Origin of the sequence: Bacillus luti (genome assembly GCF_001884105.1) — a bacterium.
Lineage (GTDB): Bacteria > Bacillota > Bacilli > Bacillales > Bacillaceae_G > Bacillus_A > Bacillus_A luti.
The window spans coordinates 1-57,671 of sequence record NZ_MACI01000017.1; the positions used below are offsets into that span (position 1 = coordinate 1).

The following is a 57,671-nucleotide window of genomic DNA, read 5'->3' on the forward strand; positions in this document are numbered from 1 at the left end:
TTGCGGAAGTAGTTCAGTGGTAGAATACAACCTTGCCAAGGTTGGGGTCGCGGGTTCGAATCCCGTCTTCCGCTCCAATAAAATTTCATATGGCGGCATAGCCAAGTGGTAAGGCAGAGGTCTGCAAAACCTTTATCACCGGTTCAAATCCGGTTGCCGCCTTTTATTTTGTGCCGATGTGGCGGAATTGGCAGACGCGCACGACTCAAAATCGTGTTCCTTCGGGAGTGTCGGTTCGACCCCGACCATCGGTATCAAACAAACGTTGATTTAAACGGCTCTTACGTTCAGTAGGAGCCGTTTTTTCGTATTCTTAGAAGATCGCTCTATATTTAAAGATGGAATATATGGTGTAAGAATTAATACACATGGTATTGATTCTGTTGAAAAATAACTTTTAACACTTGCAGGAGGATATAATTGAAATAGATAGATACTTACCTTAATGAATTTTTATTTATATCCTAATTATAATAATCCTCAATTCGCCAGCTGCTCTTACTTACATCAGGATAAAACGGGTTCAATTCCTAAATTTGTTTTACGAGCTAATAATATAATCATACGTATAAATGACTATAGAATAGTCGGATTAGAAAAATTTGTAAGTGATATAGTGCATAATTTGAATAAATATCCTGATTATATAAGAAATATAATAGATAAAGTGTAAACACTCTCTTGTATATCGTATTGTTTTTTGTAAGGGCAATAATATGTTACATATTATAAAAAGGAAGAAGCTCGTTTTATGTCGAACTACTCAACTTGATGAACCCTTATAAACGAAATATATTCGTTTATAAGATAGTCGTATGTGATAACGTTGTTTAAATTAAAATTGAATGTTCAAGAACGTATATATCGATGTTTCTGATGGGTTGAACTGAGGATTCAATCCTATAACCGACTCAAACTCGTATTCTTTCGGGAATATCGGTTTGCCCCCGACCATTGGTACCCGCGATGCAAAAAGACTCTAACAGAAATATTAAAGTCTTTTTGCTAAATTATGCTATGTGATTTTAAAATTCGTAATAAATGTAGAAATTCATGTATAATATAACTTGTCGAAAGAACAAAATGATAGTGATTTATATTATGTCTGTAATATGAATCAAAAATGAACTTTTTATATTTCTTTTAAAAATGTGTTGAATACGCATTATATTTCATATTAATATCTTTATGTAGATTTAAAACCGGAAAGAGAGTGGAAAGTATGGGCCGTAAATGGAACAATATTAAAGAAAAAAAAGCATCAAAAGATGCAAATACAAGCCGTATATATGCGAAATTTGGACGTGAAATTTATGTGGCAGCAAAACAAGGCGAGCCAGATCCAGAATCAAACCAAGCGCTTAGAGTCGTATTAGAGCGTGCGAAAACATACAATGTACCAAGAACAATTATTGATCGTGCGGTTGAAAAAGCAAAAGGCGGCTCAGAAGAAAATTATGACGAGCTTCGTTACGAAGGCTTTGGACCAAATGGATCTATGGTAATTGTAGATACGTTAACAAATAACGTAAACCGTACTGCTGCAGATGTACGAGCTGCATTTAGCAAAAACAGTGGTAACATGGGCGTAAACGGTTCTGTAGCATACATGTTTGATGCGACAGCTGTTATCGGTCTTGAAGGTAAAACATCAGACGAAGTTCTTGAAATTTTAATGGAAGCAGATGTGGATGCACGTGACATTCTAGAAGAAGAAGATGCTGTTATCGTGTATGCTGAACCTGATCAATTCCATTCAGTACAATCAGCACTTAAAGATGCTGGTGTTGAGGAGTTTACAGTTGCAGAATTAACAATGCTTGCACAAAATGATGTAACACTTCCTGAAGATGCACAAACACAATTTGAAAAAATGGTTGATGCATTAGAAGACTTAGAAGATGTACAACAAGTTTACCATAACGTAGACTTAGGAGAATAATATGATAGAAGCCCCTTATCTTTTAACGGATAGGGGCTTTTTTTACGAAGTTAATTAAGGTGATGAATTATTAAAGGTATTTTGTTGTAGAAAGGGAATATTCTTATGGGAATATATGAAATAAACAATATTTCTAGGAGGATTAAAATGGAACATAAAACACCAAAGCATATCGTTGCTGTAGCAGGCTATTTAACAAATGAAAAGAATGAGGTACTTTTAACGAAAGTACACTGGCGAGCTGATACGTGGGAAATGCCTGGAGGGCAAGTAGAAGAAGGAGAAGCACTTGATCAAGCTGTTTGTAGAGAGATACTGGAGGAAACGGGCTTAACGGTGGATCCTATTGGGATTACAGGCGTGTATTATAACGCTTCTATGCATATTTTAGCTGTTGTGTTTAAAGTAGCATATGTTAGCGGTGAAATAAAAATTCAGCCTGAAGAAATTAAAGAGGCTAAATTTGTTGCATTAAACGATGGAAACATCGATGAGTATATAACGCGTCCTCATATGAAATCAAGGACACTGGATGCGATGAACGCAACGCATTTTATTCCATACGAAACATGGGAAGTTCAGCCGTATAATCTCATAGGAAGGTTGTAAAGAAAAGGTTAGCGATTTGAGGATACCCCAAATTGCTAACCTTTTCTTTATGTATACTGTTTCAGAAAAAGGTCACAATAATAAAGTGAAGTTTTAATTAATAAGGGTTTTATGTATCTATAATTGATTTTAGGAACGTTTGTTCTGTATAATAGTAATGTATCATATATAATTAGATTACTAGATGTTTAAAAGTAGCAATTTGTAGATGATATAATAAAAGAATAAAGTGAGGTATAAAGACCTTACTTTTTACAACGTTATTGGTTCTTAAGGTTTTAATCGATGTATATTCAACATTTCATATGAATAGTAGATAAAAAAGGACTGTGATACAATACATTTTTACACCTTACAATGTTGTAAGGTATGTGTAAGAGAAATCGATGGGAGATTCTTTTACAACAAAGTATCCTTAAGGTAAGAGTTATATATGCTGTGTGGAAAAGAGGTGTTCAAGATGAAAGAACGAGTATTATCTAGAGTGAACTATCATCAAAAAGTTGCATTAAATCCATTAACTAAATTTTTTTATAAAGCCATTATATTATTATTATTGTTAAGTTTTGCATTATTATTCGTTGGAAATGTAATGATTGAGCGAAGTGATATTAGTAAATTACATGTATCTGCTAAGTTAGAAGTACCAGAGTCAGTAACACACGCATTTATTGCGACGGAAGATAAAAGGTTTTATCATCATAATGGTTTAGACTATATAGCAATTATCAGGGCTTCTATTGAGAATATAAAAGCTGGTGGTGTTGTGCAAGGAGGAAGCACGATTACACAGCAGTTATCTAAAAATGCTTTTTTAACTAATGAGCGTACATTTTCTCGTAAGTGGAAAGAAATTTTTTATACGAAAAAAATTGAACGCACATTTACGAAGGATGAAATTTTAAAATTATATGTAAGTAATATTTATTATGGGGAAGGCGCATGGGGGATTGAAAAAGCAGCAAATCTTTACTTTGGTAAAAAGGTGGATCAATTAACGTTAGCTGAAAGTGCAATGATGGCTGCTGTAGTAAAAGCACCTGCTTATTACTCACCTGCACAAAATTATGATAAGGCCGTCGAGAGACGAAATGTCGTTTTGAGATTGATGGAGAAAGAAGGCTATATCAATCATGATGAATATGTGCAAGCAGTTAGTGAGAAATTAGTAATTCGTCATGATATAAAAACAGAACAATCGATGTTAAATAACGCTCGTGAAAAAGCTGTCAGTTAAGAGAAGTTCCTACATAGGAACTTCTTTTTTTGAATAAATTGTGACACAATATCGTCACAATTGTTGTATTTTTGTAATTTATGTGAGCGTGTTCATTGCGTGACATATATAAGTGTTGATATTATGTGTATTGTGTACAATGCTGTATACAGAATATGAATTTAAAGAGGAATGTATATGAAATCAAATAAACTCATGGCTCTTGGTATAGTTTTTTCTATCGCAGTATTGATTGTAATTGGAACAATTGCGTATAGCATCATAAATGACAAAAAAGATAAAGGGAATGAGATGTTTGCTTATTCCACACAACAATCTTTAGGGAAAGATGATGCTCCGGTTAAGGTAGTTGAATTTGGAGACTTCAAATGTCCTGCTTGTCGTACTTGGGATGTAACAGTATTGCCACGATTAAAAGAAGAGTATATTGATAAAGGTAAAGTGCAGTTATATTTTATTAACTTCCCATTTATCGGAAAAGACTCTGATTTAGGTGCAGCAGCTGGTGAAGCAATTTATAAACAAGATCAAGATTCATTCTGGATTTTCTATGATGAAATTTATCAAAGTCAAAAGAAAGATACGGAAGAATGGATTACAGAAGAGTTGCTTCTTAACATTGTGAAAGAGAAACTTCCAAAAGTTGATGTAGAGAAATTTAAGAAAGATTTACATAGTAAAGAAATTACAGAAAAAGTACGTAAAGATTCAGATCGTGCTCAAAAATTAAAAGTTCAAGGGGCTCCTTCAGTATATGTAAACGGAAATCTTGCAAACCCTGATTTCGATAGTATGAAGAAGGCAATTGATAAAGAATTGAAAAAGTGATGAGGTCTCTCATCACTTTTTCGACTTTTTTCGATAAAATTCTTGCTTCCGTTTTTTTTACATGCTATACTACTTTACATAAGTTATTCTAATATCTTATATGTAATTCATATTTGCGGGTGTAGTTTAGTGGTAAAACAAGAGCCTTCCAAGCTCTGGTCGAGAGTTCGATTCTCTTCACCCGCTCCAAACTTTATTTAATATTTTTCTAATAAATTGTGATCAACGCAGTGTTTCGTTTCCAAGATAAACGAGGCATTGCGTTTTTTAATGTTTGGAAAACATAATTGTATGCGAAAATAGAAGTAAAGAATAGTATTCCAAAAGTGAATTGCTAACCAATAGAGTGTTACATAAGGCATGGATTCATCTGAGGAGGCGTTTTAAGAATGGACTTTGAACAATTAAAGCAAGATGTAATTGCGTATAGCAAAACAATTGGTATAGATAAAATAGGTTTTGCGAGTGCTTCCCCGTTTGAGGAGTTAAAGCAGCGTTTAATCCAGCAGCAACAATTAAATTATCAGTCTGGATTTGAAGAATCTGATATAGAGAAGAGAACAAATCCACAGCTTTTATTACCTGGAGCGAAATCAATTATTGCGATTGCTTTGGCATATCCTTCTAAATTAAAAAATGCACCGTTAAGCAAAAGAGGAGAGCGCCGTGGAATATTTTGTCGCGCTTCATGGGGACAAGACTATCACCTTGTTTTACGAGATCGTTTGCAAAAGTTAGAGGCATATTTAATTGAAAAGCTTCCAGAGATAGAAGTAAAGTCAATGGTTGATACAGGTGAGTTAAGTGATCGTGCTGTATCAGAGCGTGCAGGTATAGGGTGGAGCGGTAAAAACTGCTCTATTATTACACCTGAATTTGGTTCATACGTATACTTAGGAGAAATGATTACAAACGTTCCATTCCCACCAGATCAGCCAATAGAAGATCAATGTGGAAGCTGTACGAAATGTATTGATATTTGTCCTACAGGTGCTTTAATACAGGGCGGACAGTTAGATTCGAAGAAATGTATTGCATTTTTAACACAGACGAAAGGATTCCTACCTGAAGAATACCGCGATAAAATAGGGAATCGTATATATGGATGTGATACATGTCAGACTGTTTGTCCGAAAAATAAAGGAATGGATTTTCATAATCACCCTGAAATGGAGCCAGATCCTGAGTTAGTTAAACCGTTATTAACACCACTTTTAACAATTAGTAATCGTGATTTTAAAGAGAAATATGGTATTATGTCCGGATCATGGAGAGGTAAAAAGCCATTGCAACGTAATGCTATTTTAGCACTTGCACATTTTAAAGAAGCGTCAGCAATTCCTGATTTAATTGGTGTTATGAAAGATGACCCAAGACCAGTACTTCGTGGAACGGCAGCGTGGGCCCTTGGGAAAATTGGCGGTGACGGAGTAGGCGAAGCGATTGAAAAAGCGATGCAACGTGAGAAAGATGAAGAGGTCCTTCATGAAATGAATCGTGGGCTTGAATTGTTAGCACAGAAAAAAGAGTAGATAATATTTCCCTTTTTCATATTGTAATATGGGAGGGAGACAGAATGGTTGTAAAAACGAAGATTGAAAACCAAGTACAACAATTTTTAGCATATATAACGGAGAAACGAACGAATGTGGATGGTATTGCTGAAGATTTATTACAAATAGCACAGAGAAAGAAACACTTGTTTCAAAAACGTAGTGCACATATAGTGAAAGCAACTGCGGATGTTTCTTTCATTAGACAGTTAAACAGTAGTAACCATCAAGAAATTGATTATCAAATACATTTGAAATATTTAATTAGGCATAAAGAATTATTTTATATCGAAGAGGAACAATTAAAACGAAGAGTATGTTTAAAGAATAATCGTGTAATAGGTGATTATGCTATTGAAGTGTTAAAAGAAATAGGCATAGGTGAGACGTTAGAAAGGGAAGTTGTGAAAGAGAAGTACGGTTCTTATCAGTATAATCGTTTAGAGGCAGTGAAATATGCAGAGCGTTGGTGGGATGACCGAAACCCTATATATCGCAATTTTCCTGATAATTGTACAAATTTTATTTCACAATGTCTTCATACGGGAGAAGTACCAATGAATGGATATCCTAATATTCGTAAAGGATGGTGGCAAAGGGAAAATCAGTGGAGTTGGAGCTGGGCTGTCGCACATTCTTTTTATTGGTATTTGTCAGGTGCTACAGCAGGTCTTCGAGCAGAAGCTGTCGAAAGGCCAGAAGATCTTATTCTTGGAGATGTCATTGCTTACGATTTCGAGGATGATGGTAGATGGAATCATACGACAATTGTAGTAGCAAAAGACGCAGATGGTATGCCACTTGTAAATGCACATTCTGCGAATAGCCGTCGTCGTTATTGGAACTATGAAGACTCTAGTAAATATACACCACAAATGAAATATAAATTCTTTCATATTATTAATGGGTAGAGATTTTTCGCTCAAGTGGTATAATACGTAGTAGACAAAAAACAGAGGTGAATATCGCGTGGGAGTACATGTTGTTTTATATCAACCAGAAATTCCAGCAAATACAGGAAATATTGCTCGTACTTGTGCAGCAACTGGAACAGAATTACATTTGATTAGACCGCTTGGATTTTCAACGGATGATAAAATGTTAAAGCGTGCAGGATTAGATTATTGGCAGCACGTGAAGGTTACGTATTATGATTCAATTGAAGAATTTTATGAAAAAAATAAAGATGGTGAATTCTTCTATTTAACAAAGTATGGTGAGAAAGCTCATACAGCTTTTGACTATAGCAAGCGTGAGAAGGATTATTATTTTGTATTTGGAAGAGAAACAAACGGCTTACCAGCTAATGTAATCGAAGAAAACTTCGATCATTGTTTACGTATTCCAATGACTGATAAAGTACGCTCATTAAATTTATCTAATACAGCAGCAATTTTAATTTATGAAGCGTTCCGTCAACAAAATTACCCAGGATTAGATTTAGAAATCGTTTATTAAAAGTCGCCATTTGGCGACTTTTTTTCTAAAAATAAAAATAATATGCAATCATACATTTTAAAAAGGGTACATATTCATATAGAATGGGATATATGATTAAAAATAGATAAGACGGGTTGAGATAAATATGAAGGAACAATATAATAATCAAAATACCTTTTTAAGTATGATAGATATGGATTTAATAAGACAGGGACTGTTACATGCTATTCAAGATTTAGTGTTTATTGTGAAAGTTATTGATGATGAAACTTTTAAATATATTTATGTGAATAAAATAGGCATGGATTATGCGAAGCTAAGCGAAGAGTGCTATGGAAAAACGTTTACGGAAGTGCTATCAGTAGACAAAGCAAGAATCTTACAAAGGCAATATACTCAAGTAATACGGGAAGCGAGAGCACATACTTTTTGTGATGTGATTAGTTTATCAACTGGTAATCTACACTATGAGTCGTCACTTAATCCTGTATACGATGAAGAAGGAATATGCCAGTTTATTATTTGTATTACAAGGGATATTACAGCTCAGATTGAGGAGAAAGTAGAAATAGAAGAAAAACAAATGTTATTTAAGTCATTACTTGAATATAATAATGATTCCATTATATCTATAGATTCTATAGGTAAAATTACATATGCAAATCCGGCAACGTATGAAATATTTGGATACCGATATGAAGAATTAAGTAATAAGTTTATTTTTAAATTTATTAATAAAGAATATGAAAAAGACTTTCAAATGATATTTAAGGAAGCTCTACAAGGAAGGGCAACACAAATCGTTTCAAAGAAATATGTTCATAAAGAAGGGTACGAGTTATATATTTCTTTGAGAACTATCCCAATTATTGTGAACGGGGAAATTGTTGGGGTGTATATTGTTACAAGAGATGTTACGAGGCAAGTATTAAATGAGAAGCGAACGGAATATTTAGCTTATTATGATCAATTAACAGGGTTGATGAATAGAATTTCATGTACAAATAAGTTAAATGTTTTTTTAAATGAGAATATAAATTTTGCACTTGTGTTTATTGATTTAGATGAGTTTCACCTTATTAATGATACATTTGGTCATAAAGAAGGAGATAAAGTATTACAAAAAGTTACAGAATGTTTGAGCAATCTACAAATAGAAGGTATGCATTTATTTAGAGAGCATGATGATCAATTTGTTATGTTAATAGAAAATATAACGAAAGAATATGTAGAGGAAGTTGCAAAAAATATATTAAAAAACATTAGTAATTATTTTGTAATAGAAGAAGAGGACGTGTATTTAAGTGCGTCCATTGGGATTGTAATGGCACCAACAGATGGAGAAGATGAAAAAATACTTTTTCAAAGAGTGGATGCTGCCCTAGAAAAAGCAAAGGAAAAAGGGAAAGGGCATTATCATTTTTATTGCAACGGATTAGATTGTGAACGTGAAAAAAGGTTTATAATAGAAAACCAGTTATATCGAGCTATAGAGAAAAATGAGTTTTTCTTATATTATCAGCCGCAAGTTAATATTGAAACGAAAAAAATAGCTAGTATGGAAGCTTTAATAAGATGGGAAAATAAGGAGCTAGGATTTGTTCCACCTAGTCAGTTTATTCCACTAGCAGAAAGAACCGGATTTATTATTAAGCTTGATGAATGGGTAGTGAATCAAGTGTGTAAACAAATACGTGAATGGCTAAATAAGGACTATGAAGTTGTCCCAATTGCAGTGAATATTTCAGCTAGACATTTTCGTTCTATTACATTAATCGAAATGATTACAAGAGCTTTAAATAAGTATAACGTACCACCTCATTTATTAGGAATAGAAGTTACAGAAGGAGCACTTATACATAAAGATTTATCGAAAAGAGTGTTGCTACAATTAAAAGAACAAAATGTAAAGATTCATTTAGATGATTTTGGAACTGGGTATTCATCTTTAAGTTATTTAAAAACATATCCAATTGATACTTTAAAAATTGATCGTTCTTTTATGGAAGGTATACATATAGATGAACGTGATACAAATATTACAGCTGCAATTATTCATTTAGCTCATACTTTAGGATTGAATGTAATTGCAGAAGGCGTAGAAAAAGTGGAGCAAGTCCAATTTTTGAAGGAAAAGAATGTGAAACTTGTACAAGGTTATTATTATAGCCGTCCTTTATCAAAGCATGATGTGGAGAATGTATATTATAAATAATTGATACAAAAAAGTGATGTGCTAAAAAGCACATCACTTTTTATGTGTACCTGGTTTATCGTTGTAACCAGATGTGAAAATGGCTGTAAGAAATGTGAGTGATACACCTAAAATTAATAGTAATTTCATATTAATATTCCCCCTACTTTTTCGGTTTACGAATTTTATTAACTACTCGAAATGTATGTAAGGTTCTTAGAAGAAAAGAATTAATTTAAAATGAATAGCGGTGTGAAACCTTTAATATCTTTATTATACAGAATTTTCTTTGAATTTTGGAGAGAATTTTATTGCACGATTATATATTTCGTTTTGATTTAAAGAATGTTTAAGGACATCCTAGCATACCTTTTATAATAATCCGATTGAACAAGGAGATGGGGGAGGAGCTATAATGGATATTCTAAAGAAAATTGAACAACATCGAGAAGCAGAAGAACGTTTACAATGGGAAGGTACGTTTGCGGAGTATTTGGAGCTTGTGAAAGAAAGACCATGGGTGGCTCAAACAGCACACTCTCGCATTTACAATATGATAAAAGATGCTGGCATTGAAGAAGTAGATGGTAGAAGAAAGTATAACTTCTTTAGTAATCAGCTATTTGGATTAGAGGATGCTTTGGAACGCCTTGTGGAAGAATATTTTCATCCATCTGCCAAACGATTAGATGTTAGAAAACGTATATTATTATTAATGGGTCCTGTTAGTGGTGGTAAATCAACTTTAGTTACGATGTTAAAACGAGGATTGGAAACATATTCACGTACAGATCGCGGAGCAATTTTTGCGATTAAAGGTTGCCCAATGCATGAAGATCCACTGCATTTAATTCCGCATCATTTACGTGATGATTTCTTTGATGAGTATGGAGTAAGAATTGAAGGGAATCTATCACCATTAAATGTAATGCGTTTAGAACAAGAATATGGGTCAAGAATTGAGGATGTTGTTGTAGAGCGTATTTTCTTCTCGGAAGATCGCCGTACAGGAATTGGTACATTTAGTCCTTCAGATCCGAAGTCACAAGATATTGCTGACTTAACAGGAAGTCTTGATTTCTCTACAATTGCAGAATATGGTTCAGAATCAGACCCTCGTGCGTATCGCTTTGATGGAGAATTGAATAAGGCAAACCGTGGGATGATGGAATTCCAAGAGATGTTAAAATGTGATGAGAAATTTTTATGGCATTTATTATCACTTACGCAAGAAGGAAACTTCAAAGCGGGTAGGTTTGCGCTTATTTCAGCAGATGAATTAATCGTAGCGCATACGAATGAAACAGAGTATCGTTCTTTCATAGCAAATAAGAAAAATGAAGCATTACATTCGCGGATTATTGTAATGCCGGTTCCATATAATTTACGAGTAAGTGAAGAAGAACATATTTATGAAAAAATGATTCGTGAAAGTGACGTATCAAACGTGCATATTGCACCACATACACTTCGTGTTGCAGCAATGTTCACCATTTTAACTCGATTAAAAGATCCGAAGCGTCCAGACATTGATTTAATTAAAAAAATGCGTTTATATGATGGAGAAACGGTAGAAGGTTATAATGCAATTGATGTAGAGGAGCTGCAACGCGAATATCAAGATGAAGGTATGAGAGGGATTGATCCTCGCTATGTCATTAACCGAATTTCTTCTACAATTATTCGAAAAGAGGTACCATCTATTAACGCACTAGATGTACTGAGATCTTTAAAAGATGGATTAGATCAGCATCCATCCATTAGCAATGAAGATCGAGAGCGCTATATGAATTTCATTTCATTAGCGAGAAAAGAATACGATGAAATTGCGAAGAAAGAGGTACAAAAAGCGTTTGTTTATTCATACGAAGAATCAGCGAAGACACTTATGGATAATTACTTAGATAACGTTGAGGCGTACTGCAATAAGTCGAAATTACGTGATCCGTTAACAGGTGAAGAAATGAGCCCAGATGAAAAATTAATGCGCTCAATTGAAGAGCAAATTGGAATTTCAGAAAATGCTAAAAAAGCATTCCGTGAGGAAATTTTAATTCGTATTTCTGCTTATGCACGTAAAGGAAAGCGTTTCGATTATAATTCGCACGAACGTCTTCGTGAAGCGATTCAGAAAAAACTATTTGCTGATTTAAAAGATATAGTGAAAATTACAACATCAACGAAAACACCAGACGAAAATCAGCTTAAGAAGATTAATGATGTTGTTGCACGTTTAATTGATGAGCACGGCTATAATTCTTCTTCAGCAAATGAATTATTACGCTATGTAGGTAGCCTGCTAAATCGATAGTTTGATAACAAAACGCTGTCTCTTGTATTTTGCGGGACAGCGTTTTATTATCCGTTCATATGTGTATAAAGTGTCATACCTTGTCCGAATATAATAAATTAAGATGCAATTTTATGAATTTATTGTCAATTATTTTTACAATATGCATATGATAGAGTAACCAACCATTCATACGAAAAAAGCCAACACAATACAATATGTTGCAAAGTGAAAATGTGTGCAACAATGCATTGTGTTTCTTTCTTATCGACGGTTAAATGTCATTTCTATTATGTGAGTGGCAAAATTTTGTTTAAGGTGCTCGGAGTATTGTATGAAAAACGTTATATATGTTTATGGGATGATTTTCGATGGACAGTTATATTTCCAATATTCTAGCTCGCACATTACAGAACAAAATGTATAAATTGCTGTTCATAGAGAAAGACAATTACAGTAAGGAGGGAAAGGAATGGGCGAAGAAAATCAACCAAATTATACGATTTCACAGGAAAACTGGTCCCTCCATCGCAAAGGATATGACGACCAACAACGCCATCAAGAAAAAGTGCAAGAGGCAATTAAAAATAATTTACCAGACCTTGTAACAGAAGAAAGTATAGTGATGTCTAATGGCAAGGATGTTGTAAAAATACCAATTCGTTCTTTAGATGAATATAAGATTAGATACAATTACGATAAAAATAAACATGTTGGGCAAGGAAACGGTGATAGCAAAGTTGGAGATGTCGTTGCGAGAGATGGATCAGGTGGTCAAAAGCAAAAAGGACCAGGAAAAGGTCAAGGTGCGGGAGATGCGGCTGGAGAAGATTACTATGAGGCTGAAGTCTCTATTTTAGAATTAGAGCAAGCGTTTTTCAAGGAATTGGAATTACCTAATTTGAAGAGAAAAGAACTGGATGAAAATCGGATTGAGCAAGTTGAATTTAATGATATTAGAAAAACAGGATTATGGGGAAATATTGATAAGAAACGAACGATGATATCTGCATATAAACGAAATGCAATGCGTGGGAAAGCATCTTTCCATCCAATTCATCAAGAAGACCTAAAGTTCCGTACTTGGAATGAAGTATTGAAGCCAGATTCCAAAGCTGTTGTATTAGCAATGATGGATACGAGTGGATCGATGGGAATATGGGAGAAATATATGGCACGCAGTTTCTTTTTCTGGATGACGAGATTTTTACGTACAAAGTATGAAACAGTTGATATCGAATTTATCGCTCATCATACAGAAGCGAAAGTAGTCACAGAAGAAGAGTTTTTCTCAAAAGGAGAAAGTGGAGGAACAATATGTTCTTCTGTATACAAAAAAGCATTAGAGCTTATCGATAATAAATACTCACCAGACCGCTATAATATTTATCCATTCCATTTTTCAGACGGTGATAATTTAACATCAGATAATGCTAGATGCGTAAAGCTTGTGGAAGAATTAATGAAGAAGTGTAATATGTTTGGCTACGGTGAAGTGAACCAGTATAATCGTCACAGCACACTCATGTCAGCCTATAAAAATATTAAAGATGAAAACTTTAGGTACTATATATTAAAGCAAAAAGCAGACGTATTCCATGCGATGAAAAGCTTTTTTAGAGAAGAATCAGGAGAGAGAATGGCATAACCCCTTTTTAAGGGGTTATTTTTTTGTGAAATTTTTGCGAAGTTTTTGTAAAATATTTATATTGTTAGTTGACATTGAAAATGAAAATCATTATCATTTACTCGAGAAATGATTACATTTTGAATTATATATTTCGGAGGAGATGTAAGGTTGAAGAACAATAAAAGAAAACATATAAATGCAATGTTAATAGCGGCAACGTTATCGTTACCATTTGCTACATATTCTACGCCGGCATTGGCGTCCACTGTAGCCGCAGAAAGTAAGGCTGGACAGAATGTAAGTAAATATGCTTTTGATGCTGTGATTAAAGCATACAAACAAAATTCAGATGAAGAATCATATGTAACAGTTTATATAAAAAATCCTAAATTAACGATTGAAAATGGAAAAAGGATTATCACGGCGACATTAAAAGATAGTGATTTTTTTGAATACCTTAAGGTTGAAGATGTGAACAATCCGGGTGTATACAAAGATGTGAAAGTATTATCAGAGGATAAAAGAAAGCATGGGACGAAAGTTATACAGTTTGAGGTGAAGGAATTAGGAAAGAGATACGGTATGCAAATGCATATTTTAATTCCAACTTTAGGATACGATAAGAATTTCCAAGTAGATTTTGATGTGAACTTAAAAACATATGTAGAAGATGATGATATAGAGGATCATGATGATGAACAAGAACAACAAAATGATGGAACACAAAATGTAATAGTAGATAAAAAATTACAACAGGCTATTAATAAGTATGCATTAAACAGAAAAGATGTAAACGAACCTATAAAAAAAGAAGATTTAGCTGAAATAAAAGAATTAATCATATACTCTGGCCAAGGGATTAGTAGTTTAAAAGGTTTAGAGCACATGGAAAATCTAGAGAAGTTAACGCTAGAAGAATCAGAAGTGAGAAATATAGGGGCAATTTCACAGTTGAAGAAATTAAAACAAGTTAATCTTTCCGGTAATAAAATTGAAAATATTGAACCGATTGCAAACCTAGAGAGGTTAGATACACTTCGTTTACAAAATAATAAAATTGTTGATGTAACGCCGTTAAATCAGCTGAAAAAAATCCGAACAATCGATTTAACAAGTAATAAAATCAAAGATATTAAGCCACTGTATACATTATCAAATTTAAGGGAATTATATATTAGTTCTAATCAGGTTAGTGATTTTACAGGTATTGAGCAATTAAATAAATTAAGCACTTTAGCTGCTGAAAATAATGGGATTGAAAATATTGAACCGATTAGTAAACTGGATAGTTTGGCGGAACTTAATCTTAAAAATAATGAAATACAAGATATTGCGTCATTATCTAAATCAACTAGTTTACAAGCATTAAACTTAGAAGAAAATTATATTTCCGACATAACATCGTTGAGCAACTTGAAGAATTTATATGACTTAAAGCTTGCAACAAATGAGATTCGTGATATAAGACCTATACAAGAATTGGGTAAAAAAATTAGCATAGATGTCCAAAGGCAAAAAGTCTTTTTAGATGAAGGCTATGTAAATAATAATATTGAAATTCCTGTATACGATTTAAAAGGCGATCCTATTCAAACAATTCAATGGAAGAGTGAAAGTGGAAGTATTGCAAATGGATTGATAAAGTGGAATAGCTTAGGGGAAAAAATGTATGAATTTAAGTTAGAAGTCGCTCCTGCTGAAAGCAAAATAAGATTCCATGGAATGGTAGTTCAAAAAATTGTTGAACAACGTGAAGAAAGTGACAATGTAATCAAAGATAAAAACTTAAAACGATATATGAACAAACATAATTTTGAGAGAAAAAATTTAGATATGCCTATTACAAAGGAAGATTTATTAACAATTAAGAAATTTAAAATGGCTGATGGAGAGAAGCAAGGAATAATAGATGTTGGTGGACTAGAGTTTATGACAAACCTGGAGGAGCTTACGATACAGAATTTTGGATTAAAAAATGCGAATTTTATCTCGGGTTTGAGAAACTTGAAAATAGTAGATTTATCCAATAATGAAATTGAAGATATGAAGCCAATAAGTTCATTAACACAACTTGAAAAATTAAATATAAGCAATAACAGTGTTAAAAATGCAAAAGAATTATTCAAAATAAACACTTTAAAGATGTTGAATATATCCAATAATAAAATTGATAATGCGGATTTTGAAGGAATTTCTCAATTAAATGAATTAGACAAATTAGTAGTAAATCATAATAATATTAGTGGTTTAGAGGAAATCAGTAAGATAAATAAGTTAAACTCACTTGAAATTGTGGGAAATAAAGTAGTAGATGTAGCTCCATTAAGCAAATTAGCGAATTTACAGTGGTTAGATTTATCGGATAATAAAATTAAGGATATTTCTGTTTTTTCTTCAATGTTAGAATTAATTAGTTTAAAGCTTCCTGGAAATGAAATTCAAGATGTAAGACCGATTATCCAACTATCTCAGTGGGCGACAATTGATATTAGAAGGCAGAAAATTAAATTAGAAGATGCACAAGTGAACCAAGTAGTGAAAATTCCAGTTCATGATGTAGAAGGTGAACCACTTGAAGGTATTAAACTGAAAAGTGAAGGCGGAATCTTAAATGAAGATGATGGCACTATCGTATGGACAACACCAGGTGAGAAGAAATACGATTTTGCTTTTGATGGAAATGATCAATTTGGACTTCGTATATGGTTTAGCGGTGAAGTTGTACAAAATATTGTAGAGAAATTAGACCAAGTAGAGGAAGAAGTAGAAAAGCCGAAGGAAGAGCCAAGTAAACCAGAGACGGAAGTAGAAAAACCAAAAGAAGAGCCAAGTAAACCAGAGACGGAAGTAGAAAAACCAAAAGAAGAGCCAAGTAAACCAGAGGCGGAAGTAGAGAAGCCAGAAGAAGAGCCAAGTAAACCAGAGGCGGAAGTAGAAAAGCCAAAAGAAGAGCCAAGTAAACCAGAGGCGGAAGTAGAAGAGCCAAAAGAAGAGCCAAGTAAACCAGAGGCGGAAGTAGAAGAGCCAAAAGAAGAGCCAAAAGAAGAGCCAAGTAAGCCAGAGGCGGAAGTAGAGAAGCCGAAGGAAGAGCCAAGTAAACCAGAGGCAGAAGTAGAGAAGCCAGAAGAAGAGCCAAGTAAACCAGAGGCGGAAGTAGAAAAGCCAAAAGAAGAGCCAAGTGAACCTGTAACAGAGGGTGAAAATGTACACGAGCTGGAAGCAAACGTTGAGAAACAAACAGAGGGCTCAAATGAATTAGGAACAGCTACTGTTCAGAAGAAGGAAGCGGTACAAGCACAGGAAGTAGTGAAGCAAGCAGCGAAAGAAAATGTGTCAGATAAACAAGTTAGCAAGAAGAAAGAAGAAAGTGAAAAATCTTTAGCAGCAACAGGTGGCCAAGAAAGTAATGTATCTCTATTTGGTGGCTTAGCATTAGTTTTATCTGCACTGAGTATGTTTGTGTTTAGAAAAAATATATTTAAAAAATAAATAACGCTTTATCTTATTATATTGTTTTTAAAAGACATTATCATAGCGATTTCATTTTGAAATGTGCTTATGATAACGTCTTTTTTATGTTGGAAGGATATGAATGGAAAAAGTGTAAATATATTAGAGAAGGAGGAGAGGGTATGTATATTAGTTCTACTTTAAAGAGTGAAAAGATTGCATCATTTATAGCAAGTATGAATAAAGATGCTACTCATCATGTTGGTTATTGTGGAGATGAGAAAGAGGAGTTGTTACATACAATTCTTCATGATTTTTCTGATATAGGATGGGAAAGATCTTTTGTTGTTACTTATGAGGACAATAAAATAATTGGTGTATTGGGATTTGATATGGATGAAGTAAAGAAATGTGCGGAAATATGGGGACCGTTTATTAAAGCAGAGAATTGGGAAGAGATTGCTTTACTTATGTGGAAGGAACTTATAGAAAAGGTACCGTTTCGTATTGAGAAATTTTATGGTTTTTATCATATGGAAAATAATAATTGTGCCAACTTGATGAAGAGTGTAAATGCTAAAGAACAAGATCGACATAGTATTTTCAGTTTAAGTAATAATATTGTGGGACAACGTATTATATATAATGTAGAAGAAGCTTTACCACAAGTATTTGAGCAGTTTATCTCTTTACACAATAATGTTTTTCCTAATACATATTACGAAGGAAATGAAATTATTGAACGTTTAAGTGATACGAATAAATTATTTGTAAGTGTGGAGAATGATAGGCTAGAAGGTTACGTATACGTTGAAGTAAATCCGGAGTTTCAAGAAGCGAATATCGAATTTATTGCAACTGCTGAAGAGAGTAGAGGGAAAGGTATTGGTGAGTGTTTATTACGAGCTGCAATTCAGCATATTTTTTCTTTTCAAGGGATGAGGGGAATAGAACTATGTTTGAATACGAATAATGAAGGGGCTATGAAATTGTACAAGAAAGTAGGTTTTGAGGAGAAGGCATGCTTACAACACTATATAATAGAGTAAAAACCCATTCGTATGAAAATTATATTTCATACGAATGGGTTTTATTTAATTTACTTTGTCGCCCTCACTAATAATGGATTCAGGACTAATTTGAGGACAAAATACTTTATTTACAAGAGGTGCTAATCGTTACATAACTTTTTTAATTTTTTGAGATACTTCTTTCGTTTGCGAATGAACATCTTCTTTTCGCAGTTCTTTAAAGAGTGAAATAACCATAATAACGACTACGATAGAAAACGGTAGTGCTGCGATTATAGCTGCAATTTGTAGTGCATTTAATCCTCCAGCTTGCAATAAAATAGCTGCAATTATCGCGATTGTTAATCCCCATATAAGTTTTAAACTATTTTTGGGTGATAAGCTTCCGTTACTCGTTTGCATAGAAACAACAAATGTTGCCGAGTCGGCAGAAGTAACGAAAAATGTGGCTACTAAAATTAATCCGATAATTGTTAAAAATGAAGAGAAGGGTAGGTGTGAAATAACAGCAAATAATCCAATCTCTGTACCATTTTTTGCAATTTCATCAGCTATGCCAAGCGATTGGAACATTTCCATATGGATAGCGGTGCCGCCAAATACTGCAAACCAAAATGTACAGATAAGAGTTGGGACTAATACAACTCCAAAAATAAATTCTTTTATTGTGCGCCCTTTAGAAATACGGGCGATGAATGTACCGACGAATGGAGACCAAGAGATCCACCATCCCCAATAGAAAATAGTCCAATTTTCTATCCAAGAAGAAGATTTTTCATTAAATGCTCCTAAATTTAATCCCATACTAGGTAAAGCTCCAATATAAGAACCAAGTGTAGATGTGAAATATTTCATAATAAATACAGTTGGTCCTAAAAGTAAAAAGGAGACGAGTAAAATACCTGCAAGAGAGAAATTTAAGTTACTCAAATATTTAATCCCACGATCTAAGCCAGTTTGTGCACTTATTAAATATAAAACAGCGAAGATAGCGATCAGTATGAGCTGTGTAAGTAAAGTGTTATGAATAGAAGGGAATAAATAGCTTAATCCTCCGGCAATTTGTTGAGCACCAATCCCAACAGATGGCACAATACCGAATACTGTGGCTAAAACAGCTAAAATATCGACTGTTTTTCCGATAGGAGAATTTTTCGATCGATTAAATAAGGGAGTAACTGTAGCACCAATTGTGCTACCTTTTTGTTTGCGAAATGTGAAATATGCAATTGTTAAAGCAACCATTGCGTATAGTGACCATGGAAAGAGGCCCCAGTGGAAAAATGAATATTGCATAGCGAGTTTGGCGCTTTCTTCTGTGCCTGCTTTTCCTGTTAATGGATCTGTAAAATGTGAAATCGGTTCAGTGATTCCGTAAAAGAGGAGTCCAATTCCCATTCCTGCACCAAACAACATGGATAGCCAAGATGGATAACTATACTTTGGCTTTTCGCCATCTTTACCAAGACGAATAGAACCGTATTTAGAAAATGCTAAATAAGTGGCTAAAATAATCATTGTGGTCATAAGTAGAGAGTAAAACCACCCAAATTTGCTGAGGATAAACGAGTTTAAAGAAGATGTAACGCTTTGTAAATCATAGCCTTGTATCCAACTTGCCGGGGTAATTCCCCATATGATGAATAATGTTGTTAGCAAGATAGAGATGTAAAATACACTGTTTTCTTTTTTTATCATAGAATCCCACCCTTGTTTAATAAAGTTAACAATTATATTAACCATAACAATTAAAAATTTAATTGTCAAAAAATTCGATTTTTATCGTATGTAAAATGACAATTTAATCGCTATAGATTCATAATCATTGGAGTTTAGATAAAGGTAAGGGTGTTCACAGTATGTACAAAATATAAGAAGAAATAATATGAAATATTGCATTTTATATTGTTGTATATAGATTTTATGTTAAATTCGTGAATGGAATATTTGAATAGGGGGCAAGGATATGAACAAGAAATCAAAAATCAATAAAGTTATGCTTAGCATTAGTACAATGGCTCTATCACTGGGGACAATTCAAACTCATGTATCAGCAGAAGAAAAGGTGCCATATAATGTATTACATTCGAAACCAGTTGGAATTGAAAAACCAGTAGATGAGATTGGACATGTTTCTAAAGTAGAGGAAACATTATCGTTTCAAGAACGGTTAAAAGTAGGAGACTTTTCGCAGCGACCAGCATCTATTATGAAGAGCTCAGAAGTAAAGCAAGTTAAAGAAAGCTATTCAATGGCGGATTTAAACAAAATGAATAATCAAGAATTAGTTGAAACGTTAGGCAGTATTAAGTGGAATCAAATTACAGACTTATTCCAGTTCAATGAGGAAGCAAAGGCCTTTTATAAAGACAAAGGGAAAATGCAAGTAGTTATAGATGAATTAGCTCATCGAGGTAGTACATTTACGAAAGACGATTCAAAAGGAATTCAAACGTTTACGGAAGTGTTACGTTCAGCTTTTTATCTGGCATTTTATAATAACGAATTAAGTGAATTAAATGAAAGAAGCTTCCAGGACAAATGTTTACCTGCTTTAAAAGCAATTGCAAAAAATCCAAACTTTAAACTTGGTACAGATGAACAAGATACAGTCGTATCTGCATACGGAAAATTAATTAGTAATGCTTCAAGTGATGTTGAAACGGTTCAATACGCAGCTAATATTTTAAAACAATATAATGATAATCTTCATACGTATGTAGACGATCGTATGAAAGGACAAGCTGTATACGATATTATGCAAGGGATTGACTATGATATACAGTCTTACTTAATTGAGGCTCGTAAAGAAGCGAATGAAACGATGTGGTATGGAAAAGTAGATGGGTTTATTAATGAAATAAATCGTATTGCTCTTTTAAATGAAGTAACACCAGAAAATAAGTGGCTCGTTAATAATGGAATATATTTTGCTAGTCGTTTAGGAAAGTTTCATAGCAATCCAAATAAAGGTTTAGAGGTTGTTACACAAGCAATGCATATGTACCCGCGTTTAAGTGAGCCGTATTTTGTTGCAGTAGAACAAATTACAACAAATTATAATGGGAAAGATTATAGCGGGAATACAGTAGATTTAGAGAAAATACGTAAAGAAGGAAAAGAACAGTACTTACCAAAAACGTACACATTCGACGATGGATCTATCGTATTTAAAACAGGAGATAAAGTATCGGAAGAAAAAATTAAGAGACTATACTGGGCTGCAAAGGAAGTAAAAGCGCAGTATCATCGTGTAATTGGGAATGACAAAGCGTTAGAGCCAGGCAATGCAGATGATGTATTAACGATAGTGATTTATAACAGTCCAGAGGAGTATCAGTTAAATAGACAACTGTATGGATACGAAACAAACAACGGTGGAATTTATATTGAAGAAACAGGAACATTCTTTACATATGAGCGCACGCCAGAACAAAGTATTTATAGTTTAGAAGAGTTATTCCGTCATGAGTTTACTCATTATCTACAAGGGAGATATGAAGTTCCAGGTTTATTTGGAAGAGGAGATATGTATCAAAAAGAAAGATTAACTTGGTTCCAAGAAGGCAATGCAGAATTTTTTGCAGGATCTACTCGTACAAATAATGTAGTACCGAGAAAGAGCATCATTAGTGGATTATCATCTGATCCTGCCAGCCGTTATACAGCAGAGCGCACATTATTTGCTAAATATGGTTCTTGGGATTTCTATAATTACTCGTTCGCGTTGCAGTCCTACTTATATACACATCAATTTGAAACGTTTGATAAAATTCAAGATTTAATTCGTGCGAATGACGTGAAAAATTATGATATATATCGTGAAAAGTTAAGTAAAGATCCTAAACTAAATAAAGAGTATCAAGAATATATGCAGCAGCTAATTGATAATCAAGATGCGTATATTGTACCGGAAGTAGCAGATGATTACTTAGCTGAACATACACCAAAATCGTTAACAGCAGTAGAGAAAGAAATTAGTGATACGTTGCCGATGAAAGATGCAAAAATGACAAAACATAGCTCCCAATTCTTTAATACATTTACATTAGAAGGTACGTATACAGGTAGTGTAACAAAAGGTGAGTCAGAAGATTGGAACGCAATGAGTAAGAAAGTAAATGAAGCTTTAGAACAATTGGCACAAAAAGAATGGAGTGGCTACAAAACTGTTACAGCATACTTCGTCAATTACCGTGTAAATAGCTCAAATCAATTTGAATATGATGTAGTCTTCCACGGTATCGAAAAAGATGACGGAGAAAATAAAGCTCCAACGATTAATATAAACGGCCCTTATAATGGACTTGTAAAAGAAGGTATTCAATTTAAAAGTGATGGCTCAAAAGATGAAGATGGAAAAATCGTTTCTTATTTATGGGACTTTGGAGATGGAAGCACAAGTGCAGAGGTAAATCCAGTACATGTATATGAAAGAGAAGGTTCATATACAGTAGCTTTAAGAGTAAAAGATGATAAAGGGAAAGAGAGCAGAAGCGAAACAACGGTTACGGTTAAAGATGGAAGTTTAACAGAATCAGAACCAAATAATCATCCAGAGGAAGCAAATCGTATTGGGCTAAACACTACTATAAAAGGTAGCCTTATCGGCGGAGATCACACTGATGTTTATACATTTAATGTAGCATCAGCGAAAGATATCGATATTTCCGTTTTAAATGAGTATGGAATCGGGATGACATGGGTGCTTCACCATGAAGCAGATATGCAAAATTATGCTGCTTACGGTCAAGCTCATGGAAATCATATAGAGGCAGAATTTAATGCAAAACCAGGTAAGTATTATTTGTATGTATATAAATATGATAATGGCGATGGAACGTACGAATTATCAGTAAAATAAGTGCTTTTCCAATGTATGTTTAACTTTACTTTTTGTGGAAAATAGTATATTATATAGATATATAATATATCGGTTATTTACTAGGAGGAGCCTGTCACAATAGGTTTCTCCTGTTCTTTTTTAGGGGCCTGTCTGACAGGCTTTTCTTTAAAGGTTAAATAACTGAAAATTATGAATGATAATCTTTGAAAGAGGTGGGGCATACACATAATAATAAGGGATTGTTTAAGGAAGGGGGATAAGAAATGGTATTGTTTGGTTATCCACTTGAAACAATTTATTTATATGGATTTATTGTTGCTACTATACTTACTGTTATTTATATCTTTTTTGGAGATATATTTGAATCAATATTTAGTTTTGGAGGCGGATCAGTATCCGTCGTAACTTTATTACTTAGTTTCTTCGCCATGTTATGTGGATTAAGTTATATAGGAGAATATTTATTTTCCTTTAATAGTATTATTATTTTCGCTGGTGCATGTGCTATATCTTTTGTTGGAGTTTTCATCATGAAAATACTAATTTTAAAACCGATTGCAGAAGCAGAGCAAAATACCGTACAACGTATGGATGAGTTCATTGGTTGCAAGGGAGAAGTCATTACGACAATTCCTACAGAAGGGTTTGGTGAGGTATTAATTTCCTCCCAATTTGGAAGTAATGCAATCCCAGCTAAAACAGTTGGAAAAAAAGATATTTCACAAGGAACAGAGGTTATTATCGAGGGAGTTCAAGATGGTGTTTTACTTGTACAAAACATCGCTTATTCTTTAAAAAAACCAAAATTATAAGGGGGAATTTACATGACGATTCCATTAATTATCGGTGGAGTATTACTCGCAATTTTAATTCTACTTATTTTAGTATTCATTACGAAGTATCGAACAGTTGGGCCAGATGAGGCGTTAATTGTTACAGGGAACTGGCTTGGTGGTGGAAAGAACGTTGTTACCACTGATGATGGAAAGAAGATTAAGATTATCCGCGGTGGTGGTACATTCGTAGTTCCAATTATGCAAAGAGCAGAGCCTTTAAGCCTATTAAACTACAAGTTAGAAGTAGGTACACGTGATACGTATACGAAACAAGGTGTACCGATTACAGTAAACGGTGTTTCTATTATTAAAGTAGGATCTACCATTGAAGAAGTTTCTACAGCAGCTGAACAATATTTAGGAAAAGAAACAGAAGAGTTAAAAATAGAAGCAAAAGAAGTTTTAGAAGGTCATTTACGTGCGATTTTATCTTCTATGACAGTAGAAGACGCTTATAGTAATAGAGAGCAATTTGCTCAAAAGGTGCATGAAGTAGCTTCTACAGATTTAAAGAAGATGGGGCTTCGCATCGTTTCCTTTACAATTAAAGAAATCATGGATAAGAACGGTTATTTAGATGCACTTGGTCAGCCTCAAATTGCGACAGTTAAGCGTGATGCAACAATTGCGAATGCAGAGCGTGAAAAAGAAGCTCGTATTGAAAAAGCTCGTGCTGAAAAAGAAGCGAAAGAAGCTGAATACCAACGTGATGCCCAAATCGCTGAAGCTGAAAAACATAAAGAATTAAAAGTACAATCTTATAAGAGAGAGCAAGAACAAGCTCGCGCAGATGCGGATCTTTCTTACGAATTACAACAAGCGAAAGCGCAACAAGGTGTTACAGAAGAGCAAATGCGCGTTAAAATCATTGAGCGTGAGAAACAAATTGAATTAGAAGAAAAAGAGATTGCGCGTCGTGAAAAGCAATACGATGCAGAAGTAAAGAAAAAAGCAGATGCAGATCGCTATGCTGTTGAGCAATCAGCGGAAGCAGAAAAAGTAAAACAAATTAAGAAGGCAGATGCGGATCAATATAAGATTGAAGCTGAAGCAAGAGCTCGTGCAGAAGAAGTGCGTGTAGAAGGTTTAGCGAAGGCGGAAATTGAAAAAGCGCAAGGTCAAGCAAAGGCAGAAGTACAAAAAGCACAAGGAACAGCGGAAGCAGATGTTATTAGGTTAAAAGGTTTGGCAGAAGCAGAAGCGAAGCAAAAAATCGCAGAGGCGTTTGAATTATATGGGCAAGCCGCGATTATGGATATGGTTCTTAAAATGCTTCCAAGTTATGCGAAAGAAATTGCAAGCCCACTTAGCAACATTGATAAAATTACAGTTGTTGATACAGGCGGCGGTGGTAAGAATAGCGGCGCTGGAAAAGTGGCAGGATATGCGACTGATTTAATGGCAACAATGCAAGAAACGTTAAAAGCTTCTTCTGGTATTGATTTAAAAGAGCTATTAGAAGGATTTGCGGGCAAAGGTGCAGTACAGCAACTATCGAATGATAAACCTGTCGTATCTGTTGTAGAAGATAAGGAAAAAGAAGTAGATAAAGAGTAAGATAGAAGGAACCTCTAGCATGTGCTAGAGGTTCCTTTTTGGAATACATACAATACGATACAAAGTAAAGAAACTCTGTCTTAATCATGGTATGATTACATAAACGTAAAAAACTGTATATTCTTAAAATTAAACTTTAGGAAATGTTAGGGGAATGGTTTTGAAATTTAAAAAATTAAAACTACAACCGAGAATTATAATAACTATTAGTACACTTATCCTGGTTGTACTTCTGTTAACGAGTTATTTATTTTACTACATATTATCAGAAACAGTAGAAGAGCAAATTGGCAAAAGAGCTTTGCATGTTGCGAAAACAGTTGCCGCTATACCAGAAATCCAGGAAGCTTTTCAAAAAGAAAATCCGGCTTCTATAATTCAGCCAATTGCAGAAAAAATTCGAATTGATACAGATGCTGATTTTATTGTAGTTGGAAATAAAGAAGGGATTCGCTATGCGCATCCTAGGAAAGATAAAATTGGAGAAGCAATGGTTGGTGGAGATAACAAAGGAGTTCTATTAGAAGGGAAATCTTATGTTTCGAAAGCGACTGGATCATTAGGGCCTTCATTACGTGGAAAAGTTCCAATCCGTAATCAGGAAAATGCAATTATTGGTGTAGTATCTGTTGGTTTTTCAATGGATGACATTCATGGAGCAGTAGAAGTGTATGGTAAGCGTGTGTTTTGGATTACAGTAATAGGTTTGTTAATTGGGATCATCGGCTCTATATATTTAGCTGGAAGTATAAAAAGAATGATGTTTGGAATGGAACCAGAAGAAATTTCATCTTTATATGAAGAACATAGTACTGTCATTCAATCTGTACGTGAAGGGATTATTGTTATTGATCAAAATGGCATGATTAGTTTAGTCAATCAAGCAGCTTATGATATTCTTTCACTAGATATACAACAAAACATTATTGGAGAATTTATTTTAAATGTAATTCCTAATTCATCGATATTAGATGTACTACAAACTGGTGAAGAACAGTTTGATCGTCAATTAAATATAAAGGGGCAGGCTGTTATCGCTAATCGTCTACCTATTAAAGTAAATAATAAAGTAACTGGTGTTGTTTCGAGTTTACGTTTGAAGTCTGAAATGGATCAGTTAACTGCAGAGCTGTCTCAAACTAAGCAGTATACGGAAGCGTTACGAGCACAAACGCATGAATATAACAATCTTTTGTATACGCTTTCAGGTCTTATTCAATTAGAATCATATGAAGATGCTTTAGAGCTCATTCATAAGGAAACGGCAGTATATCAAGACTTTGTTCAATTCATTATGAAACGAATTCAAAATCCATGGCTAGGTGGAATTTTAATTGGATTTTATAATAGGGCAAGAGAGTTAAAGATTGATTTTGTATTAGATCGAGAAAGTAGTTTAGAAAAGTTAAGTCCACATATTGAGAGTAATTATGTTGTTTCTATTTTGGGGAATTTAATTACGAACGCATTTGAAGCAATTGAAAGAAAGCAAGAGGATGATAAGAAAGTTAGAATGTTTGTAACAGACATCGGTGAGGAAATAGTAATTGAAGTGGAAGATTCAGGACAAGGGATTCAAGATGAAATCATTACAAGTATATTCTATAAAGGCTTTTCGACGAAAGAAGGAGAAAAGCGAGGATATGGATTAGCAAAGGTGAAAGAGTTAGTAGAAGATTTAAATGGAAGTATTGCAATCGAAAAAGGGGATTTAGGTGGTGCGTTATTTATTATTGCATTACCGAAAGAGAGAGGCGAATTGTGATGACTGAGGAAATTGAAGTGTTGATAGTAGAAGATGATATTCGGATTGCGGAGATTCATCGCCGCTTTACTGAAAAAATTGAAGGATTTAAAGTAATTGGAACAGCAACGACTGGGGAGCAGGCAAAAGAATGGCTAGAACTTGTGCAGCCGCAACTTGTTTTATTGGATGTATACTTACCTGATATGCAAGGGACAGAGCTTGTTACATATATTAGGCATAACTTGCATAACACAGACATTATTATGATTACAGCTGCGTCAGAAACAGATGTCGTACGTCATGCTTTACGAGGAGGGGTAACAGATTATATCGTAAAGCCACTTATGTTTGATCGATTTAAAACAAGTTTAGAAAATTATCAAAAGAAGATTATACAGTTAAAGAAAACTGACCAATTATCACCAGAACAAATTGAACATCTCTGGTCTCAAAGAGGGGTGAAAGGTAATCCAATTGAATACGCTCCAAAAGGAATAGATCCTTTAACTTTAGCAAAAATACAAAAGCATATGTTAACAGTTCATGAAGAAGGTATTACCGCAGAGGTATTAAGCTCGATGGTCGGGGTGAGTCGATCAACAGCGAGGCGTTATTTAGAGTATTTAATATCTGGAAAGAAAGTACATGCAGAGCTTATATATGGGAGTGTAGGGAGACCGGAGAGAAGGTACTTTCTTGTTTCTTCATAAAAAAACAGTAGAGGATTTATTTTCTCTACTGTTTTTTTCTTATATTGGAATAATCCCAATCACAATTCCGGTAATTAACATAACCATCGTCGTTCCAACGGCCCAAAGTAACGTAAAGCGTTGGTGTTCACCAAAATCAACTTTGGCCATTCCAACTAATAAATAAGTGGATGCGACAAGAGGGCTTAATAAATGAACAGGTTGACCGAGTAAGGATGCGCGTCCCATTTCAGCTGCACTAATTCCGTAAGTAGCAGCTGCTTTCGTCAAAATAGGTAATACCCCAAAGTAAAATGCATCATTGGACATGAAAAATGTGAACGGCATACTCAAAAGAGCTGTAATAAGTGGCAATTGTGGTCCCAGTGCATCTGGTATAAGAGTTACTACACCTTGAGCCATTGCATCTACCATTTTTGTTCCAGATAAAATACCTGTGAAAATACCAGCAGCGAATACGAGAGAAACAACCGCTAATACGTTTCCTGCATGAGAAGCAATACGTTCTTTCTGTTGCTCTAAGTTTGGATAGTTAATCATAACAGCAATAGCGAAAGCGATTGTAAATAAAACAGGTAACGGCATAACTTCTAGTATGAGACACACGAGAAGTGAGGCAGTTAATAAAAAGTTAATCCATAATAGTTTAGGGCGTTTATGTACGGCTGCTTCGACTGTTGCAGCTTGTTCATCTATTGTTTGCATTTGTTTTAAATACTGTACATCCATAATTCCTAAACGTTTTCTTTCTTTTTTTCCAAGGTAGTAGGCAACGAAAACTACCCAAAGTGCACCAGCAATCATTCCTGGAATAAGTGGTGTGAAGAGCTCTGACGCATCAAGTCCAAGTGCGCTCATAACACGAGCGGTTGGTCCACCCCAAGGTGTAAGATTTGTCACTCCGGCCCCTAACATAACAACCCCAGCTAATATAAGTGGATTCATTCCGAGACGTTTATACAGCGGGTACATTGCAGAAACAGTAATCATATATGTTGTTGTTCCGTCACCATCTAATGAAACGATAATAGTAAGAATCGCTGTACCAACAACGATTTTTAAAGGATCACCTTTTACGAACCGTAAGATTTTGCTAATGACAGGATCAAATAAACCACTATCAATCATAATTCCAAAATATAAAATAGCGAACATAAGCATAATACCAGTAGGTGCTAATTTTTGAATTCCCTCTAGCATCATAGGTCCCATATTGGCATAGAAGCCGCCAATTAATGCAAAAACAATCGGAACTAATATTAATGCTACTAGTGCTGACATACGTTTCGTCATAATTAAAAACATAAAGACAAATACCATCGCAAATCCAAGTAGAGCTAACATATAATCTCCCCCTCCAAAAAATGATTACGCTTTCAAAATAAAATAAAAATTCAGAAAATAGTTTTTTGTTTATCATAGTGCCATCTATCCAAATGGTAAATAATTTGAAAAATAACACCATTAGAAGCATAATTTTTATTTTGGTCATTTTGTTCACGAAGGTAATTTTGAATTTTTAAAAATATAATTTACTACTTACAAGAATGATAGAATAAGGTGAAAATAGTGATGTGCGAAGTAGGGAGTAGATTTTAAATGGAAACGAGAATAGAAGAAATTTATAGTTCTTATGAAGGAAAAATAGAAGAGATTTTTGTTAATGAATCTTCTTACGTATATGAGTGGGAAAAATTAATGATGATCCGAAAAAATAACGGTGAGCTTGAAAAGGTTGCGGTCGGTATTAGTGGAAATATAAGATTAGTAAATGTAGAAATTGGACAGGAAATTAATGGAGATACATTGTTAGTTAAGTTAGAAGATGATTTATTAATTACAGGTTGTGAATGATGAGAGATGTGTAGACATGGCTACACATCTTTTTTGTTCCATATATTACAAAAGGCACATTGTTTTTTCACAAATCACACACAAGTTTTTGATATGCTCCTTGTAGAAGATAGGGTTAGGGAGGAAATGAAATGCGAACAAAGTATGTGATGCTTGCTATATGTTTATTCTTTGTCTTTACAATTGTAGGGTGTGGTAAGAAACAAGCAGAGGCTGTGGCAATTGATGAGAAACATGATAAGTGTGATATTTGCCAGATTGGGGTAATGGATAATCAATTTGCAACAGAAATTATTTTAGAAAATGGAAAAGCATTAAAATTTGATGATATCGGTTGTATGTATAAATGGATGGAGATTAATCCAGGTGAAAAGACGAAAGAAAAATTTGTTCGAGATTATGATTCGAAAGAGTGGATTTCATTAGAAGATGCGACTTACGTATATGATAAAACAATAACGACACCGATGGCTTATAATGTTATTTCATTTGAAAATAAAAGGGATGCAGAAAGCTTTGTGTCTAACTATAAAGGGAAAGTTCTTTCGTATAAAGAGCTAGCTGAGCATAAATGGGAAATGAATAAAGAGATGATGGGGAACCCGAAAAAGGGAAATCACGGTGGGCATCATTAATAATAGAAAAAGGCAACTACATAAGTTGCCTTTTTCTATTATTACTCAGGTGCAAATATAGAAAAGGTGTAAAATTTTTTGAAGAACGGTTACAATGGAATATAGTAACCTAAAGCAATCATTTACCCACTTTTTAGAAATGTATACAAATGCGGCAAAAACGTGCTAAACTAATTGCTTCATAATGTTAATGATGAGGCCACCTGGCGTATCATTCCAATAGGTTGAGAAACATGGTATAAGTTTAAGATAATCCGATTCAAGAAGGAATATAAAGGGCTTATGGATAAATGTACTCAAGAAGAGTTATTGTATGTGATGGAGGAATGGTTAAGAAAACATTATCTTTCATAGGAGCTGTAATTGTGAGAAAACAAAAAATTTTATTATGCATGTTATTAGGACTTTTAATGACGGTAGTGGCTTGCGATAAGCAAGAAGAACCAGAATCAAAACCGGTTCATGTGAAAAACGAAAAGAAAAAAGAAAAGCATAAAGAACAAGAAGAAGTTAAAGAAGAAAAAAGTATAAATTTAATGGACAAACAGTTGTTACTTTCTGCGACTCTTGGAGACACAGAAACAGCTATGAAGCTGATTCAGGACGGAGCCAATATCAATGTGGAAGGTGACAACGGAGAAACACCTATCCTTGCAGCAACGTATCAAAATCATGTAGAGACAGTCAAAGCATTAATTGAGGCCGGCGCTAATATTGAAGTCAAAGATGAGAAAAAAAGCAATCCATTTCTTTATGCGAGTAGAGAAGGATATACGGATATTGTAAAGCTATTAATTGCTGCAGGAGTTAATACGAAAGAAACGACTAGGTCAGGTGGAACTGCACTCATTTCTGCATCTGAGCGTGGTCATGTAGAAGTTGTTAAAGAATTATTAGACCATACAGATATTGATGTGAATTATAAAAATGACCGTGGTGGAACAGCTTTAGTAGAAGCAATTGTATTAGGAAATGGTAGTGAAAGTCATAAGAAAGTAATTCAAATGCTTATTGAGCATGGTGCAGATGTAAATATGGCTAATAAGGAAAATATTACGCCGCTGCAGTATGCTGAAAAAAGAGGTTTTAAAGATATTGCAAATATGTTGAGGGTGGCTGGAGCGAATGAAGTAGTACAGCCACAACCACAGCCGGTGGAATAACAAAAAGAAAGCCGTATCCTTTTAAGGATACGGCTTTCTTTACAGGGAGATAAGGGATCAAAGAAATGATGAACTCTTATCTCTTTTATATGAGTAAAGGGTCTAGAACGAATATTGTCCTTTTCATTATTTATTTAACTCCATTGCAACTTGTTTACCATTTACGAAAACCTCTGCTACCGCTACTACAACTTCCATCACTTTTTTCATATCTCATCTCTCCTTGTTTTTTGTTTCATTTCTTACTTTCAGTATAAGGAAATGGAGTGATTGCAACCATCGAATTGGATGACAAGAGACTTACATTGTTGTAAGGATAATCATTTTATTTCTAATAAATATGATTTCGGATTTGAGTTCAGAAATTTCTGCCGTTTTGAACTATAATTAGAAAGAGAGTGGCTTAGAAAGAAGGGGATAATATGAAAAGAATTCTGGTTATTAGTGATATTCATGGAGAAATAGAAAAGTTCGAACAGTTATTGGAAGAAGCTCAATACGATGCAAAACAGGATCAACTAATTTTATTAGGGGATTATGTAGATCGTGGTACAAATGCGCGTGCAGTAATTGAAAAGGTAAAAGAGTTAAAAGAAGAAGGAGCCTTCGTTCTAAAGGGAAATCATGAAGATATGATGATTAAAGCGTTAACGACTGATGAGGAACGCTCATGGAACCATTGGGTAAAAAGGAATGGTGGAGATAAGACTTTATACAGCTATGGATTTGTAGAAGAAGATATTGTAGTTAATGAGGAAGACTTCCAAAAACCGATTTTACAATCGCATGTTTTAGAAGAACATGTAAAGTTTATTCAAGAATTAAATCATTACATTGAAACAGAAGAGTATATATTTGTACATGCTGGTGTTGAGCCATTGAAACGAGTTTCTGAATGTGAACCATATACGTTAATGTGGATCCGTAATGAGTTTCATAATGGATATAGCGGTGAAAAGGTTGTTGTATTTGGTCATACGGAAACAAAAACGTTTCATGGAAATGATAATTGTAATGTGTATTTTGGAAATAACCGTATTATAGGAATTGATGGTGGTGCTGTATATGGTGGCCAGCTAAATTGCTTAGAATTGCCGAGTAAAAAGGTGTACGTAGTAAAAAGTTGAAAGAGATAAGGAGAATCTTATTTCTTTCAACTTTTTATTAAGCAAAATTTAAGGAAGAGCTTTTATAATAAGTTTTTCAAATTTTATATCGAGAAAAACGTTAGAAGGAAATGGTTAAAAATAGAATTACATTCTGTTTTTATGAAAGAAATGTGATCATAAATAGAATCGAATGATATGGTGGAAGGTGAGAATATGCGCTTACTTGTAGTAGAAGATAATGCCTCGTTATTAGAGTCTATCGTACAAATTTTACGTGATGAATTTGAAGTGGATACAGCGTTAAATGGAGAAGACGGGTTGTTTTTAGCACTGCAAAACATATATGATGCAATTTTGCTTGATGTAATGATGCCAGAAATGGACGGATTTGAAGTGATTCAAAAAATACGTAATGAAAAGATTGAAACGCCAGTCCTGTTTTTGACAGCGAGAGATTCTTTAGAAGATCGAGTGAAAGGATTGGATTTTGGTGGAGACGATTATATCGTTAAGCCGTTTCAAGCTCCAGAATTAAAGGCGAGAATTCGCGCTTTGTTGCGCAGAAGTGGTAGTTTAACAACAAAGCAGACCATTCGCTATAAAGGAATTGAATTGTTCGGAAAAGATAAAGACGTTCAAGTAGATGGACAAGGTATTAAACTGACATTAAAACAATATGAGCTTCTAGAGTATCTTGTTCAAAATAGCGGAAAGATTTTAATGCGTGAACAAATTTTTGATCGTGTTTGGGGATTTGATTCAGATACGACAGTAGCCATCGTAGAAGTGTATGTTCATCACTTACGTAAAAAATTAGAGCCATTCGGTTATCAGAAAGATATTCAAACTGTTCGTGGTATTGGATATATATTAAAAGAACAATGAAAAAGGGGAGTATGTTTGAAAAAACACGTATTCGTCTAACTATATTAAATTCGTTAGTGTTTATCATATTAATAGGCGTATTAGGTAGTATTATTTATTCGTACACATATAAGCGTATTTATAATGAAGTGGATGCATCCATAGAAAAAATGGTTCAGCATAGAGAGATTTTAGACGGTAAAAAACCGCCTAAAAAATTTAGGGGATATCTTCAAATTGGAGATCCAAGGATAATGAAGTTAACTTGGAGTGGAAAAACTGTGGAGATAGGTATCGAAAATCCAAAATTCCGTCTTATGTTTGAAGAAAACTTAGAAAAGTTTTCTCCAAAAAAGTTAGGGACTTTGCAAGATATTGAAGTGCAAGGACTATATTTTAGAACATATGCTTTTCAAGAAAATGGAAAAACGATTCAAATTGTACGCGATATAACAGCTGAGGAAGAGATGCTAAATACTTTATTTTTAATTCTTGTTATCGGCTGTAGCATAGGAAGTTTATGTGCAATAGGTATTGGATTCTTTCTAGCTGGCAGAGCGCTCGTACCTATTCAAAATTCATGGGAGAAGCAGCAGCAATTCGTTTCTGATGCATCGCATGAATTAAGGACACCGCTTGCGGTTATTCAATCAAAAACAGATGTATTATTCCAGTCTCCATCCGCTACGATAGAAGAAAAAGCGATGGATATCTCTACAATTTCAAAGGAATGTAGGCGGTTATCGAAATTAGTTAGCAATTTATTATTGTTAGCACGCTCAGATTCTAATCAGATTGAGATGGATAAGAAAACATTTGGACTGGATAAATTGTTAGAAGAAATCGTAGAGCCATATAAAGAAATTGCTTCTTATCAAGAAAAAGAGATGATATTAAAAGTAGAACGTGACATATCGTTTATGGGAGATAGAGAGAGGATTCATCAAATGATGGTTATATTGCTAGATAATGCGATGAAGTATACAAATGAAGGCGGGCATATTCAAATTGATTGCACACAAACGAGCGGTTCAATTCGTATACAGGTCAAGGATGATGGGATAGGAGTGAAAGAAGATGATATTCCGAAACTATTTGATCGTTTTTATCAGGGGGATAAAGCAAGAAGTAAGTCAGAAGGAGCTGGATTAGGTCTTTCAATTGCAAATTGGATTGTCGAAAAGCATTATGGAAAAATATCAGTAGAGAGCAAATGGGGAGAGGGCACTTGTTTTGAAGTAATTCTACCTAAAAATCAAAAAATATAAGTGAGAAGACGACCTTGTTGTTACAAGATCGTCTTTTTTTAAGGGAAAGTTAAGGAACTGTTTATATCATGTATTGTATAAGGAAAGCTTGATACATGAAGAAGCAATTATAGAGGGTTTTATCGATCATAATGTTATCTCAAGCAGCGGTGAGATGTATGTATAATATTAAAAAAATTATCCCGCTATTTGTGGGCAGTAAAACTCCCACCTTAAAACTCAGCCGAAGATGAATCTTCACATTGAGTATAGTTTCACTTTATGGGAATGATGGAAAAGACAGTGAAAGAGGGAGGAAGTAAATTTGAAAAAGAAAATGATGACGGTATTCACTATTGGAGTGATGAGTTTAAGTATATTAGGGGGTGCCTCTCCTTCTGAAACACAAAAGGGAAAAACAGATTACACGCAGCGTAGTAAAGAACAATTAAACAATGGCAAGATACACGTAGCGCATACAGAAGAAAAAGCAGAGAAGCTCGGTATTGAAACAGAAGGAAAAGAACAGATTACGCTAGAAAAAGAAATTCATGAAACAGAAGTGGGAAGAGAAGCGCAGCAGTTAGGGATTTCGATTGAAGGAAAAGATGTTGGAACTCTTTCAGAAGAAATCTATGAAACAAAAGTGAAGCAAGAAGCGTTAAAGTTGGGCATATCTATAGAGAATACATCAATTGTAAATTTAATTACTCAAATTAATACGATTAAAATTAATGATGAAGCGGATAAATTAGGCATTTCGACAAATGGAAAAGAAATAGAAGACATAGCGGAAGAAATCTATGGAACGAAAGTAAGAGAAGAAGCAGGAAAGTTAGGTATTTCACAAAAAGGAAAAGAGATAGAGGAGTTAGCGCAAGAAGTGTACGAACAAAAAGTACAGGATGAAGCGAAAAAATATCATATTGATTTGTACGGTAAAGATATATATCAAGTATTAAGAGAAATTAATGAACAAAAAGTATTGCAAATGGCAGATGAGCTTAATATGGACAAAACGAATATGAATATTCAAGATCTAATAGAAAAGATAAAAAAGGATGAACCAGAGAAAGGAAAAGAACTAAATTTTGTACCGATGATTCGAACGGATGCTGACGCGTTTTATTCTTATTTAACGAATTAAAAAGGGCGTGAGAGTGATACGGAAATTGAAGTGGTATATATGTATAGCTTTACTAGGTGCAGCAGTATGGAGTGTATATACAAATGGAATTCCAAAGTTTGTGGAGAGGTTAATATTTTCAAATATACAAAGCGGAAAACGAACGGAGTTTAGTAATAATGACGAAAAGGTTATCTTATCAAATGTGCCTTTAATTCAGCAATTACCAGAGCTGGATAGAGGGTGTGAAGTGACAAGTTTAGCAATGATGTTACAATATGCAGGCGTTTCAGTAGATAAAATGAAATTAGCAAATGAAATAAAAAAAGTTGATTTTATGAACGATGGTGTACGTGGAAATCCGAATGAAGGATTTGTAGGTAATATTTATACTTTTTCTGAATCCGGATACGGTGTATATCACGGACCACTTTTTCAGTTAGCAAAAAAATATTTACCGAATAGAGCCGTGGACTTAACGGGGAAGAGTATAGAAGAAATGTATAAGAGTGTAAAAGCCGGGCAACCGGTAGTTATGATTACGAATGCAACGTTTGCACCATTAGATGAAGATGAATTTACTACATGGAAAACAAAAAGCGGAGATGTTTCTATTACGTATAATGAACATTGTGTTGTACTTGTTGGATACGATAAGGAATCTGTATATATTCGAGATCCTCTCGATGATAGCTTAGATGTAAAAGTGCCGAGAGAAGACTTTGAAAAGGCGTGGGTGCAGATGGGGAGTCAGGCGATTAGTTACGTAAAGAACTCAAAATAAATTAGGAAAAAGGGCTTTAACTATATAACTGTAAGGTGATGGATAGAGGGATTATAGAAGAGAAATTTTAAGTTCTACTACCCATGTTATTTCTCAAATTAATCAAATAGTAGAAACAACGAAGAGAGTCGCTGGAGATACAAAAGAAGTGACAAATGCTATTGATGAAATTGCTGCGGCCGCAGAAGAACTACAAGAAATGACTAGTACATTTGAAGTATAATAACAGCAAATAAGTAAGTAAGGTGAAAATAATATCACCTTACTTATTTTTCTATTTAGCAATTAGGGGAGTTATTAACGGGATGAAAAAAAGAAAAAAACTATGGAATTTATGGAAAACGATTACATTACTAGTGTGTACAGTTGTAATTTTTTCTTTACTCGTAACAGATCTTTTAATTAGCCATAATGTTGAACGAACGACAGAAGAAAGTCAGGCAGAGAAGGCAAAAACGATTGCACGTATTGTGGCAAATGATTCTATTGTAATTGATGGGTTGGCGGGGAAGGTAGATACCTCCTTGATTCAAGGGTATACAAATAAGCTATTAAAGAGTACGGATGTTCAATTTATTGTCGTTATGGATATGAATGGAATCCGGAAATCTCACCCCGATCCTCAAAAAATAGGGCAACATTTCATTGGAGGAGATGAAGGAACGGCATTGAAGGGAAAGGAACATGTGTCGCTAGCAGAAGGAACTTTAGGGGTCTCTATGAGAGTATTTATACCGGTTTTTTCTGAAACAGGGGAACAACTTGGAGTGGTTGCGGTTGGAATTTCAGCAGATAATGTAAAAGAGAGGGTTAAGGAAAGTAGACATATCATGTATATCGGTGTTGGAGTTGGGCTATTGGTTGGCATTATAGGAGCGATATTGCTAGCTAGACATATAAAGAAAAGTTTATTTGGTCTTGAGCCGCATAGGATAGCGAAAATTCTTGAAGAAAGAAATACGATGTTACAATCGGTCAAAGAAGGTATTATTGCTGTAGATAAAGAAGCGAAAGTAACGTTAATTAATAATGAAGCAAAGCGGCTATTTAAGAAAAGTGGACTTAAAGACGACTTTATCGGTAAAGATGTTGAATTGTATATGCCTAATTCACGTATAAAAGAAGTGCTGCAAACAGGAGTGGTACAATTAAACGAAGAACAAAATATTTATGGAATTACGATTGTTACGAATCGTGTTCCTTTATATGTAAAAGGAGAAATAGTTGGCGCGATTGCAACATTTCGTGATAAAACAGAGATTAGAAAATTAGCAGAGGAATTAACTGGCATTAGGCTATATGCGGAAGCGCTACGGGCACAATCTCATGAATTTATGAATAAGATGCATGTCGTGCTAGGACTTACACATATGAAACAGTATGAAGAACTCCAAAAATATGTGAGTAGTATGGTATCCGAGCATCAATATGAAATTGGCGGGGTTATGAAAAAAATTAAAAATCCAGTATTTGCTGGCTTTTTACTAGGTAAACTTAGCTATTCTAGAGAGAAAAATATAAATTTAATTATAAGTGAAGATGCTTACTTGCCGGAGATATATGATGAAAGTATTACTCATGAACTTATTACGATTGTCGGAAATTTAATAGATAATGCATTAGAGGCAGTGATGAATTGTGAAAAAAAACAAGTTGAAATCGGGATACAGTATGGGGATAAATTGACTATTACAGTACAAGATACGGGGAATGGTATAAAAGAAGAGGAGATTTATACATTATTTACAAAAGGTTATTCCACAAAAGGAGACAATCGTGGATATGGTTTGTATCTTGTAAAAGAAAGTATACAGCGAATAAATGGCGAAATTCACATTTCCTCATTGTTAGGAGAGGGAACAACGATAATAATTGAAATACCTAAAGGTAGGGATGAGAGGCAAATATGATTAAAGTTTTAATTGTAGAAGATGACCCGATGGTAGCGATGTTAAATACACATTATTTAGAGCAAGTAGGAGGGTTTGAACTTGTTCATGCAGTTAACTCGGTAAAATCGGCGATAGAAGCATTAGAAAAATCACAAGTAGATTTAGTGTTACTTGATATTTTTATGCCTGGAGAGACTGGATTCGAGCTTTTAATGTATATTCGGAATCAAGAAAAAGAAATCGATATTATGATGATTTCAGCTGTACACGATATGGGGAGTATTAAAAAAGCATTACAATACGGGGTTATAGATTATTTAATTAAACCATTTACATTTGAACGATTTAAAGAGGCATTAACTATATATCGAGAAAAACTCACTTTTATGAAAGAGCAACAAAAAATTAGTCAATCGGAATTAGATTCATTAATTTTGCAAAAAGAAAAAAGAGAGCCTACTGTCACTAAAGAGCTCCCGAAAGGATTAACGAAGCAAACGTTACAATTAATTTGGCAGAAGATCGAGTTGCTGAATGGAGGAGCGTTTACAACAGATGAAATGGCGCAATTAGTAGGGGTCTCAAGAGTTTCTATTCGAAAGTATGTTATGTTTTTGACTGAAATTGGAGTGTTAGAAAACGAAATGGTATATCAACATGTGGGAAGACCTGTAAGTAAATTAAGATGTGTTGACCAAAATAAAATAGAGTTTTACGTATAAGCGACTTATTATAAGTCGCTTATACTTTTTTTAATTACAAAATCAATTACAAAACTTACAAAAACTATTTTTACTATTGAAAGCGTTTTAATATTGTTATTAAGAAAACAAGGGGGTGCCATATGGGAATTCGAAAGGATATGGAAGCGATATCATTATCTGAGGAGAATAAGGTACAAAGAGAATCTTTCGCTTCTAAAATTATGAATGTAAAAATCGGTGTTATACCTTTACCGTTATACGTAGTATTGGCTGCTATTATTTATGGGGCATCTGTATATAATAAATTGCCAGCTGATATGATTGGTGGATTTGCAGTTATTATGATTATGGGTATTTTCTTAGGTGACATTGGGATGAGAATTCCAATTTTAAAAAACATCGGTGGTCCAGCAATTCTTTCATTATTTGTTCCATCGTTACTTGTATTTTTTAACTGGATGAATCCAGCTTCAATGGAAGCTGCGACTATGTTAATGAAAAAATCGAACTTTTTATATTTATATATTTCTTGTTTAGTAGTTGGAAGTATTTTAGGAATGAACCGTAAAGTATTAGTACAAGGTTTCGTTCGCATGTTTATACCTTTAGTGGTAGGGACGTTAGCTTCTATAGCGGTAGGTCTATTAGTAGGTTCATTATTTGGATTTGAAATGAAGCAGACATTCTTCTTTATCATTGTACCAATTGTGAGTGGTGGTATTGGGGAAGGGATTTTACCATTATCGTTAGCTTATGGTGATATTTTAAATGAGTCATCAGCAACATTTGTATCACAACTTATTCCGGCAGCTATTATCGGGAATATGTTTGCAATTGTGAGTGCAGGCTATATGAAGCGTTTAGGTGAGAAAAAACCTGAGCTTAGTGGTAACGGTGTATTAGTGAAAACAGACAATCAAGCAGAATTATTAAAAGAACAAAATACAGAGAAGCCAATTGACTTCTCATTAATGGGAGCAGGTTTATTAATTGCATGTACGTTCTTCATCTTTGGAGGATTTGCTTCTAAGTTCATTGGGATTCCTGGGGCGATCATTATGATTTTCTCAGCAGCACTTGTGAAGTACTTTAAATTAATGCCAGCAAAAATGGAGCAAGGAGCATTCCATTTATATAAATTTATTTCAAAAAATTTAACATGGCCGTTAATGGTCGGCTTAGGATTGCTATATATTCCGTTAAAAGACGTAGCGGCAGTTCTTTCTGTAGGATATGTTGTTGTGTGTGCATCAGTTGTTCTTACAATGGTAGCATCAGGCTTTCTTGTAGGAAAAGTGATGAAAATGTATCCTGTTGAATCAGCAATTGTAACGGGATGTCATAGTGGTTTAGGTGGAACTGGAGATGTTGCGATTCTATCAGCTTCAAATCGTATGGAATTAATGCCTTTTGCGCAAATTTCAACGCGTTTAGGTGGAGCGGCAGTGGTCGTAACAGCGACAATTTTATTAAAAATGTTTTCATGATCAAACAAGCTAGCTATATTCATATAGCTAGCTTGTCAAATTAAGGAGAGATTATAAGTATGTTAGAAAATCAAATTAATGAAAGATCATTGTTATTGCATAAAGAGTTAGTAGGGAAAATTGAGATTACAAGTAAGGTGGAAGTGAATACAGCGGACGATTTAAGCTTGACTTATACACCAGGCGTGGCTGAGTCTTGTAAAGCAATTGCAGCAGATGAGGAAACAGCTTACGACTATACAGCACGTGGTAATATGGTAGCGGTTGTCTCAGATGGAACTGCAGTACTTGGTCTAGGGAACATTGGACCGAAAGCGGCTATGCCTGTTATGGAAGGGAAAAGTATTTTATTCAAGAAATTTGCGAATGTAGATGCGTTCCCGTTATGTCTAGGGACGACGGATGTAGATGAAATCGTTACCCTCGTGAAAAATTTAGAGCCTACATTTTCTGGTATCAATTTAGAAGATATTGCAGCGCCACGTTGCTTTGAAATTGAAAAACGATTAAAAGAAGAAACGAATATTCCTGTATTCCATGATGATCAACATGGAACAGCTATTGTTGTTTTAGCAGCTGTTATTAATGCATTAAAAGTTGTAAGTAAACAAATGGATAATGTTAAAATTGTTATTAATGGTGCTGGCTCGGCAGGGATTGCAATTGGAAAATTATTGTTAAAGGCTGGTGCAAAGCACATTACGTTAGTTAGCTTAGAAGGTATTGTTTGTGAAGGTGAATCATGGATGAACGAAGCACAAATTGAAGTTTCAAAAAAGACAAATCGAGAATATGTGCGTGGAACGTTAAAAGAAGCAATTCATCAAGCGGATATTTTTATTGGCGTATCTGCTCCTAACGTATTAACGAAAGAACTTGTACAAACGATGAATGAGAAAGCAATTGTGTTTGCTATGGCTAATCCAATTCCAGAAATCTTCCCTGAGGATGCATTAGAGGCTGGGGCAGCTGTAGTAGGAACCGGGCGCTCGGATTATGCGAATCAAGTAAATAATGTATTGGCGTTCCCAGGGATATTCCGCGGTGCGTTAGATGTGCGCGCGACTGATATTACAGAAGAGATGAAATTAGCGGCAGCATATGGGATCGCTAACATCATTACGGACGAAGAACGTAATGCGAATTATGTAATCCCGAATCCGTTAGATAAAAGAGTTGTTCCAAGTGTTGCAGAAGCTGTAGCGAAAGCAGCCATTGATTCAGGTGTGGCACAGATTACGAAAATGCCAAGTTATAGATAGTCAAAAGCAGTGCCCTTTTAGGCACTGCTTTTTTGAGATAAGAAATCAAAATAATGAAGAAGTGTAGAATTATTTATGTTTCTTCACTATTTATTTAATTCCATTGCAACTTGTTTACCATTTACTAAAACCTCAGTTACTGCTACGATCACTTCTATCACTTTTTTCATCTCTCATCTCTCCTCGTTTCATTTCTTACTTTAAGTATAAGAGAAGAGAGATACTTCAACTATCGAAGTACATGACGTAGAAATTACATTGTTGTAAGAAAGTGCTTTATTTTTGTCACTTTACTTAGCGGTGATTACAAATTGCTCATAATATTTTTCATTTACATATATGTTTAATACCCATAATCCAGATGAAGGTAGTGACATAGTGAGTGGGAGTTCGGTTGTAGTAGAATCAATTGTATTTGAAGTAGTCCAAGTTGGTTTAGAAGTTTCTTGTTGAAAGAGTACGGGTGTTGGGGTTACTGATCCTTGTTTTAGTGCAACAATAGATAGTTTTCCAGTTGGCATTTCAGGATCTAAAAAGTACCACATCATTTCATTGTGTTCATTTGCGATAATAGGTTTATCAGCCATTGCGACTTTTTCTTCGATGCCTTTTAAAGGTATTTTTTCTTGTATGAAGGAGGGTGTTTCTTCCCAATTTACATCTTTTAAAACGCTAAGGTGAAAGAAGGAAGGTGCATTAACTTGAGTGGATGACGTTGCGATAGCTTCTTTTTTAGGTGCTTCTGAATCTGGCTGCGCTTGTGTACATCCAGCGATGAGAAAGGAGAAAAGTAGCATAGTTCCAATTTTTTTCATGGTTTCACACTCCTAATTTTTATCCTTTTCGGCAATTCAGATGGAGATGAATTGCCGTCAGTCAATAAGGCTGAACTTTTTTGTTTCTTTTTGTCTTACGATACAATATACCCTTAGATAAGGAGGGAATAGATCGTAAGACAACGAAATTGAATAATGATAATCATAATCATTCGGTTACTTGAGCCAAAAGGAATTACGATGAAGACTATATTCACATTTTGTTCCGTTTCGTTTCAAATATTATCTTAGGAAAGAAATAATTTTAATGAACTCTCTAAGAAAGGTGGTGAAAACAATGGCTAGAAAGAAAGCAGTGAAAGTATTACGTAAACAGAAGAAAAGAGAAAATATACAACGATTCACGCAGAAACAAAATATCGGACGAGCTTGTCTCACGGCTAAAGAATTTCGTTTACTTCAGCGCATGTCACATAGTTCAAAAGCATTGCGAAATGTTGGGTTGTATACCATTAAACAAAGTTATTTGAATCATAATAAAATAGCTACTGTAAAAGAAGTGGATACCGCCATGCAAGCCGATATGAATTACTGGGGCATGCAATCAAACTCTGTCCAAGCCATTCGTAGAGCCTTATATGCAGAAGTAAAAAGCTTTTTTAAAGCATTGGAACAGTGGAAGAAAAAAACTGAGAATTTCACAGGGCGTCCTAAGTTTCCGAATTATTCTCGTTCCACTGACAAAAGAATTATTGAAATCTATCAAGTGCCAAAAGTAGATGAGAACGGGTATTGGATGATTCCGATGAGTGTTGCGTTCAGGCAAAAATTCGGTTCCATTAAAATACGTATGCCTAAAAACATAAGAAATAAAAAAATCTCCTACATTGAGATTGTACCGAAGCAAAAAGGTCGGTTCTTTGAGGTGCATTACACATATGAAGTGCACGTTTCTCAAATGAAGAAACCATCCACGACTACGAGTAACGCTTTGAGTTGCGATTTAGGTGTAGATAGATTAATAAGTTGCGTAACCAATACAGGTGATGCCTTCTTAATTGATGGGAAAAAACTAAAATCCATTAACCAATACTTCAACAAAATGATACGTAATCTAGGGCTGAAAAATGTGGAAAATGGACTTTCAAAACGAGTTGTAACGAATCGAATGGCTGCACTTTGGCATAAACGAGAAAAGCAAATAAATGGTTACATTTCACAAACGGTAGGCCTGTTGTTCAAAAAGGCGAAAGAATTCGATATAGATACGATTGTCGTAGGGTATAACGCTGGCTGGAAACAAAAATCTGATATGGGAAAAAAGAATAATCAAAAGTTTGTTCAAATCCCGTTTCATAAACTGATTGCAGCAATTGAGAATAAATGTATAAAAGAAGGTATCCGATTTTTCAAACAAGAAGAAAGCTATACTTCAAAAGCTAGTTTTCTTGATAAAGATCCGGTTCCTGTTTGGTCTAAGGAAGATAGAACGCATTATCACTTTAGTGGTAAACGAATGACTCGTGGTCTGTACCAAAGTAAAGCAGGAACATGTATTCACGCTGATATTAATGGTGCATTGAATATATTGCAAAAATCAAAAGTTGTACAATTGGATGACAACCTCAAAGTGAAAGCGCCGATTCTATTAGAAGTGCAAAAACGTAAGGCTGTTGCTTTGTGCATAGCTTAGTGGGTGCGTCAACCATCCATGTGTACTCGACTTTGTCGGGGCTTGTAGCACACGCCGGATTCATCTGAGTGGTGGCTTCTTCTACAAGGAAGAACTGCTTTTTTTTCGAAAGGGTGGTGCAAGTGGGAAAACAATCGTTCGTTGTCAGTACCAACCAAAAACATACTTGGGGTGTTACCGTAAGGTTGCATGAATGCTAGAGCGTCAAACTGTCTAGCGATAGATGAAAAGACCTAGCGTTCGAACTCAAGCCCCCACTGAAACGTTTCATCTCAGTGGGGGTAGTTGACTGTTAGTGTAATTGTATTTGCCAGAAAGCGGGACAATTCCTTTAAAGTATAAAAAGAGGTCGTAAGTTTTATACGACCTCTTTTGACATTTTCTATATTTGTTCAGTTGAATAGGCTGGATCGCGCTCTTTTTGAGGCATCGTTAAGAAAATGACAGAAAGAACGATACATATGCCGCCTAGTAATTGATACGCTCCAAACGATTCATTTAGCCAAGCGATTGAAACGATGGCTGCTACAAGTGGTTCGATGCTAGATAAAATACTAGTTTCTGTTGCAGCTAAATATTTAAGACTACCAATATAAAGAAGGAAAGAAAGGGTACCACTTATGATGATAAGAATAAGCATAGAAAAAGTTTGGAGTGTGAAGGTTTGCGAAATTTGATTCCACCCAAAAGAACGATTACAAATAAGCAGTGCAATGCCTCCAATTAACATGCCCCAGCCAATTACTACAGTTGTTCCACATTCTTTAATAAGGGAAGCAGGATGAAGGGTATAAAATGCAAATCCAATTGCTGTTAATAGACCAAAAATAATGGCTTCTTTTGATAAAACAATATTTTCAATTGAACCGTTTGTAATAATAAAGTACGTCCCTGTTAGTGCTGTTATAATTGCGAGTAGTTGCAGAGAAGCAGGGAATTTTCGTTGTTCAAATGCGACATAAATGGTAATAAGAACAGGACCTAGAAATTGAAACAATGTCGCTGTGACAGCATTACTAATATGAACTGTTTCGATAAAGGCATATTGGGCACCGAGCATGCCGAGAATAGAGAAAATAATAAGTTGTATAGAATGTCTAGGATGTTTCCAAATTTGAAATATGTTTTGTTTCTTTATAAGCAAGAAAGATAAAATAAATATTCCCGCAAGCAACAAGCGAATTGTTAAAAAATCAATTGATGATACGTTAGTATGCTGAAAAAGCCACTGAATCATTGGACCAGATAACCCCCATAAGGTAGCTCCTGTAATAATCATAATGAGTCCAATACGTCTATTATTGTTCACTATCATGCATCTCCTCTCTAGTACTTGATTTTTTTATGTGTGACATGATAAAAGGAATTATATATAAAATCTGGTACTGTAAAAAGTATCAGATTTTAGTTTTATTAAGGGGTCAGATATTATGTTGGAATTAACGCCTAATTTAAATACGCAAAGTAAAATAGCGTTGTATGTGCAATTGTATGAGTATATAAAAAAAGAGATTAAAGATGGAACGATTCCAGCCTTTACGAAATTACCGGCTAAAAGAAAGCTAGCGATCTATTTACAAGTAAGTAAAAATACAGTAGAAGCCGCGTATGAGCAATTACTTGCAGAAGGGTATATTGAGTCAATTTCGAGAAAAGGTTACTTCGTATGTGAAATTGAGCAAATGATTCATGTAGAAGGAGGCGAAGATAGAATAGAGGAGGTCTCCTTTCTGGAGAGGGATTATACATTTGATTTCACACAAACAGGAGTCGATACAAATACTTTTCCATTCAATATGTACCGAAAACTTATAAATGACGTATGGCAGCCACACAATAATGAGTTGCTCTTTCTTGGTCACCCACAAGGAGAAGTGAGTTTAAGAGAAGAAATTGCAAATTATTTGTATGAATCTAGAGGTGTGCGTTGTTCGCCGAGTCAAATTGTATTAGGAGCCGGTACACAAATATTAGTAAAGTTACTGTTTCAGTTATTACAGGGGAGCTGTTATGCAGTCGAAAACCCAGGGTATCATAGGAAAATGGTTGCATTTGAACAAGGAGAAAACAGAGTTCAAATGTTATCTTTAGATAGGGATGGAATTTGTATTGCAGATTTAGAAAATAGCGATGCGAATGTTGTATTTGTTACACCGTCTCATCAGTTCCCGTATGGAATGATTATGCCTATCACGAGAAGGATGCAGCTTTTACAATGGGCGAAGAGAGAAGAAGGTAGGTATATTATTGAAGATGATTACGATAGCGAATTTCGTTACTCGGGAAAGCCGATACCTGCACTGCAAGGGTTAGATGCAGATGGGAAAGTTATTTATATGGGGACGCTATCGAAAGCATTGTTACCATCGTTACGGATGAGCTATATGGTGTTACCGAAGAAACTAATTAAAACGTATCAAAAGAAATATTTATTTTATACACAAAGTGTTTCAAGAATAGACCAAGAAGTGATTAGAAGATTTTTAAATGAAGGGCATTTTGAAAAACATATTCATAAAATGCGTGTCGTCTATCGGAAAAAGAGAGATCGACTTATTTTTGAAATAAAGAAGTATTTCTCTAATCGTGTTGAAGTGATAGGGGAAGATTCAGGATTACATATTTTATTAAAAGTGCATAATGGAATGCGAGAAGAAGAACTAATTAAAGAAGCTGCAAAATATAGTATTAAAATATATCCTGCTTCAACATACTATAAAGTCGGTACCGCACCGGAAAATATAGTCTTACTTGGATTTGCAATATTATCAGAAGAAGAAATTGCGAAAGCGATTCAATTATTAAGTACGGCGTGGTTTACAAGAAAGTAAAAAACATCCTCACACACGAGAGGATGTTTTTTATTATTTATTTTCATCTAAGAATAAGACCATATGCTCTTCGTCCCAATATTGTCCGTTATATTTTAATGAACGTTCTTGCACACCGAATGTTTTAAATCCTAATGATTCATAAAGTTTTTTTGCTCCATCGTTGCCAACAACAACATCAAGCATAACTTGTTCTACTTCTAAAGATTTAGCAAGTTCAAGACATTCTTTAATCAGGGATTTTCCTGCTCCAAGTCCACGTGCCTTTGGAGAGACATATACAGAACCGATCTTAGCCTTATGTTCTTGTTTTACATATGGTTTCGTTTCCAATGTCGCAACTCCGATTAAATTACCATCTTTAAATGCACCTAGCGTATAGTTTTCATCTTGTGCTAATTTTTGTGCTTTATATTCAATCGCACACTCTTTATTAATAATATCTTCATAAGAAGAGCTGAAAGCTTCAGGGTTTTGCTTTAATCCTTCTACACGAAGTTCTAAGTAAATTTCCGCTTCGTCTTTTGTTAATACATGGATATCCAATTATATCACCCTCCAAATCTTTGACAAATGTATCTTTATTTTATATTGAAATAAGAATAATTTCAAAAGCTTAGCTTATATGAGCAAATTTTATGAACAAAATAACACCAGTAGTGTTTACTACTACTGGTGTTTTCACACTCATATTATTCAAAAGGTAGTTCAATTATAAAGTTTGTTCCTACTCCTAATTGGCTTGTTACTAGAATGGAACCGTTATGCAATTCTACAATTTCTTTTGCAACAGCTAGCCCGATACCTTTTCCTCCAGTAGCTCTCGTTCTGGATTTATCAACACGATAAAAACGATCAAAAATATGCGGGATATCTTCTTCAGGAATACCTTCTCCTTCATCTTGTACACTTATTGTAAAAGAATTTGTTTCTGTGAGTACGCGTATCGTAATAGTGGTGTTTTCTAGCGAATGTTGATAAGCATTGTGTAATAAATTTAACATAACTTGCTCCATACGTCTTTCGTCTATGCAAACTTCTACATCATCTTTGCAGTATACATGGAGTTGCATTTGTTTGTTCGTTAATGTTGTTTTTGTTTTTTCAACCATTCGTTCTAAAAATGGTTGAAGAAGCATTTTTTGTTTTTTTATAACAAACTGGTGTTGTTCTAATTGTACAAGCATAAATAAATCTTGTACGAGATCGGTTACACTATCTGTTTCGTCTTCAATGATTTGTAAGTATTCTTCACGTTCTTCTTTCGTTAGAGAATCTCTTTTGGCAACCTTCGCATAACCTTTCATGTAGGTTAATGGGGTTAATAATTCGTGAGCAACACTAGCGAGAAATTCGTTTCGCTCTTTTTTCATATACGTAAGTTCACTAGATAAATCCTCAATAGTTTTAGCCAAACTTCCAAGTTCGTCGTTTCGTTTAATCCCTAATTGAATAGGCTTATTTAATTTTGACATTTTTTCTGTTGCTCTCTTCATTTTTATAAGTGGTTCTGTAATAACACGAGAAAAAACAAAGACAGAAATAGTCGTTAAAATAATTGTCAAAATACTAATGATAAGAAATTGGTTCATGAGTTTAAGTAACATATTTTCTAAGAAAGATGTTTTTAATAACATATATAACTTTCCTTGAAACTCTGTTGTGTTAAGTGGGCTTACCGTTGTGATGAATTTTGATTTTTTCCAGTTCTTTTCGACGATCAATCCGCCTTCTGGAAGAGTTTCTGTTTTACAAGTAAGTTGTTTTTGCATTGCCTTTGTTACGGGCTCTGAAGTGGAAATAATTTTACCACTATTGTCCGTTATAATGATCGCTATATCAGAGTTAGCAATTGATTCTGATTCAACTAAGTGTTCAGCCTCATCCACGATATCGAACTCTGGGTACACAGGACGTTTAGGGTTTTTATTGTATTCAGCACGTTCAGTATGTTTCTTTTCTTTAGTAAATGCACTCCACTTTGCGCGGTTTGTAATTTTGTTACTATAGCGATTACCTTTTTCTAAAAGAGCAAGCGTTTCCTCCTCAATGCGCATTTTTGAAATGCTTTTGTAAAAAGAAACGAAAGCAATTGTTTCAATACATAAAGCTAATATTAAAAAGTATGTCCCAATTTTAAGTGAAAGTTTACTCATTTTCTCACCATACCTTATTTCATATAAAGGGTCAGTGATATACTATTGTTCACTGACCGAAGTAATTATTCACCTTTCCATTTATATCCGACTTTATAGACAGTTTCTAAGTAGTTTTCAACAGGAAATCCTTTTTTGCGTAATTTATCACGGATATTGCGAATATGTGAATCGATTGTTCTATATTCGATGTCTGTTTCATAACCCCAAATTTTTTCGATTAAATCATCTCGGCTATAAGCACGGTTTGTATTTTGTAAAAATAGTCCAAGTAACGAAAACTCGATAGGAGTTAGTGAGATTTTTTCGTCATATACTGTGACAGTATGTTTTGTTTTGTCCCACTCAATACCATTGAAGCCAACAAAGCCATCTTTCTTTGTACGGCGTAATATTGCTTCAATTCGTGCGACTAATACATGTTCATCAAATGGTTTTGTAATATAGTCATCAGCCCCCATGGTAAGACCTTTCACCATATCGTAATTTTGATTACGAGCTGTTAGCATAATGATTGGAACGTTGGATATTTGACGGATTTGATAGCAAGTATCCCATCCATCCATATTCGGCATCATAACATCTAACAAAATAATATCGAAGTCTTTTTGTTCGATTAACTTTAGTGCTTCAAGGCCAGAGTTAGCTTTCATACAAAAATAGCCGCGAGGGCTTAAGAACAGATCTAATAATCGTAACATACGTTCTTCATCGTCTACTAATAAAATTTTAACCATAATCTTGTGCACCCCAAACTGTTCATTCTATTTGTATAGTTTACATGAAAATAATAAAAAACTCTTTTTATCTGATTGGAGTGGAAGAGTTATTTTTCGCTCAGAGTAATTGACATAAAAAATGCACTAGTTTTGCACAACTATTTTTTATAATAGAAAACGTAGCGACACAAAATACCCTATGTTGCGACATAACGTCATGTCATTTTATTTATAAAATGACAATTCCATTCTATTGTGTATGTGAGATAGAGAGGGTTTTCGTATTCACCTCGCATCGGATAAGAAAAATTTCCTATCTCACACTTTTTTTAAAAAAGGAGATTATACACATGAATCCAAAAGAAGAAATTTCACCAAAAGAAAAGCAAGATCGTAATACGGTTGTAATGTGTGTTGCCGTATCTATGGTTATTATTATAAGTTGTGTAAATAAATTTCTAGGGATTTTATAATATATAAAAGCTTATTGCTTCTTAAGAAGCAATAAGCTTTTTTCGTTGTTAGGGGGAGTGTTCATATAATAAACCAAGGTAAAATTGCTAATCCAGAAGTTACAATTGCTGTAGTAAATATTAAAAGCATAGCTCGTTTGTTATGTTTCATGTCACATTCTCCTCTACATATCAAGTACATGCGATCAGCGTGGGATGTAGTTCCCCACTGAGTAAAGTTTCACTTTACACTTTTAGTATAATGAATGGAAAGGTTTGGTACGATCGATAAAGGTGACATGAAGATTACATTGTTGTAATGAAAAAAGCACCTTTCTTGATCAAAAGGTGCTTTTGGAAAGCTATATTGAAGTATTACTCATTTAAGAACAGAACCATATGTTCCTCGTCCCAATATTGACCGTTATGTTTTAATGAACGCTCTTGTACGCCGTAAGTTTGGAAACCTAATGACTCATATAATTTTTTTGCAGCATCGTTACCAACGACAACATCGAGCATAAGTTGTTCTACATGTAATTTATCGGCATTTTCAATAATTGCTTTAATTAGGGCTCGTCCTGCTCCGAGGCCACGCGCTTTTGGGGAAACAAAAACAGAGCCAATTTTTGCTTTATGTTCTTGTTTAATGAATGGCTTTGTTTCTAAAGTAGCAATGCCGATTAAATCGTTATCTTTGAAGACCCCTAGAGTATACTTATCCGGATTGCTTAATCGTTTTGCCATAGCAGCTACAGGATTCTCATGTTTAAGAACATCTTCATAAGAAGAGCTAAAAGCTTCTGGGTTCTGCGTTAAACCTTCCATACAAACTTTTAAATATATTTCTGCGTCCTCTGTCGTTAATAAGCGAATTTCCATATTTGTAACCTCCCTGGTGGATTTCAAATAAATCCATTACTTGTATCAGATTGTGTATGCGTTTTGTTAGCAGTCTCTTTTAATTTGTAAAAGAATGAAAAGATATATGCTACAATATTTTGTTTTTGATTATGTAATGAAATTATATATTAACTTTATTAACTATTCAAGTCTTTAATATATTACATTTTTATAACTAAAATAACTCCTCGATTGAGGAGTTATTTTAGTTATTCGATTGATAACCATCAATCCGATGTGGGTGTGTGTAAATATTACAAGATTCATTTCTAATAAATCCTACGACTGTAATGCCTAAATCGTGAGCGAGTTGCAATGCTAGTTTTGTTGGAGCGGATTTAGATAGAACAATTTCACATCCGATTTTTGAAACTTTGAGTAAAATTTCAGATGAAATGCGTCCGCTGAATGCGATGATTTTCCCTTTAACTGATATATTGTTGCGCAAACAGTGACCATATATTTTATCTAATGCATTATGTCTTCCGATATCCATTCTTGATAGAAGGATATTGTTTCGGTCGCATAGCGCGGTATTGTGAACACCGCCGGTTTGGCGAAAGGTAGTGGAAGATTGTTGTAAAGTATTCATTAAGTGAAAGCATTCTTCAGGAGTAATTTTTACGTGTATATCATGTAAATCTTTTGCTTTTGCAGCATCGTTAACGAAAATAAAACCTTGTCTACCTTTTCCGCAGCAAGAAGTGATGTATCGTTTATTATATAAAGTTTGATAGAGCGGATTTACTTTTGATGATGTTACATGGACAATTCCGTTATCTTTTTGAACCCATAGTTTTTCAACATCTTTATAGGAAGAAATAATTCCTTCAGAAATTAAAAAACCAATTACCATATCTTCAATATAATTTGGTGTGCATACGACTGTTACATATTCTTCACCATTTAATTTAATAGTAATAGGAGATTCAGTAACAATCTCATCAATTTGTTTTGAAAATGTACCAGATTGATAGCGTACAATTGTATAAGTCTCTTGCGTATCCCCCATATTAAACGCCCCTTTTATATGTATTATTCTCCCATGTTTATCATAAAACATTGAAAAAATAAAAACATCTATTAAAAGGGAGATAACAGATTATTTTGGTTATTATTGTATATGTACGATATAATAGAACTGTAGAATAGTGACACTTGTAAGCTTTCGTAGTGATACCTTATAACATCTAGAATCAACTTCATAAGAAAAGTATTCGGACAGAGTGTTTCAAAAATATGTACAGTAATGCGTTTTTGAAAACGGATTCAAAAACGTGTTGTACAGTTGGTTGTAAGGAGAGGGGAAACTATGGCAGAACAGACAGTCCGTGTAACCGTTGATGGTAAAGAATTTTCCGCATCGGGTGAAAAGACGATACTACAATTATTTAACGAGAGTAATTTGGAACATCCTCAAATTTGTCATGTACCAGAAGTAGATCCAATTCAAACTTGTGATACATGTATTGTAGAAGTAGATGGAAAGTTAATGCGTGCTTGTTCAACGAAACTCGAGAACGGTATGCATATTGAAAGACAGTCCCAGCGTGCAAAAGAGGCGCAGACTGAGGCGATGGATCGAATATTAGAAAACCATTTATTGTATTGTACCGTATGTGATAACAATAACGGTAATTGTAAAGTACACAATACAGTGCATATGATGGGAATTGAAGAACAGAAATATCCGTATGAACCGAAAGTAAGTGCGTGTGAAGTGGACATGTCACATCCATTTTATCGATATGATCCAAATCAATGTATTGCTTGTGGGCAATGTGTAGAAGTATGTCAAAATTTACAAGTTAATGAAACGTTGTCAATTGATTGGAGTCTGGATCGTCCACGTGTAATTTGGGACAATGGTGTAAGTATAAATGACTCATCTTGTGTGAGTTGTGGGCAGTGTGTAACAGTATGTCCATGTAATGCGTTAATGGAAAAAACAATGCTAGGTGAAGCTGGTTTTATGACGGGATTAAAACCAGATGTGTTAGATCCGATGATTGATTTTGTAAAAGATGTAGAACCAGGATATAGCAGTATTTTAGCAGTTTCAGAAGTGGAATCTGCGATGCGTAAGACGAAGGTTAATAAAACAAAAACCGTTTGTACATTTTGTGGTGTCGGTTGTTCATTCGAAGTATGGACGAAAGACCGGCATATTTTAAAAGTGCAACCTGTTTCAGATGCGCCGGTTAACGGTATTTCCACATGCGTAAAAGGTAAATTTGGATGGGACTTTGTAAATAGTGAAGATCGCATTACAAAACCATTAATTCGTCAAGGAGATATGTTTGTTGAAGCCACTTGGGAAGAGGCTCTTGAGGTGGTTGCATCTAACATGCAACATATTAAATCAGAATATGGCAGTGATGCATTTGGTTTTATTTCTTCTTCGAAAGTAACGAATGAAGAAAACTATCTTATGCAAAAACTAGCCCGTCAAATATATGGAACAAATAACGTAGATAATTGTTCACGTTATTGTCAGTCTCCAGCGACAGACGGTTTATTTAAAACTGTCGGTATGGGCGGGGATGCTGGAACAGTGAAAGATATCGCTGAAGCAGGTCTTGTTATTATTGTTGGTGCAAATCCAACAGAAGGCCATCCTGTACTTGCGACACGTGTAAAACGTGCTCATAAATTACACGAACAAAAATTAATTGTGGCAGACCTTCGCAAACATGAGATGGCAGAGCGAGCGGATTTATTTATTCATCCACGTCAAGGAACGGATTATGTATGGCTTGCTGGTATCACGAAATATATTATTGATCAAGATTGGCATGATAAAAAGTTCATAGCTGAAAATGTAAAGAATTTTGATGAATATAGCAAAATGCTAGAAAAATATACGCTTGATTATACCGAAGAAATTACGGGTATTTCTAAAGCTCAGTTAAAAGAAATGGCTCGTATGGTATATGAAGCAGATGGTACTTGTGTACTTTGGGGAATGGGTGTAACTCAAAATACAGGAGGAAGTACAACTTCAGCAGCAATTTCAAATTTACTGCTTGTTACGGGTAACTACCGTCGTCCTGGTGCAGGTGCATATCCGTTACGAGGACATAATAACGTGCAAGGTGCTTGTGATATGGCAACATTACCAAACTGGCTTCCGGGTTATCAAGCAGTTTCAGATGATACGCTTCGTGCAAAATTTGAAAAAGCATATGGTACTACTATTCCGAAAGCACCAGGTTTAAATAATATCGCAATGTTACTTGCAGCAGACGAAGGAAAACTGCGTGGTATGTATGTCATGGGTGAAGAAATGGCTTTAGTGGATTCGAATGCCAACCATGTGCAACATATTTTAGCGAATTTAGACTTCCTTGTTGTTCAAGATATGTTCTTATCAAAAACAGCTCGTTTTGCTGATGTCATTTTACCGGCGGCGCCAAGTTTAGAAAAAGAAGGAACATTTACGAATACAGAGCGTCGTATTCAAAGGTTGTATGAAGTATTGAAGCCACTTGGTGATTCCAAACCAGATTGGTGGATTTTGCAAAAAGTTGCTCGTGCACTTGGTGGGGATTGGAATTATGAAAACCCAAGTGAAATTATGGATGAAATTGCATCACTTGCCCCGTTATACTCTCAAGCAACGTACGACCGTTTAGAGGGATGGAATAGTTTATGTTGGGGTAGCCATGATGGCAGTGATACACCACTATTATATGTAGACGGATTTAACTTCCCAGATAAACTTGCTCGTCTATCATTAGATGAATGGGTACCACCAGTTATAGCGCCAGATGAGTATGATTTACTTTTAAATAATGGCCGTATGCTAGAGCATTTCCATGAAGGAAATATGACGAATAAGTCGGCTGGAATTTTATCTAAAGTGTCTGAAGTCTTTGTTGAAATTTCACCTGAACTTGCTTTAGAACGCAAAGTTAAAGATGGTGGTCTTGTAGAATTAGCATCACCATTTGGGAAGATTAAAGTACAAGCACTTGTTACAGATCGTGTAACTGGAAATGAGTTATATTTGCCGATGCATGCGACAGTAAATGAAGAGGCAATCAATATTTTAACAGGAACAGCAACCGACATTTATACATGTACACCAGCTTATAAACAAACGATGGTGAAACTGCGCGTATTACGTGAAAAAGGAAATCGTCCATTACCATCTTCAAACCCAAGAGATAAAAAACGTCATCCGCAAAACGGTGTTGAAATTGAGCAAAAATGGCAGCGAAAACAATATGTATCACTTGTGGACCAGAATTAGGGGGCGGAGATAATGGCAAAAGAGATTACTTTAATCAAAAAAAAGGTTGTAACAGAAGAAGAGAAAAAACAGCAATTGGCAGAGGAACTGTTCACTGAGTTAGCGAATAACCGTGAAGCAGTCGAGGAAACAATGCAGTTATTGGCACAATTACAGAAAGCTGGCATTTTAGATGCAGCGATTAGTTTACTTGCTGCAAAGGAAGATGTGTCCAAAATTGCTGTGGAGCAATTAAATCGTGAGCCAGTTAAAAATGCATTAAACAATATGATGGGTGCAGGAGAAGCGTTATCTTCAGTTGACCCAGAAGTAACGAAGCAAATTACATCAAGTTTAGTTACTGGATTGCAATTTGCAACGGATGAATTAAATAGTGGTAAAAAAACGAAGGTAATGGATTTCTTTAAAGTGTTAAAAGATCCAGATATCAATAGAGCCATTACATTCGGTTTTAGCTTTTTGAAAGCATTTGGACAAGGACTAGAGAAAAAATAGAGTAGATGAAAAAAGTGATGGGAAATAGCCATCACTTTTTTCATTGCATGTATAAGAGTGTTCATGTTAAGCGGAATATATTATTATTAAAAAGATGGATTGGAACTGGAAGTATGGAATCCATCTCAAATATCGTTTTAGAATTTGGAGGAATATATGCAACACCGTAAAAAACTATCTATACCAGGAGTAATGGGACATTCCTTTCAAACAGTTAAATTTGCTTTTTGGAATGTATTAACCTTTCAACTTGCTTATAAATTATTAGCAGCGATTGTATTTGTCCCGCTATTTGGGATCATTTTTAATAAGTTATTGTATTTTGGTGGTTATGCAAATGCAACGAATGATGAGTTATTAGCATTTTTAAAAACGCCATACGGCATCTTGGCAATTGTAATTTTGTCATTGTTAGCACTGTTTCTTATCTTTACGGAATTTGCGGTGCTTATTATTATTTCGTATTTCGCTCATAAAAGACAAAAGGTGAAATTACGTCCGATTTTATATAAAACGGTAACGTATTTACCTACTCTTTTCACATATTGCTTACCGGGATTTATTTTATATGCTGTCGTATTATTGCCTCTTTTAAGTAAGGGATATGAAACGGCACTAATTCCGCAAATTCAAATTCCTAACTTTATTACAGGAGAACTGTTTAAGACAACGATGGGACAAGTTGGTTATTACACATTCTTTGCTGTAGTTGCGTATTTGAACCTGCGCTGGATTTTTGTTTTACCTATTGTTGTATTAGAGCAAAAGCCGTTTCGCACAGCAGCGCGTAAAAGTGCAAGGTTAGTAAAAGAAAGCTTTTTGAAAGTACTATTCTTTTTAGTAGGCTTTTTCATTTCAATAGGGATTGTGTATGTTGTATTTTTTGGAATATATTTATTATGTCTATGGGGTGTGTATGAGTTTACGAACCCGCAGGGAACATTTGCATTATTAGCTGAATCAACAATCTCTGTGTTTTTAACGAGTACATTGTATTTATTTAGTTTTATCGTGACACCATTTTATATTATGGCGATTACGCGATTGTATTTACAAAAGGTTCCCGTCGAAGATGTTTTATTAGAAGAAGGATTAGATTATTCGAAAACGAAAGCTGATAAATGTTTCTTCCAAAAACATCGTTGGAAATTTATTGGTGTATATATTGTAGGAATTATTACTGCAGGAATGGTCGTTGCTTTCATTGTAACGTTTATTTCGAATTCGTATAAAGAACCGATTATTATGGCTCATCGTGGTTATATTTCAAAAGGTGTAGAAAATACGAAAGAAGCTGTGCAAGGTGCTATTGATGCAAAGGCAGACTACGCTGAAATAGATGTATTACAAACAAAAGATGGTGA

General features: G+C 34.6%; 45 protein-coding genes and 4 tRNA genes (1 of these 49 running past the window's edge). 40 read left to right on the forward strand and 9 right to left on the reverse strand.

Annotated features, from left to right (window positions below; all coding sequences use genetic code 11):
- Positions 1-2 precede the first annotated feature (2 nt).
- The 16 genes from BAQ48_RS04565 to BAQ48_RS04645 all read left to right on the forward strand — a co-directional run bounded on the left by BAQ48_RS04565 (position 3) and on the right by BAQ48_RS04645 (position 18,222).
- A tRNA-Gly gene (locus BAQ48_RS04565) sits at positions 3-77 on the forward strand.
- A gap of 14 nt (positions 78-91) precedes the next feature.
- Positions 92-162, forward strand: a tRNA-Cys gene (locus BAQ48_RS04570).
- A gap of 10 nt (positions 163-172) precedes the next feature.
- A tRNA-Leu gene (locus tag BAQ48_RS04575) sits at positions 173-254 on the forward strand.
- Between the two features lie 968 nt (positions 255-1,222).
- Positions 1,223-1,942, forward strand: coding sequence for a YebC/PmpR family DNA-binding transcriptional regulator (locus BAQ48_RS04585; protein WP_071710147.1), 720 nt, complete (start codon positions 1,223-1,225; stop codon positions 1,940-1,942).
- Between the two features lie 147 nt (positions 1,943-2,089).
- The gene (locus BAQ48_RS04590) at positions 2,090-2,551 is read left to right on the forward strand and encodes an NUDIX hydrolase (RefSeq protein WP_071710148.1); all 462 of its coding nucleotides are present in this window, start codon (positions 2,090-2,092) and stop codon (positions 2,549-2,551) included.
- 460 nt (positions 2,552-3,011) lie between these two features.
- Positions 3,012-3,788 (forward strand): transglycosylase domain-containing protein, encoded by a 777-nt coding sequence (locus tag BAQ48_RS04595; protein WP_071710149.1) that lies wholly within the window; start codon positions 3,012-3,014, stop codon positions 3,786-3,788.
- A gap of 177 nt (positions 3,789-3,965) precedes the next feature.
- A complete protein-coding gene (locus tag BAQ48_RS04600) occupies positions 3,966-4,616 on the forward strand; it encodes a DsbA family protein (protein WP_000841316.1) in 651 nt (216 codons plus the stop codon).
- Between the two features lie 115 nt (positions 4,617-4,731).
- Positions 4,732-4,805 (forward strand) — tRNA-Gly (locus BAQ48_RS04605).
- A 200-nt stretch (positions 4,806-5,005) separates the two neighbouring features.
- Positions 5,006-6,148, forward strand: coding sequence for a tRNA epoxyqueuosine(34) reductase QueG (gene queG, locus BAQ48_RS04610; RefSeq protein ID WP_071710150.1), 1,143 nt, complete (start codon positions 5,006-5,008; stop codon positions 6,146-6,148).
- Between the two features lie 44 nt (positions 6,149-6,192).
- A complete protein-coding gene (locus tag BAQ48_RS04615) occupies positions 6,193-7,080 on the forward strand; it encodes an amidase domain-containing protein (protein WP_071710151.1) in 888 nt (295 codons plus the stop codon).
- A 58-nt stretch (positions 7,081-7,138) separates the two neighbouring features.
- The gene (gene trmL, locus BAQ48_RS04620; protein ID WP_000538149.1) at positions 7,139-7,627 is read left to right on the forward strand and encodes a tRNA (uridine(34)/cytosine(34)/5-carboxymethylaminomethyluridine(34)-2'-O)-methyltransferase TrmL; all 489 of its coding nucleotides are present in this window, start codon (positions 7,139-7,141) and stop codon (positions 7,625-7,627) included.
- Positions 7,628-7,754: 127 nt separating this feature from the next.
- Entirely contained in the window at positions 7,755-9,824 is a 2,070-nt protein-coding gene (locus tag BAQ48_RS04625) for a sensor domain-containing protein (RefSeq protein WP_071710152.1), read from the forward strand.
- A 394-nt stretch (positions 9,825-10,218) separates the two neighbouring features.
- Positions 10,219-12,114 (forward strand): PrkA family serine protein kinase, encoded by a 1,896-nt coding sequence (locus BAQ48_RS04630; RefSeq protein WP_000353282.1) that lies wholly within the window; start codon positions 10,219-10,221, stop codon positions 12,112-12,114.
- A 451-nt stretch (positions 12,115-12,565) separates the two neighbouring features.
- The gene (gene yhbH, locus BAQ48_RS04635) at positions 12,566-13,741 is read left to right on the forward strand and encodes a sporulation protein YhbH (protein WP_071710153.1); all 1,176 of its coding nucleotides are present in this window, start codon (positions 12,566-12,568) and stop codon (positions 13,739-13,741) included.
- A gap of 150 nt (positions 13,742-13,891) precedes the next feature.
- Positions 13,892-17,212: a leucine-rich repeat protein gene (locus BAQ48_RS04640; protein WP_084064405.1), complete on the forward strand. Its 3,321-nt coding sequence runs from the start codon at positions 13,892-13,894 to the stop codon at positions 17,210-17,212.
- A gap of 143 nt (positions 17,213-17,355) precedes the next feature.
- Positions 17,356-18,222 carry a GNAT family N-acetyltransferase gene (locus BAQ48_RS04645; RefSeq protein WP_071710154.1) on the forward strand — a complete coding sequence of 289 codons (867 nt, stop codon included), beginning with the start codon at positions 17,356-17,358 and terminating at the stop codon, positions 18,220-18,222.
- A 129-nt stretch (positions 18,223-18,351) separates the two neighbouring features.
- On the opposite strand, the gene opuD is transcribed toward BAQ48_RS04645, so the two are convergent.
- Positions 18,352-19,902: a glycine betaine transporter OpuD gene (opuD, locus tag BAQ48_RS04650; RefSeq protein WP_071710155.1), complete on the reverse strand. Its 1,551-nt coding sequence runs from the start codon at positions 19,900-19,902 to the stop codon at positions 18,352-18,354.
- A 268-nt stretch (positions 19,903-20,170) separates the two neighbouring features.
- Between opuD and colA the strand changes: the two genes are divergently transcribed.
- From colA to BAQ48_RS04675, 5 genes are all read left to right on the forward strand, one after another.
- On the forward strand, positions 20,171-23,068 hold the full coding sequence (colA, locus tag BAQ48_RS04655; RefSeq protein ID WP_071710156.1) for a collagenase ColA: 2,898 nt from the start codon (positions 20,171-20,173) through the stop codon (positions 23,066-23,068).
- Between the two features lie 245 nt (positions 23,069-23,313).
- On the forward strand, positions 23,314-23,862 hold the full coding sequence (locus BAQ48_RS04660; RefSeq protein ID WP_071710157.1) for an NfeD family protein: 549 nt from the start codon (positions 23,314-23,316) through the stop codon (positions 23,860-23,862).
- A 12-nt stretch (positions 23,863-23,874) separates the two neighbouring features.
- Positions 23,875-25,443: a flotillin family protein gene (locus BAQ48_RS04665; protein ID WP_071710158.1), complete on the forward strand. Its 1,569-nt coding sequence runs from the start codon at positions 23,875-23,877 to the stop codon at positions 25,441-25,443.
- A gap of 160 nt (positions 25,444-25,603) precedes the next feature.
- Entirely contained in the window at positions 25,604-27,208 is a 1,605-nt protein-coding gene (locus BAQ48_RS04670) for an ATP-binding protein (RefSeq protein ID WP_071710159.1), read from the forward strand.
- The gene (locus tag BAQ48_RS04675) at positions 27,208-27,900 is read left to right on the forward strand and encodes a response regulator (RefSeq protein ID WP_071710160.1); all 693 of its coding nucleotides are present in this window, start codon (positions 27,208-27,210) and stop codon (positions 27,898-27,900) included. The genes BAQ48_RS04670 and BAQ48_RS04675 overlap by 1 nt, the downstream gene beginning before the upstream one ends.
- Before the next feature lie 39 nt (positions 27,901-27,939).
- Here BAQ48_RS04675 and BAQ48_RS04680 read toward each other — a convergent pair whose 3' ends face one another.
- Positions 27,940-29,244 carry a CitMHS family transporter gene (locus tag BAQ48_RS04680; protein ID WP_071710161.1) on the reverse strand — a complete coding sequence of 435 codons (1,305 nt, stop codon included), beginning with the start codon at positions 29,242-29,244 and terminating at the stop codon, positions 27,940-27,942.
- A gap of 255 nt (positions 29,245-29,499) precedes the next feature.
- Here BAQ48_RS04680 and BAQ48_RS04685 point away from each other — a divergent pair, with 255 nt between their 5' ends.
- From BAQ48_RS04685 to BAQ48_RS04740, 12 genes are all read left to right on the forward strand, one after another.
- On the forward strand, positions 29,500-29,754 hold the full coding sequence (locus tag BAQ48_RS04685; RefSeq protein ID WP_071710162.1) for a hypothetical protein: 255 nt from the start codon (positions 29,500-29,502) through the stop codon (positions 29,752-29,754).
- Between the two features lie 131 nt (positions 29,755-29,885).
- Positions 29,886-30,389 (forward strand): nitrous oxide reductase accessory protein NosL, encoded by a 504-nt coding sequence (locus BAQ48_RS04690; RefSeq protein ID WP_071710163.1) that lies wholly within the window; start codon positions 29,886-29,888, stop codon positions 30,387-30,389.
- A gap of 290 nt (positions 30,390-30,679) precedes the next feature.
- Entirely contained in the window at positions 30,680-31,552 is an 873-nt protein-coding gene (locus tag BAQ48_RS04695) for an ankyrin repeat domain-containing protein (RefSeq protein WP_116758470.1), read from the forward strand.
- Positions 31,553-31,974: 422 nt separating this feature from the next.
- Positions 31,975-32,679, forward strand: a complete 705-nt coding sequence (locus BAQ48_RS04700) for a metallophosphoesterase family protein (RefSeq protein WP_071710164.1) — start codon at positions 31,975-31,977, stop codon at positions 32,677-32,679.
- A gap of 195 nt (positions 32,680-32,874) precedes the next feature.
- Positions 32,875-33,546 (forward strand): response regulator transcription factor, encoded by a 672-nt coding sequence (locus BAQ48_RS04705; RefSeq protein WP_071710165.1) that lies wholly within the window; start codon positions 32,875-32,877, stop codon positions 33,544-33,546.
- Positions 33,543-34,793 (forward strand): sensor histidine kinase, encoded by a 1,251-nt coding sequence (locus BAQ48_RS04710; protein WP_071710166.1) that lies wholly within the window; start codon positions 33,543-33,545, stop codon positions 34,791-34,793. Before BAQ48_RS04705 ends, BAQ48_RS04710 begins: the two co-directional genes overlap by 4 nt.
- 304 nt (positions 34,794-35,097) lie before the next feature.
- Complete coding sequence (locus BAQ48_RS04715) at positions 35,098-35,919, forward strand: transporter (RefSeq protein WP_071710167.1); 822 nt, start codon at positions 35,098-35,100, stop codon at positions 35,917-35,919.
- Between the two features lie 7 nt (positions 35,920-35,926).
- Complete coding sequence (locus BAQ48_RS04720; protein ID WP_071710168.1) at positions 35,927-36,682, forward strand: C39 family peptidase; 756 nt, start codon at positions 35,927-35,929, stop codon at positions 36,680-36,682.
- 305 nt (positions 36,683-36,987) lie between these two features.
- Complete coding sequence (locus BAQ48_RS04725; protein WP_071710169.1) at positions 36,988-38,592, forward strand: sensor histidine kinase; 1,605 nt, start codon at positions 36,988-36,990, stop codon at positions 38,590-38,592.
- Entirely contained in the window at positions 38,589-39,296 is a 708-nt protein-coding gene (locus tag BAQ48_RS04730) for a response regulator (RefSeq protein ID WP_071710170.1), read from the forward strand. The genes BAQ48_RS04725 and BAQ48_RS04730 overlap by 4 nt, the downstream gene beginning before the upstream one ends.
- A gap of 140 nt (positions 39,297-39,436) precedes the next feature.
- A complete protein-coding gene (locus BAQ48_RS04735) occupies positions 39,437-40,765 on the forward strand; it encodes a 2-hydroxycarboxylate transporter family protein (protein WP_415783995.1) in 1,329 nt (442 codons plus the stop codon).
- Between the two features lie 59 nt (positions 40,766-40,824).
- Positions 40,825-42,027, forward strand: coding sequence for an NAD(P)-dependent malic enzyme (locus tag BAQ48_RS04740; RefSeq protein ID WP_071710172.1), 1,203 nt, complete (start codon positions 40,825-40,827; stop codon positions 42,025-42,027).
- Positions 42,028-42,317: 290 nt separating this feature from the next.
- Here BAQ48_RS04740 and BAQ48_RS04745 read toward each other — a convergent pair whose 3' ends face one another.
- Positions 42,318-42,842 carry a DUF4871 domain-containing protein gene (locus BAQ48_RS04745; RefSeq protein WP_071710173.1) on the reverse strand — a complete coding sequence of 175 codons (525 nt, stop codon included), beginning with the start codon at positions 42,840-42,842 and terminating at the stop codon, positions 42,318-42,320.
- 298 nt (positions 42,843-43,140) lie between these two features.
- On the opposite strand from BAQ48_RS04745, the gene BAQ48_RS04750 reads away from it, so the two are divergent.
- Positions 43,141-44,496 carry an RNA-guided endonuclease TnpB family protein gene (locus BAQ48_RS04750; protein ID WP_071710174.1) on the forward strand — a complete coding sequence of 452 codons (1,356 nt, stop codon included), beginning with the start codon at positions 43,141-43,143 and terminating at the stop codon, positions 44,494-44,496.
- A 382-nt stretch (positions 44,497-44,878) separates the two neighbouring features.
- Here the strand turns inward: BAQ48_RS04750 and BAQ48_RS04760 are convergent, their stop codons facing one another.
- On the reverse strand, positions 44,879-45,805 hold the full coding sequence (locus tag BAQ48_RS04760) for a DMT family transporter (RefSeq protein ID WP_071710175.1): 927 nt from the start codon (positions 45,803-45,805) through the stop codon (positions 44,879-44,881).
- Between the two features lie 121 nt (positions 45,806-45,926).
- Between BAQ48_RS04760 and pdxR the strand changes: the two genes are divergently transcribed.
- Complete coding sequence (gene pdxR / locus BAQ48_RS04765) at positions 45,927-47,327, forward strand: MocR-like pyridoxine biosynthesis transcription factor PdxR (protein ID WP_071710176.1); 1,401 nt, start codon at positions 45,927-45,929, stop codon at positions 47,325-47,327.
- A gap of 33 nt (positions 47,328-47,360) precedes the next feature.
- Here pdxR and BAQ48_RS04770 read toward each other — a convergent pair whose 3' ends face one another.
- From BAQ48_RS04770 to BAQ48_RS04780, 3 genes are all read right to left on the reverse strand, one after another.
- On the reverse strand, positions 47,361-47,873 hold the full coding sequence (locus BAQ48_RS04770; RefSeq protein WP_071710177.1) for a GNAT family N-acetyltransferase: 513 nt from the start codon (positions 47,871-47,873) through the stop codon (positions 47,361-47,363).
- Between the two features lie 146 nt (positions 47,874-48,019).
- Positions 48,020-49,483, reverse strand: a complete 1,464-nt coding sequence (locus BAQ48_RS04775; RefSeq protein WP_071710178.1) for a HAMP domain-containing sensor histidine kinase — start codon at positions 49,481-49,483, stop codon at positions 48,020-48,022.
- Positions 49,484-49,548: 65 nt separating this feature from the next.
- Positions 49,549-50,220 carry a response regulator transcription factor gene (locus BAQ48_RS04780; protein WP_000238943.1) on the reverse strand — a complete coding sequence of 224 codons (672 nt, stop codon included), beginning with the start codon at positions 50,218-50,220 and terminating at the stop codon, positions 49,549-49,551.
- Between the two features lie 332 nt (positions 50,221-50,552).
- Between BAQ48_RS04780 and BAQ48_RS28380 the strand changes: the two genes are divergently transcribed.
- Positions 50,553-50,675: a hypothetical protein gene (locus tag BAQ48_RS28380; protein WP_071710179.1), complete on the forward strand. Its 123-nt coding sequence runs from the start codon at positions 50,553-50,555 to the stop codon at positions 50,673-50,675.
- A 354-nt stretch (positions 50,676-51,029) separates the two neighbouring features.
- On the opposite strand, the gene BAQ48_RS04790 is transcribed toward BAQ48_RS28380, so the two are convergent.
- Both BAQ48_RS04790 and fdhD read right to left on the reverse strand, forming a co-directional pair.
- On the reverse strand, positions 51,030-51,536 hold the full coding sequence (locus BAQ48_RS04790) for a GNAT family N-acetyltransferase (protein ID WP_071710180.1): 507 nt from the start codon (positions 51,534-51,536) through the stop codon (positions 51,030-51,032).
- A gap of 226 nt (positions 51,537-51,762) precedes the next feature.
- Positions 51,763-52,569, reverse strand: coding sequence for a formate dehydrogenase accessory sulfurtransferase FdhD (gene fdhD, locus BAQ48_RS04795; RefSeq protein WP_071710181.1), 807 nt, complete (start codon positions 52,567-52,569; stop codon positions 51,763-51,765).
- A 300-nt stretch (positions 52,570-52,869) separates the two neighbouring features.
- Between fdhD and fdhF the strand changes: the two genes are divergently transcribed.
- The 4 genes in view from fdhF to BAQ48_RS04810 are tightly spaced (at most 12 nt apart) and all read left to right on the forward strand, a layout consistent with a single transcriptional unit that may run on beyond the window.
- Positions 52,870-55,812, forward strand: coding sequence for a formate dehydrogenase subunit alpha (fdhF, locus tag BAQ48_RS04800; protein ID WP_071710182.1), 2,943 nt, complete (start codon positions 52,870-52,872; stop codon positions 55,810-55,812).
- Positions 55,813-55,824: 12 nt separating this feature from the next.
- Positions 55,825-56,307, forward strand: coding sequence for a helical membrane plugin domain-containing protein (locus BAQ48_RS04805; protein ID WP_001040512.1), 483 nt, complete (start codon positions 55,825-55,827; stop codon positions 56,305-56,307).
- A 5-nt stretch (positions 56,308-56,312) separates the two neighbouring features.
- Complete coding sequence (locus BAQ48_RS27845) at positions 56,313-56,477, forward strand: hypothetical protein (protein ID WP_165613779.1); 165 nt, start codon at positions 56,313-56,315, stop codon at positions 56,475-56,477.
- Positions 56,464-57,671, forward strand: the 5' portion of a protein-coding gene (locus BAQ48_RS04810; RefSeq protein WP_071710183.1) for a glycerophosphoryl diester phosphodiesterase membrane domain-containing protein. The gene runs 664 nt beyond the window's last position; the window shows 1,208 of its 1,872 coding nt (coding positions 1-1,208); the start codon lies at positions 56,464-56,466; its stop codon lies off the right edge, out of view. The genes BAQ48_RS27845 and BAQ48_RS04810 overlap by 14 nt, the downstream gene beginning before the upstream one ends.

Coding starts and splice junctions, on each gene's coding strand:
- BAQ48_RS04585 (WP_071710147.1), top strand. CDS start 1,223: ATGGGCCGTAAATGGAACAATATTAAAGAAAAAAAAGCATCAAAAGAT.
- BAQ48_RS04590 (WP_071710148.1), top strand. CDS start 2,090: ATGGAACATAAAACACCAAAGCATATCGTTGCTGTAGCAGGCTATTTA.
- BAQ48_RS04595 (WP_071710149.1), top strand. CDS start 3,012: ATGAAAGAACGAGTATTATCTAGAGTGAACTATCATCAAAAAGTTGCA.
- BAQ48_RS04600 (WP_000841316.1), top strand. CDS start 3,966: ATGAAATCAAATAAACTCATGGCTCTTGGTATAGTTTTTTCTATCGCA.
- queG (WP_071710150.1), top strand. CDS start 5,006: ATGGACTTTGAACAATTAAAGCAAGATGTAATTGCGTATAGCAAAACA.
- BAQ48_RS04615 (WP_071710151.1), top strand. CDS start 6,193: ATGGTTGTAAAAACGAAGATTGAAAACCAAGTACAACAATTTTTAGCA.
- BAQ48_RS04625 (WP_071710152.1), top strand. CDS start 7,755: ATGAAGGAACAATATAATAATCAAAATACCTTTTTAAGTATGATAGAT.
- BAQ48_RS04630 (WP_000353282.1), top strand. CDS start 10,219: ATGGATATTCTAAAGAAAATTGAACAACATCGAGAAGCAGAAGAACGT.
- yhbH (WP_071710153.1), top strand. CDS start 12,566: ATGGGCGAAGAAAATCAACCAAATTATACGATTTCACAGGAAAACTGG.
- BAQ48_RS04645 (WP_071710154.1), top strand. CDS start 17,356: ATGTATATTAGTTCTACTTTAAAGAGTGAAAAGATTGCATCATTTATA.
- opuD (WP_071710155.1), bottom strand. CDS start 19,902: ATGATAAAAAAAGAAAACAGTGTATTTTACATCTCTATCTTGCTAACA.
- colA (WP_071710156.1), top strand. CDS start 20,171: ATGAACAAGAAATCAAAAATCAATAAAGTTATGCTTAGCATTAGTACA.
- BAQ48_RS04660 (WP_071710157.1), top strand. CDS start 23,314: ATGGTATTGTTTGGTTATCCACTTGAAACAATTTATTTATATGGATTT.
- BAQ48_RS04665 (WP_071710158.1), top strand. CDS start 23,875: ATGACGATTCCATTAATTATCGGTGGAGTATTACTCGCAATTTTAATT.
- BAQ48_RS04675 (WP_071710160.1), top strand. CDS start 27,208: ATGACTGAGGAAATTGAAGTGTTGATAGTAGAAGATGATATTCGGATT.
- BAQ48_RS04680 (WP_071710161.1), bottom strand. CDS start 29,244: ATGTTAGCTCTACTTGGATTTGCGATGGTATTTGTCTTTATGTTTTTA.
- BAQ48_RS04685 (WP_071710162.1), top strand. CDS start 29,500: ATGGAAACGAGAATAGAAGAAATTTATAGTTCTTATGAAGGAAAAATA.
- BAQ48_RS04690 (WP_071710163.1), top strand. CDS start 29,886: ATGCGAACAAAGTATGTGATGCTTGCTATATGTTTATTCTTTGTCTTT.
- BAQ48_RS04695 (WP_116758470.1), top strand. CDS start 30,680: ATGTACTCAAGAAGAGTTATTGTATGTGATGGAGGAATGGTTAAGAAA.
- BAQ48_RS04700 (WP_071710164.1), top strand. CDS start 31,975: ATGAAAAGAATTCTGGTTATTAGTGATATTCATGGAGAAATAGAAAAG.
- BAQ48_RS04705 (WP_071710165.1), top strand. CDS start 32,875: ATGCGCTTACTTGTAGTAGAAGATAATGCCTCGTTATTAGAGTCTATC.
- BAQ48_RS04710 (WP_071710166.1), top strand. CDS start 33,543: ATGAAAAAGGGGAGTATGTTTGAAAAAACACGTATTCGTCTAACTATA.
- BAQ48_RS04725 (WP_071710169.1), top strand. CDS start 36,988: ATGAAAAAAAGAAAAAAACTATGGAATTTATGGAAAACGATTACATTA.
- BAQ48_RS04730 (WP_071710170.1), top strand. CDS start 38,589: ATGATTAAAGTTTTAATTGTAGAAGATGACCCGATGGTAGCGATGTTA.
- BAQ48_RS04735 (WP_415783995.1), top strand. CDS start 39,437: ATGGAAGCGATATCATTATCTGAGGAGAATAAGGTACAAAGAGAATCT.
- BAQ48_RS04740 (WP_071710172.1), top strand. CDS start 40,825: ATGTTAGAAAATCAAATTAATGAAAGATCATTGTTATTGCATAAAGAG.
- BAQ48_RS04745 (WP_071710173.1), bottom strand. CDS start 42,842: ATGAAAAAAATTGGAACTATGCTACTTTTCTCCTTTCTCATCGCTGGA.
- BAQ48_RS04750 (WP_071710174.1), top strand. CDS start 43,141: ATGGCTAGAAAGAAAGCAGTGAAAGTATTACGTAAACAGAAGAAAAGA.
- pdxR (WP_071710176.1), top strand. CDS start 45,927: ATGTTGGAATTAACGCCTAATTTAAATACGCAAAGTAAAATAGCGTTG.
- BAQ48_RS04775 (WP_071710178.1), bottom strand. CDS start 49,483: ATGAGTAAACTTTCACTTAAAATTGGGACATACTTTTTAATATTAGCT.
- BAQ48_RS04780 (WP_000238943.1), bottom strand. CDS start 50,220: ATGGTTAAAATTTTATTAGTAGACGATGAAGAACGTATGTTACGATTA.
- BAQ48_RS28380 (WP_071710179.1), top strand. CDS start 50,553: ATGAATCCAAAAGAAGAAATTTCACCAAAAGAAAAGCAAGATCGTAAT.
- BAQ48_RS04790 (WP_071710180.1), bottom strand. CDS start 51,536: ATGGAAATTCGCTTATTAACGACAGAGGACGCAGAAATATATTTAAAA.
- fdhD (WP_071710181.1), bottom strand. CDS start 52,569: ATGGGGGATACGCAAGAGACTTATACAATTGTACGCTATCAATCTGGT.
- fdhF (WP_071710182.1), top strand. CDS start 52,870: ATGGCAGAACAGACAGTCCGTGTAACCGTTGATGGTAAAGAATTTTCC.
- BAQ48_RS04805 (WP_001040512.1), top strand. CDS start 55,825: ATGGCAAAAGAGATTACTTTAATCAAAAAAAAGGTTGTAACAGAAGAA.
- BAQ48_RS27845 (WP_165613779.1), top strand. CDS start 56,313: ATGAAAAAAGTGATGGGAAATAGCCATCACTTTTTTCATTGCATGTAT.